63 protein-coding genes, 1 other RNA gene, 3 pseudogenes and 1 riboswitch (2 of these 68 only partly in view) are annotated in these 56,084 nt (G+C 45.4%); of the genes and pseudogenes, 18 read left to right on the top strand and 49 right to left on the bottom strand.

The window, feature by feature from the left end; all coding sequences use genetic code 11:
• The 5 genes from MJQ52_RS01055 to MJQ52_RS01035 form a co-directional block, all read right to left on the bottom strand.
• Positions 1–294: the 5' portion of a BrxA/BrxB family bacilliredoxin gene (locus MJQ52_RS01055; RefSeq protein ID WP_003153619.1), read on the bottom strand. Its footprint begins 141 nt before the window's first position; only the first 294 of its 435 coding nucleotides appear in the window; its start codon is at positions 292–294; the stop codon falls past the left edge of the window.
• Between the two features lie 81 nt (positions 295–375).
• Complete coding sequence (gene ilvD / locus MJQ52_RS01050) at positions 376–2,052, bottom strand: dihydroxy-acid dehydratase (RefSeq protein ID WP_007409524.1); 1,677 nt, start codon at positions 2,050–2,052, stop codon at positions 376–378.
• 258 nt (positions 2,053–2,310) lie between these two features.
• Positions 2,311–3,444 (bottom strand): conserved virulence factor C family protein, encoded by a 1,134-nt coding sequence (locus MJQ52_RS01045; RefSeq protein ID WP_077722487.1) that lies wholly within the window; start codon positions 3,442–3,444, stop codon positions 2,311–2,313.
• A 68-nt stretch (positions 3,445–3,512) separates the two neighbouring features.
• Positions 3,513–4,121 carry an HD domain-containing protein gene (locus tag MJQ52_RS01040; RefSeq protein ID WP_071391713.1) on the bottom strand — a complete coding sequence of 203 codons (609 nt, stop codon included), beginning with the start codon at positions 4,119–4,121 and terminating at the stop codon, positions 3,513–3,515.
• 11 nt (positions 4,122–4,132) lie between these two features.
• Positions 4,133–4,615 carry a glutathione peroxidase gene (locus tag MJQ52_RS01035; protein WP_094247852.1) on the bottom strand — a complete coding sequence of 161 codons (483 nt, stop codon included), beginning with the start codon at positions 4,613–4,615 and terminating at the stop codon, positions 4,133–4,135.
• 284 nt (positions 4,616–4,899) lie between these two features.
• On the opposite strand from MJQ52_RS01035, the gene metA reads away from it, so the two are divergent.
• The 4 genes and pseudogenes from metA (at position 4,900) to cspD (ending at position 7,594) form a co-directional block, all read left to right on the top strand.
• A complete protein-coding gene (metA, locus tag MJQ52_RS01030; protein WP_003153608.1) occupies positions 4,900–5,805 on the top strand; it encodes a homoserine O-acetyltransferase MetA in 906 nt (301 codons plus the stop codon).
• 224 nt (positions 5,806–6,029) lie between these two features.
• On the top strand, positions 6,030–7,172 hold the full coding sequence (locus MJQ52_RS01025; RefSeq protein WP_007409520.1) for a diglucosyl diacylglycerol synthase: 1,143 nt from the start codon (positions 6,030–6,032) through the stop codon (positions 7,170–7,172).
• 94 nt (positions 7,173–7,266) lie between these two features.
• Positions 7,267–7,378 (top strand): annotated as a pseudogene (locus MJQ52_RS01020) (hypothetical protein); the annotation flags it as partial.
• A gap of 15 nt (positions 7,379–7,393) precedes the next feature.
• On the top strand, positions 7,394–7,594 hold the full coding sequence (gene cspD / locus MJQ52_RS01015) for a cold-shock protein CspD (protein WP_003153604.1): 201 nt from the start codon (positions 7,394–7,396) through the stop codon (positions 7,592–7,594).
• Positions 7,595–7,645: 51 nt separating this feature from the next.
• On the opposite strand, the gene MJQ52_RS01010 is transcribed toward cspD, so the two are convergent.
• Positions 7,646–7,828 carry a hypothetical protein gene (locus MJQ52_RS01010; RefSeq protein WP_070082002.1) on the bottom strand — a complete coding sequence of 61 codons (183 nt, stop codon included), beginning with the start codon at positions 7,826–7,828 and terminating at the stop codon, positions 7,646–7,648.
• Positions 7,829–7,989: 161 nt separating this feature from the next.
• On the opposite strand from MJQ52_RS01010, the gene MJQ52_RS01005 reads away from it, so the two are divergent.
• Positions 7,990–8,247 carry a DUF2564 family protein gene (locus MJQ52_RS01005; RefSeq protein ID WP_094247851.1) on the top strand — a complete coding sequence of 86 codons (258 nt, stop codon included), beginning with the start codon at positions 7,990–7,992 and terminating at the stop codon, positions 8,245–8,247.
• Positions 8,248–8,273: 26 nt separating this feature from the next.
• Here the strand turns inward: MJQ52_RS01005 and MJQ52_RS01000 are convergent, their stop codons facing one another.
• Together MJQ52_RS01000 and MJQ52_RS00995 are read right to left on the bottom strand one after the other, a co-directional pair.
• On the bottom strand, positions 8,274–8,456 hold the full coding sequence (locus MJQ52_RS01000) for a zinc-finger domain-containing protein (protein WP_003153581.1): 183 nt from the start codon (positions 8,454–8,456) through the stop codon (positions 8,274–8,276).
• Positions 8,457–8,458: 2 nt separating this feature from the next.
• Positions 8,459–9,130, bottom strand: a complete 672-nt coding sequence (locus tag MJQ52_RS00995; RefSeq protein ID WP_024085518.1) for a ribonuclease H family protein — start codon at positions 9,128–9,130, stop codon at positions 8,459–8,461.
• 81 nt (positions 9,131–9,211) lie between these two features.
• On the opposite strand from MJQ52_RS00995, the gene MJQ52_RS00990 reads away from it, so the two are divergent.
• The 3 genes from MJQ52_RS00990 to sspL are packed head-to-tail and all read left to right on the top strand — an operon-like array spanning position 9,212 to position 10,471.
• Positions 9,212–9,892, top strand: coding sequence for a queuosine precursor transporter (locus tag MJQ52_RS00990; protein ID WP_077722490.1), 681 nt, complete (start codon positions 9,212–9,214; stop codon positions 9,890–9,892).
• Positions 9,893–9,898: 6 nt separating this feature from the next.
• Positions 9,899–10,291, top strand: coding sequence for a reverse transcriptase-like protein (locus MJQ52_RS00985; RefSeq protein WP_094247939.1), 393 nt, complete (start codon positions 9,899–9,901; stop codon positions 10,289–10,291).
• A gap of 51 nt (positions 10,292–10,342) precedes the next feature.
• Entirely contained in the window at positions 10,343–10,471 is a 129-nt protein-coding gene (gene sspL, locus MJQ52_RS00980; protein WP_003153575.1) for a small, acid-soluble spore protein L, read from the top strand.
• A gap of 5 nt (positions 10,472–10,476) precedes the next feature.
• Here the strand turns inward: sspL and MJQ52_RS00975 are convergent, their stop codons facing one another.
• From MJQ52_RS00975 to MJQ52_RS00945, 7 genes are all read right to left on the bottom strand, one after another.
• On the bottom strand, positions 10,477–11,364 hold the full coding sequence (locus MJQ52_RS00975; RefSeq protein ID WP_094247850.1) for a 5'-3' exonuclease: 888 nt from the start codon (positions 11,362–11,364) through the stop codon (positions 10,477–10,479).
• Positions 11,365–11,459: 95 nt separating this feature from the next.
• A complete protein-coding gene (locus MJQ52_RS00970; RefSeq protein WP_003153570.1) occupies positions 11,460–11,603 on the bottom strand; it encodes a hypothetical protein in 144 nt (47 codons plus the stop codon).
• Positions 11,604–11,679: 76 nt separating this feature from the next.
• Positions 11,680–11,937 (bottom strand): YpbS family protein, encoded by a 258-nt coding sequence (locus MJQ52_RS00965; protein WP_031378990.1) that lies wholly within the window; start codon positions 11,935–11,937, stop codon positions 11,680–11,682.
• A 67-nt stretch (positions 11,938–12,004) separates the two neighbouring features.
• Entirely contained in the window at positions 12,005–15,586 is a 3,582-nt protein-coding gene (locus MJQ52_RS00960; RefSeq protein ID WP_094247849.1) for a dynamin family protein, read from the bottom strand.
• A 182-nt stretch (positions 15,587–15,768) separates the two neighbouring features.
• On the bottom strand, positions 15,769–15,864 hold the full coding sequence (gene fbpC, locus MJQ52_RS00955; protein WP_025284905.1) for a Fur-regulated basic protein FbpC: 96 nt from the start codon (positions 15,862–15,864) through the stop codon (positions 15,769–15,771).
• 72 nt (positions 15,865–15,936) lie between these two features.
• A complete protein-coding gene (locus MJQ52_RS00950; protein ID WP_003153565.1) occupies positions 15,937–16,443 on the bottom strand; it encodes an isoprenylcysteine carboxyl methyltransferase family protein in 507 nt (168 codons plus the stop codon).
• Positions 16,443–17,543, bottom strand: coding sequence for a type III polyketide synthase (locus tag MJQ52_RS00945; protein WP_094247848.1), 1,101 nt, complete (start codon positions 17,541–17,543; stop codon positions 16,443–16,445). Before MJQ52_RS00945 ends, MJQ52_RS00950 begins: the two co-directional genes overlap by 1 nt.
• 165 nt (positions 17,544–17,708) lie before the next feature.
• Between MJQ52_RS00945 and MJQ52_RS00940 the strand changes: the two genes are divergently transcribed.
• On the top strand, positions 17,709–18,317 hold the full coding sequence (locus MJQ52_RS00940) for a GNAT family N-acetyltransferase (RefSeq protein ID WP_077722495.1): 609 nt from the start codon (positions 17,709–17,711) through the stop codon (positions 18,315–18,317).
• Between the two features lie 29 nt (positions 18,318–18,346).
• On the opposite strand, the gene MJQ52_RS00935 is transcribed toward MJQ52_RS00940, so the two are convergent.
• Positions 18,347–18,655 (bottom strand): MGMT family protein, encoded by a 309-nt coding sequence (locus MJQ52_RS00935; RefSeq protein ID WP_014305272.1) that lies wholly within the window; start codon positions 18,653–18,655, stop codon positions 18,347–18,349.
• 222 nt (positions 18,656–18,877) lie between these two features.
• On the opposite strand from MJQ52_RS00935, the gene MJQ52_RS00930 reads away from it, so the two are divergent.
• Entirely contained in the window at positions 18,878–19,141 is a 264-nt protein-coding gene (locus tag MJQ52_RS00930; protein WP_094247847.1) for a transcriptional regulator, read from the top strand.
• Between the two features lie 345 nt (positions 19,142–19,486).
• Positions 19,487–20,063, top strand: a pseudogene (locus MJQ52_RS00925) (DUF421 domain-containing protein).
• 201 nt (positions 20,064–20,264) lie between these two features.
• On the opposite strand, the gene MJQ52_RS00920 reads toward MJQ52_RS00925, so the two are convergent.
• A complete protein-coding gene (locus MJQ52_RS00920; protein ID WP_094247846.1) occupies positions 20,265–20,834 on the bottom strand; it encodes a cysteine hydrolase family protein in 570 nt (189 codons plus the stop codon).
• A gap of 334 nt (positions 20,835–21,168) precedes the next feature.
• Between MJQ52_RS00920 and MJQ52_RS00915 the strand changes: the two genes are divergently transcribed.
• On the top strand, positions 21,169–21,444 hold the full coding sequence (locus MJQ52_RS00915) for a hypothetical protein (protein WP_070082007.1): 276 nt from the start codon (positions 21,169–21,171) through the stop codon (positions 21,442–21,444).
• A gap of 394 nt (positions 21,445–21,838) precedes the next feature.
• On the opposite strand, the gene pbuX is transcribed toward MJQ52_RS00915, so the two are convergent.
• The 5 genes from pbuX to MJQ52_RS00890 all read right to left on the bottom strand — a co-directional run bounded on the left by pbuX (position 21,839) and on the right by MJQ52_RS00890 (position 27,886).
• On the bottom strand, positions 21,839–23,143 hold the full coding sequence (gene pbuX, locus MJQ52_RS00910; RefSeq protein ID WP_094247845.1) for a xanthine permease PbuX: 1,305 nt from the start codon (positions 23,141–23,143) through the stop codon (positions 21,839–21,841).
• Positions 23,140–23,724, bottom strand: a complete 585-nt coding sequence (gene xpt, locus MJQ52_RS00905) for a xanthine phosphoribosyltransferase (RefSeq protein ID WP_077722498.1) — start codon at positions 23,722–23,724, stop codon at positions 23,140–23,142. Before xpt ends, pbuX begins: the two co-directional genes overlap by 4 nt.
• A gap of 99 nt (positions 23,725–23,823) precedes the next feature.
• A riboswitch (purine riboswitch) is annotated at positions 23,824–23,923 on the bottom strand.
• A 133-nt stretch (positions 23,924–24,056) separates the two neighbouring features.
• The gene (locus tag MJQ52_RS00900) at positions 24,057–25,559 is read right to left on the bottom strand and encodes a carboxypeptidase M32 (RefSeq protein ID WP_094247844.1); all 1,503 of its coding nucleotides are present in this window, start codon (positions 25,557–25,559) and stop codon (positions 24,057–24,059) included.
• A gap of 111 nt (positions 25,560–25,670) precedes the next feature.
• On the bottom strand, positions 25,671–27,590 hold the full coding sequence (locus MJQ52_RS00895; protein WP_094247843.1) for an ATP-dependent DNA helicase: 1,920 nt from the start codon (positions 27,588–27,590) through the stop codon (positions 25,671–25,673).
• Between the two features lie 104 nt (positions 27,591–27,694).
• Positions 27,695–27,886: a hypothetical protein gene (locus MJQ52_RS00890; RefSeq protein WP_003153550.1), complete on the bottom strand. Its 192-nt coding sequence runs from the start codon at positions 27,884–27,886 to the stop codon at positions 27,695–27,697.
• A gap of 166 nt (positions 27,887–28,052) precedes the next feature.
• Between MJQ52_RS00890 and MJQ52_RS00885 the strand changes: the two genes are divergently transcribed.
• Positions 28,053–28,205, top strand: coding sequence for a YpzG family protein (locus MJQ52_RS00885; protein WP_003153548.1), 153 nt, complete (start codon positions 28,053–28,055; stop codon positions 28,203–28,205).
• A 58-nt stretch (positions 28,206–28,263) separates the two neighbouring features.
• On the opposite strand, the gene MJQ52_RS00880 is transcribed toward MJQ52_RS00885, so the two are convergent.
• The 9 genes and pseudogenes from MJQ52_RS00880 to MJQ52_RS00840 all read right to left on the bottom strand — a co-directional run bounded on the left by MJQ52_RS00880 (position 28,264) and on the right by MJQ52_RS00840 (position 35,620).
• Positions 28,264–29,412, bottom strand: a complete 1,149-nt coding sequence (locus MJQ52_RS00880) for a THUMP domain-containing class I SAM-dependent RNA methyltransferase (RefSeq protein WP_094247842.1) — start codon at positions 29,410–29,412, stop codon at positions 28,264–28,266.
• A gap of 96 nt (positions 29,413–29,508) precedes the next feature.
• Positions 29,509–29,890, bottom strand: an RNA gene (gene rnpB, locus MJQ52_RS00875) — RNase P RNA component class B.
• A gap of 55 nt (positions 29,891–29,945) precedes the next feature.
• A complete protein-coding gene (gene gpsB, locus MJQ52_RS00870) occupies positions 29,946–30,245 on the bottom strand; it encodes a cell division regulator GpsB (RefSeq protein ID WP_003153541.1) in 300 nt (99 codons plus the stop codon).
• Positions 30,246–30,324: 79 nt separating this feature from the next.
• The gene (locus tag MJQ52_RS00865; RefSeq protein ID WP_070082012.1) at positions 30,325–30,873 is read right to left on the bottom strand and encodes a DUF1273 domain-containing protein; all 549 of its coding nucleotides are present in this window, start codon (positions 30,871–30,873) and stop codon (positions 30,325–30,327) included.
• 88 nt (positions 30,874–30,961) lie between these two features.
• On the bottom strand, positions 30,962–31,198 hold the full coding sequence (gene cotD / locus MJQ52_RS00860; RefSeq protein WP_003153539.1) for a spore coat protein CotD: 237 nt from the start codon (positions 31,196–31,198) through the stop codon (positions 30,962–30,964).
• A gap of 83 nt (positions 31,199–31,281) precedes the next feature.
• Positions 31,282–31,389: pseudogene (locus MJQ52_RS00855) on the bottom strand (hypothetical protein); the annotation flags it as partial.
• Between the two features lie 121 nt (positions 31,390–31,510).
• Complete coding sequence (locus tag MJQ52_RS00850) at positions 31,511–32,749, bottom strand: ribonuclease H-like domain-containing protein (RefSeq protein WP_094247841.1); 1,239 nt, start codon at positions 32,747–32,749, stop codon at positions 31,511–31,513.
• A 19-nt stretch (positions 32,750–32,768) separates the two neighbouring features.
• Positions 32,769–35,015 (bottom strand): DEAD/DEAH box helicase, encoded by a 2,247-nt coding sequence (locus tag MJQ52_RS00845; RefSeq protein WP_094247840.1) that lies wholly within the window; start codon positions 35,013–35,015, stop codon positions 32,769–32,771.
• Positions 35,016–35,113: 98 nt separating this feature from the next.
• On the bottom strand, positions 35,114–35,620 hold the full coding sequence (locus MJQ52_RS00840; RefSeq protein WP_012117833.1) for a PTS sugar transporter subunit IIA: 507 nt from the start codon (positions 35,618–35,620) through the stop codon (positions 35,114–35,116).
• Positions 35,621–35,758: 138 nt separating this feature from the next.
• Here MJQ52_RS00840 and MJQ52_RS00835 point away from each other — a divergent pair, with 138 nt between their 5' ends.
• Positions 35,759–36,172 (top strand): hypothetical protein, encoded by a 414-nt coding sequence (locus MJQ52_RS00835; protein WP_076851379.1) that lies wholly within the window; start codon positions 35,759–35,761, stop codon positions 36,170–36,172.
• Between the two features lie 29 nt (positions 36,173–36,201).
• On the opposite strand, the gene MJQ52_RS00830 is transcribed toward MJQ52_RS00835, so the two are convergent.
• Positions 36,202–36,603: a YppG family protein gene (locus tag MJQ52_RS00830; RefSeq protein WP_094247839.1), complete on the bottom strand. Its 402-nt coding sequence runs from the start codon at positions 36,601–36,603 to the stop codon at positions 36,202–36,204.
• 186 nt (positions 36,604–36,789) lie between these two features.
• On the opposite strand from MJQ52_RS00830, the gene MJQ52_RS00825 reads away from it, so the two are divergent.
• Complete coding sequence (locus tag MJQ52_RS00825) at positions 36,790–36,972, top strand: YppF family protein (RefSeq protein ID WP_003153532.1); 183 nt, start codon at positions 36,790–36,792, stop codon at positions 36,970–36,972.
• A 38-nt stretch (positions 36,973–37,010) separates the two neighbouring features.
• Here MJQ52_RS00825 and MJQ52_RS00820 read toward each other — a convergent pair whose 3' ends face one another.
• Both MJQ52_RS00820 and MJQ52_RS00815 read right to left on the bottom strand, forming a co-directional pair.
• A complete protein-coding gene (locus MJQ52_RS00820) occupies positions 37,011–37,379 on the bottom strand; it encodes a YppE family protein (protein ID WP_003153529.1) in 369 nt (122 codons plus the stop codon).
• 45 nt (positions 37,380–37,424) lie between these two features.
• Positions 37,425–37,670 carry a DUF5446 family protein gene (locus tag MJQ52_RS00815; protein ID WP_094247838.1) on the bottom strand — a complete coding sequence of 82 codons (246 nt, stop codon included), beginning with the start codon at positions 37,668–37,670 and terminating at the stop codon, positions 37,425–37,427.
• Between the two features lie 205 nt (positions 37,671–37,875).
• Between MJQ52_RS00815 and sspM the strand changes: the two genes are divergently transcribed.
• A complete protein-coding gene (gene sspM, locus MJQ52_RS00810) occupies positions 37,876–37,980 on the top strand; it encodes an acid-soluble spore protein SspM (protein ID WP_003153525.1) in 105 nt (34 codons plus the stop codon).
• A 43-nt stretch (positions 37,981–38,023) separates the two neighbouring features.
• Here sspM and MJQ52_RS00805 read toward each other — a convergent pair whose 3' ends face one another.
• Positions 38,024–38,986 (bottom strand): DUF2515 domain-containing protein, encoded by a 963-nt coding sequence (locus MJQ52_RS00805; RefSeq protein ID WP_032861546.1) that lies wholly within the window; start codon positions 38,984–38,986, stop codon positions 38,024–38,026.
• 41 nt (positions 38,987–39,027) lie between these two features.
• On the opposite strand from MJQ52_RS00805, the gene recU reads away from it, so the two are divergent.
• Positions 39,028–39,636: a Holliday junction resolvase RecU gene (gene recU / locus MJQ52_RS00800; RefSeq protein ID WP_094247938.1), complete on the top strand. Its 609-nt coding sequence runs from the start codon at positions 39,028–39,030 to the stop codon at positions 39,634–39,636.
• Positions 39,637–39,674: 38 nt separating this feature from the next.
• Positions 39,675–42,458, top strand: coding sequence for a PBP1A family penicillin-binding protein (locus MJQ52_RS00795; protein WP_070082018.1), 2,784 nt, complete (start codon positions 39,675–39,677; stop codon positions 42,456–42,458).
• 78 nt (positions 42,459–42,536) lie between these two features.
• Here MJQ52_RS00795 and MJQ52_RS00790 read toward each other — a convergent pair whose 3' ends face one another.
• From MJQ52_RS00790 to bshA, 14 genes are all read right to left on the bottom strand, one after another.
• Positions 42,537–43,028, bottom strand: a complete 492-nt coding sequence (locus tag MJQ52_RS00790) for a YpoC family protein (RefSeq protein ID WP_046559838.1) — start codon at positions 43,026–43,028, stop codon at positions 42,537–42,539.
• Positions 43,025–43,684: an endonuclease III gene (gene nth / locus MJQ52_RS00785; RefSeq protein ID WP_094247837.1), complete on the bottom strand. Its 660-nt coding sequence runs from the start codon at positions 43,682–43,684 to the stop codon at positions 43,025–43,027. Before nth ends, MJQ52_RS00790 begins: the two co-directional genes overlap by 4 nt.
• 18 nt (positions 43,685–43,702) lie before the next feature.
• Positions 43,703–44,401 carry a DNA replication protein DnaD gene (dnaD, locus tag MJQ52_RS00780; protein ID WP_094247836.1) on the bottom strand — a complete coding sequence of 233 codons (699 nt, stop codon included), beginning with the start codon at positions 44,399–44,401 and terminating at the stop codon, positions 43,703–43,705.
• A 94-nt stretch (positions 44,402–44,495) separates the two neighbouring features.
• Positions 44,496–45,788 (bottom strand): asparagine--tRNA ligase, encoded by a 1,293-nt coding sequence (asnS, locus tag MJQ52_RS00775; protein ID WP_003153515.1) that lies wholly within the window; start codon positions 45,786–45,788, stop codon positions 44,496–44,498.
• Between the two features lie 134 nt (positions 45,789–45,922).
• Positions 45,923–47,104 carry a pyridoxal phosphate-dependent aminotransferase gene (locus MJQ52_RS00770; RefSeq protein ID WP_094247835.1) on the bottom strand — a complete coding sequence of 394 codons (1,182 nt, stop codon included), beginning with the start codon at positions 47,102–47,104 and terminating at the stop codon, positions 45,923–45,925.
• A 22-nt stretch (positions 47,105–47,126) separates the two neighbouring features.
• Positions 47,127–47,612, bottom strand: coding sequence for a cell wall elongation/penicillin-binding protein regulator TseB (gene tseB / locus MJQ52_RS00765; protein WP_094247834.1), 486 nt, complete (start codon positions 47,610–47,612; stop codon positions 47,127–47,129).
• A 9-nt stretch (positions 47,613–47,621) separates the two neighbouring features.
• Positions 47,622–47,792, bottom strand: coding sequence for a YpmA family protein (locus MJQ52_RS00760; RefSeq protein WP_003153512.1), 171 nt, complete (start codon positions 47,790–47,792; stop codon positions 47,622–47,624).
• Between the two features lie 147 nt (positions 47,793–47,939).
• Complete coding sequence (dinG, locus tag MJQ52_RS00755) at positions 47,940–50,726, bottom strand: ATP-dependent DNA helicase DinG (protein WP_094247833.1); 2,787 nt, start codon at positions 50,724–50,726, stop codon at positions 47,940–47,942.
• A gap of 121 nt (positions 50,727–50,847) precedes the next feature.
• Positions 50,848–51,231, bottom strand: coding sequence for an aspartate 1-decarboxylase (gene panD / locus MJQ52_RS00750; protein ID WP_003153510.1), 384 nt, complete (start codon positions 51,229–51,231; stop codon positions 50,848–50,850).
• 1 nt (position 51,232) lies between these two features.
• Positions 51,233–52,093: a pantoate--beta-alanine ligase gene (gene panC, locus MJQ52_RS00745; protein WP_058906142.1), complete on the bottom strand. Its 861-nt coding sequence runs from the start codon at positions 52,091–52,093 to the stop codon at positions 51,233–51,235.
• A 3-nt stretch (positions 52,094–52,096) separates the two neighbouring features.
• Complete coding sequence (panB, locus tag MJQ52_RS00740; RefSeq protein ID WP_070082024.1) at positions 52,097–52,930, bottom strand: 3-methyl-2-oxobutanoate hydroxymethyltransferase; 834 nt, start codon at positions 52,928–52,930, stop codon at positions 52,097–52,099.
• A gap of 243 nt (positions 52,931–53,173) precedes the next feature.
• Positions 53,174–54,151 carry a biotin--[acetyl-CoA-carboxylase] ligase gene (locus MJQ52_RS00735; protein ID WP_094247832.1) on the bottom strand — a complete coding sequence of 326 codons (978 nt, stop codon included), beginning with the start codon at positions 54,149–54,151 and terminating at the stop codon, positions 53,174–53,176.
• A complete protein-coding gene (locus MJQ52_RS00730; protein ID WP_094247831.1) occupies positions 54,136–55,326 on the bottom strand; it encodes a CCA tRNA nucleotidyltransferase in 1,191 nt (396 codons plus the stop codon). Before MJQ52_RS00730 ends, MJQ52_RS00735 begins: the two co-directional genes overlap by 16 nt.
• Before the next feature lie 4 nt (positions 55,327–55,330).
• Positions 55,331–56,084, bottom strand: partial view of an N-acetyl-alpha-D-glucosaminyl L-malate synthase BshA gene (bshA, locus tag MJQ52_RS00725; RefSeq protein ID WP_020955989.1) — the 3' portion only. The gene runs 380 nt beyond the window's last position; the window shows 754 of its 1,134 coding nt (coding positions 381–1,134); its start codon lies beyond the right edge, outside the window; its stop codon occupies positions 55,331–55,333.

Raw genomic sequence — 56,084 nt, 5'->3', positions numbered from 1 at the left:
CGTAAAATATTCACGCATTTTTGCAGTTGCGTCTTTATCTTGACCGGCAAATACGGTAACCGTATGATCAGGCGCTTTTTCATGCTGTAAAACAGCCTGAGTCGCAGCCGGACGGGCAAGACCTGCAGCACAGCCGCACACGGAGTTGACAACGACCAATGTCGTTCCCTCTGCCTGTTCCATAAAGCTTTCTACTTCTTCAGCAGTCGTTAATTCCTGAAAACCCGCACCCGTCAGCTCACGGCGCATCGGCACGACCAGCTGGCGCATATATTCTTCATAAGCCATTGACATAAAAAAGCCCCCTCTAAAATCCTTATATGAAGTCAAGGATACTATAGAGGGGGCCGGAATTCAATTGTTCAGGCCTCTGTTTTATATTTTCATGATTCCGCCTGTATTGGCGCTTGTTACGAGTTTGGAATACCGGGCTAGATATCCTGTTTTTACTTTCGGCTCGAAGCCTTTCCATTCGGCCTTGCGTTTTTCCCATTCTTCTTCAGGCACTTGTACGTCCAAAATCCGTTTTTCTATGTCAACGATGACATGGTCGCCGTTTTCTACGAATGCGAGCGGGCCGCCTTCAGCCGCTTCAGGTGATACGTGCCCGATTGAAAGACCCCGGGACGCTCCTGAAAAACGGCCGTCTGTAATAAGCGCCACTTTCGGGCCAAGCCCCATTCCGACAATCTGAGACGTCGGAGCAAGCATCTCCGGCATGCCCGGTCCGCCCTTTGGCCCTTCATAACGGATAATGACAACATCTCCTTCTTTTACTTTGCGGTTTATAATGCCTTCAAGCGCGGCATCCTGAGAATCAAAGACGACAGCGGGACCTTCATGTCTTGTAATCCCGTCCTGTACGCCGCCTGTTTTGATAATGGCGCCGTCCGGAGCCAGATTCCCAAACAGGACGGCCAAACCGCCTTTTTCGGTAAACGGATTGTCAAGCGGATGAATCACGTCATAATCCTTTACTTCATGACCCGCAATTGTTTCTCCGAGTGTGCGGCCTGTTACAGTCAGCGCGTCAAGATGAAGCGCCCCTTCTTTTTTCGCCAATTCATTAAGGGCCGCCGAGACTCCGCCCGCTTCGTGCAGATCTTCAATGAAGACGTCCGAGGCCGGCGCCAATTTCGATAAGTGAGGCACTCGTTCAGCCACTTCGTTAATGCGTTCTAAAGAGTACTCAACCCCAGCTTCATTGGCAAGCGCAAGCGTATGCAGCACCGTGTTGGTTGAGCCGCCGAGAGCCATGTCTAACGCAAACGCGTTGTCAATCGCTTTTTCGGTGACAATATCACGCGGCTTAATGTCTTTTTTGATGGTCTCCATCAATTGGGCCGCTGATTTTCTCACAAACTCTCTTCTCTCCGGTGAAGTTGCCAGAATTGTTCCGTTTCCCGGAAGCGCCAGACCGAGCGCTTCAGACAGACAGTTCATGGAGTTTGCCGTAAACATGCCTGAACAAGATCCGCACGTCGGACAGCCGAACTGTTCCAGCTCCTGCAGGTCGCTTTCACCGATTTTCCCGGCTTGATATGCGCCGACGCCTTCAAATACTGAAGAAAGCGAAATTTTGCGGCCATCGCTTGTACGGCCGGCTGCCATCGGCCCCCCGCTGACAAAAATGGTCGGAATATTAATCCGCATAGCCGCCATCAGCATTCCCGGCGTAATTTTGTCGCAGTTCGGAATGCAGACCATTCCGTCAAACCAGTGCGCCGAGACGACCGTTTCAACTGAATCGGCAATGATTTCACGGCTCGGCAGCGAATATCTCATGCCGATATGTCCCATCGCGATTCCGTCATCTACTCCGATCGTATTAAATTCAAAAGGCACACCGCCCGCTTCCCTGATTGCTTCTTTTACGATTTTTCCAAATTCCTGCAGGTGAACATGCCCGGGAACGATATCGATGTATGAATTACAGACCGCGATAAACGGCTTGCCGAAGTCTTCTTCTTTTACGCCGGCAGCGCGAAGAAGGCTGCGGTGCGGCGCTCTGTCAATTCCCTGTGTGATCATGTTGCTGCGTAATTCTGCCATGGTGATCCCCCTACTGTTTTTAGACTGTGCATTATTTTTAAAATTTTCAGTTTATTCTAGGGCGCGTTCTGCAAATTACCTGTTTACAGTGTCTTTGCCCTGTCTCGCTTTTCTATTCTTTCTGTATTTCGATAAAAACCCTCCAACAATTAATATTGTACTTACTATATAGAGTTTTGAATGATTTTTCAACAATATTCTAAATAATTTTTATAAAAAGTGAATTCAAATAAAAAAGGTGCATGGCGCACCTTTTTGTTATAACTGTTCTTTTTTTCTGCTTTCAGTCATCTGTTTCCAGACTGAACCTTTCGCCTCTTCTCCGTGCTCAATCCGTTCAATCGCCATTTTAACTTGCAGGCTGACTTCGAATTCCGGATCGTCTTCCGCCGCTTTTAATGCTTCCAGCGCTGTTTCATCGCCGACTTCATATAAAAACATGGCCGCGCGCCAGCGCACGAGCTTGCTTGAGTCACTGAGCGATTTTATCATTGCCGGGATGGCGCTCGCATCGCCGAGATCCGACAGACAGTCACCCGCCGTCCTTCTGACCGTCACCGTTTTGTCTTCAAGCGCTTTGTATAACAGCGGAAGCACAGACGGCTTTTCGATCATTCCCAAATAAACGACGGCTTGTCTTCTGATCGAAGTCTTCGGATCATGCAGCGCCTTTTCCAATACTGGTAAATCGTCTTCATCCGGATCCATTTGCTCAAGATGGGCATAGCGCTGTTTCCAGTCTTCATCATCGAGCATTTCCAAAGTCACTTTATAAGCTTTCCGCTGCACTGCCGGTTTGGCCTCACCCTTTTGCTGTACGGCTGCTTCTGTCAGGCGTTTGAGCCGCTCATCACTGTAGGCGGCCTGAAGCTCTTCTGTGACATCGTGTCCGATTTCGGTAAAATCCCCGAAGCGCACGCCTTGTTCTTTCCAAGCCCGCTCAAATACAACATTTGAAGCTTCGGAACGCAGCTTTAAGATGGCTTCTTGGAAACGTTCCGGAAGGCCGAAGCGCTCTTCACGTTCGCCGTCCGTCAATTTGACCTGCATCGGGATTCCGCTGAACATTTGTACGAAAACCTTCACTTCACCGAACGATTCCTGTTCAGAACGGCTCTCAGACTGCTCCGTATGTTCCATTCCGAAAGCGGAACGGACCTGAGGCAGAATGTCCTTCCAGTCAAAACGGGCGTTTCTCTCCACAGCCAGGAAATCGGCAACGTGATAAACGCCCTTTACTCCTTCAATGTTTAAAATATCACGTACGACGGCCGGAGCATCATCTGCCTGATCGGGCTTGTAATTGTTGCTTTTCCCCGCCGGAAGCTCTTCAGTCAAAATCACTTTCATCGTGTTCGGACTCGGCGTCGGTTCTATTGATTTAATCTTCATATTGGTCCTCCTATGCGCAATCTGACACTTATTCTAACATAGTCGGCACAAGCGTTCTATTGCGCCGCTTAGCTTTTGCCGATGCCGGCCTCTTTTTGGATACGGGCGGCGAACTGCAAAAGAAATTGATGCCGCTCCTCTGCTAAACCGGCTCCCGCTTTTGTATTCATTAAGCCTTTAAGCTTGATTAATTTATCCTCTATATGGGCCAGCACACTTGTTTGAGTTCCGTACATCGGGTGACCCTTCGCGCCGGCAAACATAAAAGCCCTGCCGATGCCCGCTGCGCCGATCGCATCAAGCATGTCTGCATCCTGAACAACTTTCCCCTCCAATGAAAGCGGCCGCTTTATCAGCAGTTCCCTGTGTCTGAATGACATTCTCGTGATGATATCCGCGATCTCCTCAATGGAGCCAGCCGCAATGTTGAAAGCAGCCAGCCGTTCTGTCACTTCGCCTGCCGTCAGCCTTTCGCTTTTTTCGAGCTTGGCGTCAATCAGATCATGAACCAGCGCGGCCGTCTCAGTGATAAATAAGTCGGCGCCTTCTTCTTTTGCCATATAAACAGAAAGTGCTGCGACCCGGGAAATATGAAGCCAGTCATGGCCTGTACGTTCATTGATAAGCTTTTCTCTGACCCAATTCCTGACGCTTTCCAGCTGCTCTTTTTCGTTCACCGTATCACCTCTTATTGGGCCAAAAGCCTCTGCACCGTATCTTCAAGCTCTTTTGGGTTGACGTTCGGTGAAAAACGCCCGGTGACTTCACCGTTTCGGTCCACGATAAACTTAGTGAAATTCCATTTGACCGCTTTTGTGCCGAGCATCCCCTTCGCCTGCTCCGTCAGATATGTGAAGAGAGGATGAGCGTCTGCTCCATTGACATCAACTTTCGCAAACATCGGGAATGTGACTCCGTAGTTTTTCACACAGAACTCTTGAATTTCCGCTTCGTTTCCAGGTTCTTGGTTCATGAATTGGTTGCAGGGAAATCCCAATATTTCAAGACCTTCCTCCCGATATGTATCATAGAGCTCCTGAAGCTGCTTGAGCTGGGATGTAAACCCGCATTTGCTTGCTGTATTCACAATGATGATCACCTTGCCTCTGTAAGCCGATAGCGTCATGTCTTCGCCTGTTATGGTCCGTACGTTTATATCGTAAATTGTCATCTGCGGCCCTCCTTTTTACATTCTTCATTTATTTTACCTGTTTTACACTGCAAAACAAACGGTAACCGCTTTTTCCTTCCACTTAACGGAAAACGTTTTTTTCGAGGAACCAAACGGCTCTTTACCCGTCATAATAAAAGAGCCGCTCCGAATTTATACCCATTTGCCGTTTTTATCCCTGTCATTATGCGTTAAATACGGTTTATTACGCCGGGATGGATTGAAAAATGGCTTAAAAATTTCTATAATGAAGAAAATTAACGGGGAATAACGGAGGTGGCATGTTGCCTATTAATATACCAAATCACCTGCCCGCTAAGCAGGTGCTTGAAAGTGAACACATCTTTGTAATGGATGAAAGCCGGGCTTTTCATCAGGATATCCGGCCGCAGAAGATCGTGATTTTAAATCTGATGCCGAAAAAAATCCAAACGGAAACCCAGCTCCTCAGGATGCTTGGGAATTCACCTTTACAAGTTCACTTTACGTTCTTAATTCCGAGCACACATACTCCAAAAAATACGGCAAGGCAGCATCTGGATGAATTTTATACGGATTTTTCCAGCATCCGCCACAAACGGTTTGACGGAATGATTATTACCGGGGCTCCGATTGAGCACCTGCCGTTTGAAGATGTTTCTTACTGGGAAGAATTGAAGGAAATCATGGAATGGAGCAAAACGAACGTCACTTCAACACTCCATATCTGCTGGGGCGCTCAAGCCGGTTTATACTATCATTACGGCATTGAGAAAGTGGAGCTGCCGAAAAAAATCTTCGGTGTGTTTGAGCATACCGTTCTTAAAAAACATGAGAGATTGGTAAGAGGATTTGACGAGCTATACTATGTGCCACACTCACGGCATACAGATATTAATACGGAGCAGCTGCAATCGGCTTCGGATCTGGATGTGCTCAGCGTTTCAGAGGAAGCGGGGGTCTGTTTAATCGTTTCAAAAGACGAAAAACAGATTTTCTTAACGGGTCATCCGGAATATGATACCGATACGCTGCTTCAGGAGTATGAGAGAGACATAGAGAGAAATCTTTCAAACGTAGAAGCTCCTAAGCACTATTTTGCGCCCGGCGGGAAAGAACCTGTTAACCGCTGGAAAGCTCATGCAACGTTATTGTTTATGAATTGGCTGAATTATTACGTATATCAGGAAACTCCGTATGAATGGGATTAATTTTTGTTTTAAGTGATACGGTGACAAAAATATGATAAAATACTCTTGATTCAGTATGCGTATAACAAAACTTTAAAATAATGGAACATATCAATTAAATTTAGTTTAAATATGTTGGCGCGCTTATTATAAAATGATGCACTTGTGTTATGTTTATCTATAGACAATAACTCCTTACGATGCATGAAGCTTGCTTGTTGTTGATTACATTGAGGTGAATTTACTTGAATACCAATAAAAAAGTATTAATTTTGACTGCAAATTACGGAAACGGGCATGTTCAAGTGGCCAAAACGCTCTACGAACAATGTCTGCGTCTCGGCTTAGATGTGACGGTTTCCAATTTGTATCAAGAGTCAAATCCGATTGTTTCAGAGGTTACTCAATACCTTTATTTAAAAAGCTTCTCAATCGGGAAACAGTTTTATCGTTTGTTTTATTACGGAGTTGACAAAATCTATAATAAACGCAAATTCAATATTTATTTTAAAATGGGAAATAAACGTTTAGGCCAGCTCGTCGAAGAGCATAAGCCGGACATTATTATCAATACATTTCCGATGATTGTCGTACCGGAATACAGACGGAGAACCGGAAAAGTGATCCCGACGTTCAACGTTATGACCGATTTCTGCCTTCACAAGATCTGGGTTCATGAAAATGTTGATAAATATTATGTCGCCACAGATTACGTGAAGGAAAAACTGATTGAAATCGGCACTCACCCGAACAACGTAAAGATCACAGGCATTCCCATCAGGCCTCAATTCGAGGAATCGATGCCGAAAGAACCGATTTATAAAAAATACAATCTCTCTCCCGACAAAAAAGTTCTTCTTATTATGGCGGGAGCGCATGGTGTGCTGAAAAACGTAAAAGAACTGTGCGAAAATCTCGTTCATGACGATCAGGTGCAGGTTGTGGTGGTATGCGGCAAAAACAGCTCGCTGAAAGAATCCCTCAGCAGCTTGGAAGGTGACAATGCCGACCGGCTGAAAGTGCTGGGCTATGTAGAAAGAATTGACGAGCTGTTCCGTATTACGGACTGCATGATCACAAAACCAGGCGGCATCACACTGACGGAAGCGACGGCGATCGGAGTACCCGTTATTTTGTACAAACCGGTTCCCGGACAGGAAAAAGAAAACGCCATTTTCTTTGAAGATCGCGGTGCGGCTGTCGTGGTCAACCGCCACGAAGAAATTTTAGAGTCTGTCACCTCCCTTCTTGCGGATGAGGAGAAGCTGAACCGGATGAAGGACAATATTAAAAGCCTTCACCTCCCCAACTCTTCTGAAGTCATTTTGCAGGACATTATAAAAGAATCTGAAATGATGGCCGGGAAGGCGGATATGGCATTATCGTAAAAGAAAAGCACACGAACGATTCGTGTGCTTTTTGTTTTTTTCCGGTTAAGCTTTGTTACTGGAAAAATAAAGATAAAAAATAGGGAGCGGCCGCTTGACGCCCGCTCCCATATGGTGTATAGTTGAACCATCATTTAACAACGTTTACATACGTACGGTTGGATGATGACAAAATTTTTTTTAGCACGAAGGTGCTACAGTACTAGGAGGAATTAAGCAATATGCAAAACGGTAAAGTAAAATGGTTCAATAACGAAAAAGGATTCGGCTTCATCGAAGTTGAAGGCGGAGACGACGTATTTGTTCACTTCACTGCTATCGAAGGAGAAGGATACAAATCATTAGAAGAAGGACAAGAAGTTTCTTTTGAAATTGTCGAAGGTAATCGTGGACCTCAAGCTTCTAATGTTGTAAAACTCTAAACTCAATACATGTTGATCAGATGACAAATAGAGGAGAGGCGTATGCCTCTCCTATTTGATTGCCGTCTGAATCTCAATTGCGACAAGATTCTGCTTACAGCGCTGCTCGATTTCTTCAATTTGCTTCTCCTTTGACGGTATTCCTTTTTTTGCCATTTCCGCTAAACTTCCCAAATCACCGTATATTTCTTTAAATGTCTGCTGAAGGATTGTTTTTAAATCATTATCATTCACGGCTGGTTTTTCCCTTCTCTCCCAAGATACCCTGAATAATAGTAAATAAGCCCTAATTAATCAGGTTCAATAGTTATATCGGCTTATTTTCTATATTTTTTTCTATTTTCCGTACATATTTCTAAAAAAAATCTCCAAACTATTTGCGGAGGTGTTTTTTAATGGACTCTGAATTTTTTCCAAACGGACTGACGGATAAACGCCAGCTTGAATTAGCAGTGGAAACTGCCCAGAAAACAACGGGAGCGGCTACCCGGGGCCAAAATTCAACTTTGGTGGAATCTGCTTACCAAGCGATTCAGGCTGCCAGAACGATGTCACAATCCAGTGAACTGCAAGCTCTCGACCAGGATTTTCTGCAAAAGCAGAGAATGCTTCTCGACGATTGCCAGCATCAGCTTGATGAATTCGAAAAATAAAACCGCAGAAGCTGCGGTTTTATTTTTTATTGATTTGTCAGCACCTTGCCGTAGGCTTTCAGCTTCTCCCCCACCGTGCATTGGTTGATACAGAAAGAATGAGCGTGCGTTTTTCCAAACTCTTTGCGGAAATGCTTTTTTACGAAACAGTCTTTACAATATTCATCCTGAAGCTCTGTCAATTCTTTATAAATGCTTTTTTTATCCAATATCAGTCATCTCCGTTACCTTCTAATGTTATGCGGCTTTCAATCTGCCGGTCCGAGAGAATTTTTCTGGCAAGGTCATCCGCTTCTTGATTTTCCTTTCGGTTTACGGCTTCATATGTCGGTGTCAGCTTTAAGGATTCGAGCAGCGCTTCAATTTTATCCAGCCATTCGTTTTGCGTTTCATCATAACACGGCCAGCTGCCGTCAAGCTGATGCAAAACGACGAGGGAATCCCCTCTTATCGTGATTGAATTTCTGCTTGCGCCAAGTTCCTGCACTTCCTTAAGTGCTTCGTACAAAGCGGCATATTCCGCCTCATTGTTCGTCTGAAGCGTTAAGCTTTTATTTTTCCGTATGCGATGCCGCTTGCCGCCGAGAGAATAATACACGACAATTCCGAGTCCTGCGCGTCCGCTTGTTTTGTCAAAGCCGCCGTCGAAATACACTGTAATGTCGTCAGGTTCGTACGCAAGTTCTTCAGTAAGCTTTTCTAATTCTTTAAGCGTCCAGCTCGCGCCTTTTTCATCCTCAAAATAAATGTCTTTTATATAAGGAAAGCGGCTGACTTCTCTTGCAAGCATGCGCGCTTTCGGAACGGTCAGCCAATCTTCGGAAAAAAACGCGACAGGGCCTGTTCCTTTTGCTTCTATTTCGATATACGGCTTAAGATTCATTGAAATCACCTTACCATTCATTAGTTGACGGGCGTGTGCTATAATCAAACCATTCTCAAATTGAAAGGAAGTCAGCAGGTTTTGTTTAACGATGTGTTATGGATCTTATTTGCGGTCATTCATTTTATCATTGTTCTTCTGTTTTATAAAGGATTTGGCAAAACGGGCCTATTCGTATGGATCGGTTTCGCCACGGTGTGCGCCAACTTGCAGGTTGTCAAAACAGTTGAGCTGTTCGGGCTCACGGCAACACTGGGAAATATCATGTACGGCACCGTTTTCTTCGCAACGGATGTGCTGAACGAAAAATACGGTCCCCGGGAAGCGCGCAAAGCCGTCTGGCTCGGGTTTTCCACTTTGCTCGCTTTGACATGCGCCATGCAGGGGGCTCTTTTATATAAACCGGCTGCGTCAGATATCGCACAGCCTGCCCTTGAGACGATTTTCGGTTTTCTGCCGCGTGTTGCGCTCGGAAGCCTTTTGGCTTTTATTTTCAGCCAAACGATAGATGTTTATGTATATTCAGCCATTCGGAGAATCTTTCCTTCAGACAGGCTTCTCTGGCTCAGAAACAGCGGAAGCACGGCCCTCAGCCAGCTGCTGGATACATTTATCTTCACTGCCGTGGCCTTTCTCGGCGTTTATTCCGCGGGCGTCTGGTTCAGCATCTTTATTTCGACTTATCTGATTAAATTTGCGGTATCACTCATTTCTGTCCCTTATGCGTATGCGGCAAAACGAATGACACCGAAGGGAGAGTGACGGATGATGCCCGCTGAAATTTACGTGGACGGCGCAAGCGCCGGAAACCCGGGCCCGTCCGGTATCGGTATTTTTATTAAACATGACGGGAAAACAGAATCTTTCTCAATTCCGATCGGCGACCATTCAAATCAGGAAGCTGAATTTCTCGCTTTAATTGAAGGAATGAAGCTGTGTGCCGCCCGCGGATTTGAGTCCGTGTCATTCCGGACGGATTCGGATATCGTGGAGCGGGCCGCGGATCTTGAAGCGGTTAAAAACAAGGCTTTCCAGCCGTTTGTTGACGAAATCATCCGCTTAAAGACCGGATTTCCATTGTTTTTCATTAAGTGGATTCCCGGCACACAAAACCAAACAGCCGATCAGCTCGCAAAAAAAGCGATTCGGCTGAATAAATAACCGGAATGAAATTGCGTCTCACTGTTCATCCTACAAATGAGGTGAACAGCTATGAGAAAAGAAAATAAAGGCCGGCTGACCGGGGGCGTGAATCCTCAGGGAAATATGGAAGGAAATGCGCATAAAGACCCGAAATCAGCCCTTGAAAACAACGCAAAAAAAAGCAATACAAAACGCTAGAGGGATCAGCTGATCTCTCTGGCGTTCAGCTTTTCGAGCATTCTTTCAATTCCTTTTATCTGATGGCGTCTGAGCATTAAGGATGCTTCTTCCATCTTCAATGAAAAAATCGCTTCTTCAAGCGTACAGACTAACGGCACCTCGCAATGTATTTCAGCAAGCTGCCTTGACAGCTCCAATTCTTTCAAGCTTTGCTGAATTTTCGTTTGCTGGCCCTTCGGCAAGAGAGCGAGGCTTTCTAATAACCGTTCTATGTTTTCGTATTCACGGATCAGCTTGTACGCCGTTTTTTCCCCGATCCCTTTAACGCCGGGATAGTTATCGCTCGTGTCTCCCATCAGCGCCTTAATGTCAATCAGCGCTTTTGGCGGAACTCCCGTTTCTTCTCTGAATATCTCATCTGTATATACCTTATAATTGCCGATACCCTTTTGCAGCAGCGCTACTTGAACTTGTTCATTCAGCAATTGAAGCAGATCTTTATCACCCGTTACAATCGTAATTTCCGCTTCCCCGGCAAACAGGGCAGAAAGCGTACCGATACAGTCATCCGCCTCATAGCCTTTTATGCCGATGTTTAAAAACCCGAGCTCTCGCGCTGCTTCTTTCGCTAAATCAAATTGCGGAATCAGCTCAAGCGGCGGTTCGCTTCTGTTGGCCTTATAATCTTGAAACAAATCATTGCGGTACGTTTTGCTTCCCATATCCCAGCAGCAGACGACATGTGTGGGCTGAAACGTATCAACCGCCGTGATGAGATGCTTTAAAAAACCGTTGACGCCGTTTGTCGGGATTCCGTTTTCATTTATCATAAAATTGCGATGAACGGCCGTCGCGAAAAACGAGCGGAATAAAAGCGCCATGCCGTCAACGAGCAGTAATTTGTTATTCATATATCGAAACTCCTTTTTTTATTCAATGTTCCTATTTTACCAAAGAAGGCGGTAAAAAAACAGCATCCCCCCATTTGGAAGATGCTGCCGTCACGTTACTCACCGTGTCTTTTATTGCTTGCCATCAGCTTTTCAGCTTCACGGCCGGCATAAGAATCAAATTTCTGTCCGAAGCCGTTTTTCTTTTTGGCATTGTTATTCTGCTGAGCATTTCTGTTTCCCAGTTTTGTTCTGCCCATGGTCATATCCCCCTTTAGAGAAGATACGGATAGTATGTACAGCAAGCGCTGATGACACACGCGGCAGGTTCATCCATTACTGTCTGCTGACGAATTCTTTCACCATCTCTTCACTTACGAATCGTCTTTGCGGCACGATGCCCTTTTTCGCCAGCTGGTTCATTTTTGCGGTGATGCCATTAATGGCATCTGTCGTGAACGGTTCATTCTGTCTGCATTTTACAATGGCTTCTTCAATGGCCTGTTCACGCTCATAGTCAAGCTGTACAAATGTTTTGACGTGCTGATGCTGTTTTGCGGAATGTGCTGAAATTGCTTTATGGACTTCTGACATAAAAGGTTTCATCTCGCTTTTTTCATTTTAGTCTACCACGACTGTTATCTGCCCGCCAACCGGATTTTTAAATTTTCAGCATTTCATCTTTCTTTTTCCATGCTTTTTCGGCTTCGTAAAGGTGTTCAATTTCCCTTGCACTCGTATTTTCCGCAAGACCTTGTAAATAAGTGTCCCGCTGCTCGTGGATCTGGGACAGGCTTTTATCCGCCATGTCTTCTTGCAGACGGCGCACCTGCTCAGTATATCGCTCTGAAAGGCTTTCTTTCTCCTGCTCAAGCCACTTTTCTGTCACTTTTTGCAGGCTGAGCCTGAGCCCTTCCACAAACGCTCTTTTTCCGTTCTGTTCAAAAAACTGCTTCGGCGATTTAACTTCTTTTATGTGATGTGTGAATGCCGAGACGTCAATGACCGGAGCGACCTCTTTCAGCTGAACGGCAAATTCGTTTTCGGCGCTCACATAAATAGAGAAATCTCCGTCTTCCATAAGCTTCTTCTGACAGTTTTCCATCCATTCCTCAGTCATATGGCGCTCAATAAAACCGGTCATCCGGATATCGAGCGTTTTCAGCTCTTGAATATATTCAAAACGGAATTCCTTGAGCGCTTCATTCAGCGCCGCTGATATATTTTGTTTCCAATCACCGTTTTGAAGACCCGGATGGAAGGCGGTTTTCAGCATATCATTCGCATAAAACGTCAGGCGATGTTTAATGTGATAGAGCTGCTCTTCCGTATCTTTCATCACTTTTCGAATGATGACCTCAGACGTACGGCGCTTTGAAATGTCAGCGAGAGCTTTTTCATAGGAAGACTCCAGACGCTGTTTCTTTTTCTCTTTTTCTTCTGCCGACTGGTGAAGAGATTCGTGAAGCTGTTCCACCATATCGCACAATTTGTCAGCCTCTGTTTTCAGCTGGGCGCAGCTTGCCCTCATTACATCTTCCTCAATAAAGTGCTCAAGCCCGGTTCTTACATCAGAGAACCTGTTATAAAAAGCTTCTTTTTTACCCGCAAGCTCTTCTTTACTTGAGACATGATATAATTTCGGCCGGTTAATTCCCTCTTTTGAGAGTTCTGAGCGGACATAGTCTTTGACTGTTTCCAGCTCGCTTTCGGTTTTGGCCAGATCTGCGGCGTTAATGACAAAAAACATTTTATCCATGCCGAATGATTCTTTGACGAGGCCGAGTTTCTTCAGAAAAGACCTGTCTCCTTTTGAAAAAGAATGCTGATAGTACGTCATATAAAAGAACGCATCAGCATCTTTTATATATTGAAAGGCAAGTTCCGTATGGCGCTTGTTTATACTGCTTGCTCCCGGCGTATCAACAATGGTGATGCCTTTTTGCGTGAGAGGCGAATCATAATACACGGTGACTTCTTTTACGCAGCAGGCCGTTTTTTCTTCCGCTGCATACGGTTTTAAATCTTCAACCGGCACCGTCAGTGTCTGCCTTTGACGGATCTGTTCTTCATACGTATCAAACGCCTGCAGCATCGTCTGAATCACCGGGATAAGTTCATCCGGAACTTTTCCCTTTTTAATGGCATAATTCCATCTCTCTTTCAGTGAACGCCCCTTTACATCAGCGTCTTTCAGCTCAGTCAGCTGAAGCATTTCAGCGTCCAGATCCTCCTCCGTCTTAAAAACGATCTCCGCAGATTTATGCGGTTTGCCGGCTTGCGGTTTCGTTATTTTGTTGATCGTAGCCGTTGTGGGCGTCGGTGATGACGGAAGCACGTATTCACCGACAAGCGCATTTGCAAATGATGATTTACCGGAACTGAATCCGCCGAATAACGCCAAGGTAAACTGGCGGTTTTCAAGCCGCTCAATCCTGCTTCGAAAGGCTTCTGCCTGTTTTTCTAATATGCTCGAGGATTCAAGAATCCCGGCAAGCTCATAGAACCGATCAGTCTGCTCTTTTATAGGAAGTTCCTTCATCGCATTTTTTTCGGGCTTGTTTACTTCATACTGTACAGTCTCTTTTGGTTTCTCTTTTTGGACGGGCGCTTTTGCAAGGCGTTTTTTTCGCGTATACCAGTCGCCGCTTCCCGTATCACAGGTCAATTCTTCTTCCCACAAAGCGCGGACTCGGGCTGCTTTTTCCAAGGCATTGCGTTCTTCTTTTGCCGATTGCGCGAGCTCATCCCTTATCTGCTTTTCTTTTTCGAGCCGGTTTTTCAAGTTCTCAATGAGCGGTCCGTTTTTTGCCTGAACATAAGCGGTCAGCTCCTCAATGAGTTCCGCTGTTTGTCTTTTGGCTTCCCTTCTGATCATCTCAGCGAGGTCTTTCGTATAAGTTAATACGTATTCAGATGAAAAGGCCGCTCCCTGCTTAATGGCCTGAGCGGTGATATCATCAGAAAGCGGTGTGCGGTACGCCTGGATTTTCTTGATCAGTTCGTCCGAATCCGCTTCATACCGCTTGGCCGCTTTCGTAAATGTGTCGATAATATGCCAATCCGCTTCCCCTTCTGTTCTTTTTTTAATATCGGCAAAAAATTCAGCATGCCTTCTCTCTTTCTCCTGAGCCGTTTTCGCTTTTGAAAAGAATAATCCGGTTTTAAATGAGGGCTGCTGTGATTCAATATAAGCAGATGCAAGCTCCCTCATCTCAAAGGGTGTCAGATTAGCGTTCTGCAATATGTTCTGCACGTCTTTTCTGATGTCTTTCTCTGCTGTTTCAGCCTGTTGAACGGCTTTTTTAAGCTCATCTTCAACAGAACGGACAAGTGCTTCTTGTTTGTCAAACTGCTCTCCGCTGCCGTTTTTATCTTCTTTTACGAGCATCTCTGTATGCTCTTTGACTAAGTGTGCGACTTTTCTCTCCGTTAAGGACCATAAATTTGATTTTGCCTGCTGTTTCAGCTTCTGCAGATGTTTTTTCAGCTGTTCCATGCCGTTTAAAGGATGGTCAGGCTCAGTGACAGACGTAAAGAAAAGCGATTCTTTCGGTATTCCCGCGCCTTCAAGCATATCTTCCACCTGCCTGCGGTACTCTTCAAACTTCGTTTCGGTTTCATCATGCCTGTCAATTTGGTTGACGATCAGAAACAAATTCGGAATACGGTCTTTGATGGAGCTGAGAAACAGCATATTTTCTTCTGAATGAACGTGATTATAATGAACGACGTAAAATAAAGCGTCAGCCTGATGGAGAACCGAAGCGGCAGATAAAAAATGCGCTTCGTCCGTCGAATCAATTCCCGGTGTGTCAATGTAGGCCGCATAAGGCTCTGACTCCTTAAAGCCGGCATAGACTTCCACCGTTTCAATTTGCTCACCGTCTTTACAGAATTGCTGCACTTGTTTTTTATCGTAACTTCCTTTAATTTCTGCATAAGCCCCGTCCGTCGTATGAAGCACGACTTTATCTTCACCGTGCCGGATGACAACGAGGTTGGCGCTTGTGGGAATCGGGCTTGTCGGCAGTATGTCTTCACCGAGCAATGTGTTTAATAAAGAGGACTTTCCGGCCGAATAATGCCCGGTAAACGCGATATAAACCTCTTCATCAGCCGCTTTTTTCATAATGGCCGCGAGCTGATCGGCCCGTTTTTCATCCTGGTGATCCAAAAATTGTACGTATAAGGCACCCGTTCTGCTGAAAATCTCCCTGTTATGGCGTTCTTCTTCTGTCATGTGTCTTTACCCCTTTGTGTCTGTCGCATCAAATGACGTTTTCATTTTTAGAAAGCTCTGAAAAAAACCTCTCCCCCATTTTACACAAGAATGGCCCACTTTTCTTCAGGAAACGTAAAAAAGCCGCCGATATCGGCAGCTGATAAAGAAAAAACACCCGCGGCATTAAAAACCGCAGATGTTTAAGAAGACATCGATTTATTCGAAACTTTTTTCAATACGAAACCAATCAAAACACTGTATGTACAAACGGCTGCAAATAAAAATAACATTGTCATTTTCGGCACCACCTTGAATGAGAATCATTTTCATATTTACATCTTATCATGAGTGAGAATGATTTTCAATCTCTATTTTGCGGTGTTTTCTTCTAGCGCTTTCTCTTCGGCGCGAATCCTCACAGTGAGCATGCAGGCATTGAGAATCGAAAAGAGAAACAGTGTCCAATACGCTCCGTATAACAGCGGCAGAAAAATAAATTCTAAGATGACGACCGCGTAGTTCGGGTGCTTCATCCACCTGTACGGCCCCTTTCTGACAAGCTCCGCATCCGGCACGACAAGAATTTTCGTATTCCAATACCGCCCTAATGATAATAGAGCCCAATACCTGATCCCCTGTACAAATAAAATAATACATATAATGGCGGCCCACCTTGGAGAAAGCGTTTTTTGAAACGCCGCCACCTCAGCTGTAAGAGAGACAAAAAAGAGCACGTGCATCAGGACGAGAAAGGGATAATGTCCTTCTCCGTATTCGACTGCGCCTTGCTTTTTCACCTTCTGCTCATTGCGCCGGGCCACGATCATCTCCGCAATCCGCTGGGCCGCAAGCAGCATGATAAACAGCCAAAACATTAAGAAGCCCCCTTTTCCCAGCTGAACAGCAAAAGCTCAGACGAAAATCCCGGCCCGAGAGCGCCGATCAGCCCTTTTTCGTTTTCTTTCTGCCGGCCGCGGAGCAACTGTTCTTTTATCACGTGAAAAATAGTTGCGGAAGACATGTTGCCGTGTTTTTGCAGCACCTTCCGAGATGCCGCAAGCTGACCGGTGTCCATTGAAAGACTCGTTAAATAGGCGTCAATGACCTTTTTCCCGCCTGGATGGGCAAGAAAGGTTTTAATGTCGTGAGGATCGACACCATATTCTAATAAAAATTCATCAACATTGTCCTTCAGCCACTGTGAAACCAGGGTGGGAATATCTCTTGAAAAAATGACTTGAAAACCGCTGTCGGTGAATTCCCAGCCCATCACATCTTCCGCATCCGGCATCATCACCGATTGAGTGGCAAATATCCGCGGAAGAAGCGGCTGTTTGACGTCGTTCCGGTTCGCCTTTTCCCCTCCGATTAGTACTGCGGCAATTCCGTCCGCAAACAGGGAAGTTCCGATTAAGTTGCTTTTTGACTTGTCGTTCGGCTGAAACGTTAAGCTGCAGAGTTCAGCCGCGATGACAAGCACGTATGCTTCAGGATATGCGCGGCAGTATTCGTACGCCCTGGACAGGCCGGCCGCTCCGCCCGCGCATCCTAAGCCCCAGATCGGTATCCGTTTTGTTTTCGCAGAAAACGGCAGCTGATTCATCACTTTCGCTTCAATGCTGGGTGTCGAAAGCCCGGTGCTGGAAATAAAAAAGATCGCATCCACTTTTTCATATGGGAAGGGATTTGTTAAACAATCCGGGTTTGTTAAACAATCAAGCGCCGCATCCGCACTATGCTTAACGGTTTCTTCCGTATACAGCCGGTTCTTTTCTGAAAAACCCCGCGCCGTTTTATACCATTCAATCGGCCGGACAAACTGCCTTGATTCAATTTCGCCGTTTTGAAAGGCTTTTAACAGCCGATCAATATCCTTAAATGAATCGGCAAACATCCCTCTCGCAAAATCTGCCGCCGTTTCTTGCGAGACATGATACTTCGGAATGCTCGTTCCGACCGACAACACATATGCCATGCCCATCACCTCTTCACATAAAGGTTTCCGCTTTTTTCCTGAATGTATGCATAAGTTTGAATCGAGGATTTCACTGACATGCCATTTTAATTTAAAATTGGCCCTTTTGAATGATAAACCGTTCGACTATACTTTACCCATTCATAAAAAAAGGTTGTGATAAGCATGCTGAAACCCGTCATTCTTAAAGGGTCACTCGTTCAGTTAGAGCCGATGACGATTGATCACACTCAGGCACTTTGTGAAGCTGCTTCAGGAAATAGGACGACTTACGCTTACACCCATGTTCCTGACGGAATCGAAGAAACAAAGCGTTATATTGAACGTGCGCTTTCCGATTATGAAAAAGGACTTGCATTGCCATTTGCAGTACGGAGTCTTGAAACAGAGCGAATCGTCGGAAGCACGCGGTTTATGGATGCGGAAGTGTTTACGCGGCCGGCGGACGCAGCCCCGGAAGTGTGTGAGATCGGCAGCACATGGTATGCCTCTGCCGTACAGCGGACCGGTGTCAATACGGAATGTAAACTTCTGTTGCTGACCCATGCGTTTGATGCGTGGCAAGCTGTCAGGGTGACGCTGAAAACCGATGTTCGCAACCAGCGCTCACGAACTGCGATTTTGCGGATCGGTGCCCAATTTGAAGGGATCCGCCGCGCGCATATTCCGGCTGTCGACGGCGGCCTCAGAGATACCGCCTACTACTCCATCCTTCGGGAGGAATGGCCTTATATCCGGCAAAACCTTTCTGGCCGGCTCGCAGCATATAACTGAAAAACCTGCCGATATATACGGCAGGTTTTTTACATATTCGGATCATGGACGTATAAATTGAGATCGATCCGTCCGTCTGACGTGACCGCTACCCCCTCAGCTTCAAGAGACAGCTTCTGTACAGAAAACATCTCTTCATCTCTTAATCCGATTTCACCCTTTGCATTGATGACCCTGTGCCAAGGAAGACGATGCTTTTTACTCATGGAGTGAAGAATCCGCACAACCTGCCTTGCTCCCCGCGGACTTCCCGCAAGACCGGCAATTTGACCGTACGTCATCACTTTTCCTTCAGGAATCTGTTTGATAATAGCTACCGCCCGTTCCGTAAATGTCATGTAACTCCTCATTTCGCAAGAAGCAGATGATTTTCGAGAAAATCAGCCACTTCCTGATCTTATTTTTTTAGATGATAATTGCTTCATCATCATACTTATTACATCTCTGCGTTTAAATAGATTATCTGTTTGTTCACAAAAAATTAACAAAGATAGGCATGTACATGTTTAACATAATATGTAATAATACAATTGTATTAAAAAAGAAAAGGAGTGTTTGCAATGAAAATGAAAAAAGCTTTAGCCGGCTCAGCCCTATCACTCGCTTTACTCTGTTCTGCCGCCCCTGCTTTTGCCGCAGGTCCTGCTGATACACCTTCTGCAGAAAGCAAAACGAAGGAAGTATCTGCTTTGGCGACGTTCATACTTAATGGTTATGGCCCTGATTATCCTACTTCAATTTACCAGAATGGAATCACCTATTATTTAGACAACATCACCTTCCATGGCGCTGATGGCACTTGGACAGCCGTCTACAAAAGCTGATTTTTCAAGACGGCGGAATGATTGTCTTAAGTAACAACTAGAAAGCTGCTAATATAAGGGGGCTTTGCCCCTTTTTTTAGTTTCACTCCATTTTATAATTGATCCAGCATATAGCACCTAGGTGCGTAATTTTATTACATCCGATGATCATTATCAGTTGTACTGTTTCTGCTTTTAGACGCAAAAACACATAATCTAAAATTTTCTCCCGCGTGTCTATCCAAAAGCCGAGTCTCAACTCTATCAATCCGGAACATTTTATCGACGCCTGAGTTCCCCAGCTAACGTTAAGAAACCTCTTACTTGCTCTTTTATTTTTGATAAAACACAATCCAGGGTGATAACATGAGATTTGCTTGGGAAGAATTAATTATAATTGCATTCGGAATGATTTTACTGAGAATTTCAGGGAGAAAATCCATTGCACAAATGACCATCGCACAGACAATGGTGATGATTTCAATCGATCGTTCATCCCATTTTAGAAACTAGTTTATTGAAAACATTAATCGCTGCGTCTATCCTTTTTAGTGCTTTGATTTTGATGGAATGGTTTCAAGTAAAAGTAAACTGGATTGAATTTTTTTTAACCGAAAAATCTAAATTCGTTATAGAAGACGGCCAACTCAATATAGAAAACTTAAAGAAGCTGAGACTGACAGCAGATCAACTCGAAATGCGTTTAAGGCTTCTTGGCATTTCAAAAATAAACACAATTAAATATGCCACTTTAGAAGCTAATGGACAATTAGGCTACGAATTAAAAGATGACTGTAAGCCTTTAACCATCAAAGATCTTAAAAATGTGATCGATCCAAAATTCCTTAACAATGAGTCTCCATCTCAAACAGAGGGTCAAGCCAATCTATTTGAGGAAATCAAAAGACATCAGACTCAGCACAAGCCAAAAAATCTTGAATAATTCGCTGATTAGTAAAACCTTTTGTTATTCAAAACCGAAGCCGGATCCAGACCGTTAACCGCCGATCATTTTTTACCGAAATCGGTTTATAAGAAACAAAAAAAGCATCTGAAGCAGATGCCTTTTTTCCGACGAGGTCCTTGTATGCGCCTGAATATGCTTTTCAGCCGCCTATACCCACCATCAGCCTTAGCCATAATGTTAATCAGTTTGTTTTATAAAATCATTGATTAATTGATCAGTCGTTAATATTGTGGCAAATTCATCATGCAACGTAGCCAGAGATATATTGTGAATAGTCTCGGCATCATAATATGTATCATTTTGGTCTCTCATCCCGAAGGCTGCCGTTGCATCTGAAATCAGGTAGGTATCAAATCCTAAATTACCGCTCATTCTTGTAGTTGTTGAAACACAATGGGGCGTAGTCAAACCAGTTATTACGACAGTTGTTATATCATTTGATTTTAAAATCTCTTCTAGATTAGTCCCGATAAAGCTGCTGTTTACTTTCTTGGTTATAATGACTTCTTTATCCATAGGTTTAACGATTTCCTTTATGGCAAACCCCTCATTCTTAGGATAAAACAAAGAACCAGGTTTATCAGAAATATGTTGTATGTATATGACTGTCCATCCTTTTTCTCTCCATAATTTCAGTATTTTACTAATGTTTTCTTCCGCTTTTACGTTATTTCGTTCTCCCCATTTTTTATCATCGAAAGCTTTTTGTACATCTACAATGATTAACGCTTTTTTCTTTTCTGCCACCAGATAACCTCCTATATTGAAAATTAGTATTTATAACATTTTAAATAAAGTTTTTACTTTTGTACAATTGTTTCAGTTTTAAATTTCATATCACACCTTTCCCGTTGGAAAAGCGCTGGAATAGCTAAAGCAAACACTCACTCAAAGGCTGCAGTTCACCAGAGGCCAGCAATAATCAACTCTTTTTCTCTATATACTTATCAGTATCCCTTTTGCCATCCACTCCCCTAACAAAATTCACGCTACGCTCACAAAATATTAACAAAAAACCCCTTGGTTATTTTTGTATTTCATGTAATAATACAAGTGTATTAAAAACAAAGGAGTGTTTAAAATGAAATTAAAAAAAGTTTTAACTGGTTCTGCCTTGTCTCTCACTTTACTCGTTTCCGCTGCCCCTGCTTTTGCATCCAGCCCTGGCAATACAAATAGCGACTCAACTCAAACAAAATTTTCGACACAAGCGACCAAAGATTCTTTTACAATGGATTACCTTCATAGATGGGATATCCCAAATACAACTGTTAAAAATGGCGTTACTTATTACCTTAAGAAAGTAGAGATAATCGAAGGGTTCTATCGCGCAACTTTTGAAGGATGGATTAATTAGAAGAAGGGGCTTTCCCTTCTTTTACTCTCTTTTGTAAGGATCGGTGCACAAGACACTCCCCCTCAGCGCCCATTCTGCAGTTGCACTTCGGCATCAGGCATTTCATTGCATGTCTCAACCAAGTTTCGAGTCATCACCGTCCGAACAATGATATTCGTTTACGATATAATCCCTCCATTCTCCTTTTTTCTCTTACATTTGGTCATATGTTCACGTACATATAGTTCGGGACGGTTTTCGATGAGATAAGACGGATGCCGCATCACTCAATTTGTTTTTTTTCAAACAATGAAACTAATAAAAAAAAGAGAATGCCTCGCAAAAAGTTCAGCAACTTTCGGAAGCATCCTCGATCTGGATAAAATAAGATGTTATTTTAAAGAAAAACGGGTGATTACCCCTCTTGAACCCTTGTCACATCAAGGGTTTTTTTCGTTTTAGGAATCATATTATAAACAATATTCAAAAGCACGGCGGTAAAGCTTCCGGCGACGATTCCGTTTGTGGTCAGCAAATTTAAGTAAGACGGCAGGTGCTTAAACATATCGGGAACGACAGTTACACCGAGTCCCAATCCGACCGAACACGCGACGATCAGAAGGTTTTCCTGCTTTTTAAGGTCAATTTGACTGAGCATTTTAATGCCGTAGGAAATGACCATGCCGAACATGGCCACCATCGCGCCGCCCAGTACTGAAGACGGGATGATGGTCGTGAAGGCTGCGATTTTCGGAAAAAGGCCGAAGAGCATTAAAAGTGCGCCCGTGACACCGATGACCGCGTTTTTCTTAATCCCCGTCAGCTGCACGAGGCCGACGTTTTGGGAATAGGCCGTATACGGAAAAGCATTGAAAATGCCGCTGATGAATACCGCCAGACCTTCCGCGCGGTAGCCTTTTGCTAAATCACGTTCAGACAGGCGCCGATTTGTCAGGTCACCGAGAGCGAAATAGACGCCGGTTGACTCAACAAGGCTGACAATGGCAACGATGGACATCGTAATAATCGGTACCGCATGAAATGTCGGCGTCCCGAAATAAAACGGTTTAATCATTTGAATTGCGTCAGCATTCGCCACATTGTCAAATTGCACTTTTCCCATGAAATAAGCGATGGCCGTCCCGATGACAATGCCGATTAAAATCGAAATGGATTTCAAAAATCCTTTTGTAAACCGATAAAGCAGCACGATGATGACAAGCACCGTAAATCCGAGGGCAAGGTTAGCCGGATCACCGAAATCCTTGCTGCCTTCCCCGCCGGCAATATGATTCATCGCGACCGGCATTAAGGTCATCCCGATAATCGTCACGACAGATCCGGTTACGACAGGCGGAAAAAAGGATACGAGCTTGCCGAAGAAAAATGACAGCAGAATGACAAGCAGACCCGATGCCAAAATGCTTCCGTAAATGGCTGAAATCCCGTACTCCTTACCGATGGAAATAATCGGCGCTACCGCGGTGAACGTACAGCCAAGCACAACAGGCAAGCCGATGCCGAAAAATTTATTCCTCCATACTTGAAGCAGCGTAGCCGCCCCGCACATAAAAATGTCAATTGATACGAGATATGTCAGCTGTTCTGCGTTCAGTCCCAATGCCGCTCCTACAATTAAAGGAACAACGACGGCGCCGGCATACATGGCAAGCACATGCTGGATACCGAGGGAAAGTGTTTTGGCATAGCCGTTTTTCATGAACGGACCTCCTGTACAAATGTCACTTTTCCGTCTTCAAGCGATTGAATTCTCGCCAGTGATTCGACCCGGCATCCTTTTTTCACCAGCTCGTCTCTTCCCGGCTGAAATGACTTTTCAATGACGATTCCGATCCCGCAAACTGCTGCGCCTGCTTGTTTTATGATGGACAAAAGCCCCTCTGCCGCCTGTCCGTTCGCTAAAAAGTCGTCAATGATTAACACGCGGTCTTCTTTCGAGAGATGATTTCCGGAGATTGCAATCTGACTTTCTGTTTTTTTCGTGAAAGAATAGACGGACGCCGTCAGCAGATCATCCGTTAACGTGAGAGACTTCCTTTTTCTCGCAAAGATGACGGGAACGCCGAGTTCAAGACCGGCCATTACCGCAGGGGCAATGCCCGAAGATTCAATTGTGACGATTTTGGTTATCTCGTCTTTTTCAAAACGGCTCGCAAATTCCCGGCCGATCTGCTGCATGAGAACCGGATCAATTTGATGGTTTAAAAAAGAATCCACTTTCAGCACTTGATCAGAAAGAACGATTCCGTCTTCTGCTATTTTTCGTTTTAATGCTTCCACAATGATTACCCCCGCTTATAAAAAATAAAAAAAGCATTGCCCGCTCTCCAAAAAAAGAGCAAGCAATGCCGAATGATCTACACGTAACGGCCGAATAAAGCCGTCCCATTGCTCACTCATAGTCGGACATTTACGGTGACCGGTAGAAACTTGCGTGCCATATCCACGCGATTATATGAGTGTTCGTATGATATTAATCAAATTATAACAAGATACACTTCTTTTGCATAGTGAAATTTGAATATTCCCGAACTTTTACAAAGAATTAGTTTTCGATTATTCGTCTTTTTAGAATTTTTAGAAAAACGCCCGGTGTATGCCGGGCGTTTCGTTTATAAATATAAATTTGAATATTTGCCGACGAGATACTCAATGAGATATTGAACGTTCAATTCTTCTCCCGTTGCATCTTTTATGATATCAAGCGGCATTTTGCGTCTTCCGTGCTGATGAACCTTTTCTGTCAGCCATTGTTTGATCGGCTCAAAGTCGCCCCGTTCTATTAATTGATCAAATTCAGGCAGATCCTCAAGCATGGTATGCTTCAGCTGTGCCGCATACATATATCCGAGCGCATAGGAAGAGAAATAGCCGAAATCGCCGCCCGCCCAATGTACGTCCTGCAAAATGCCTTTTGCGTCAGATGGCGGCGTAATGCCTAAATAATCATGATATTTTTGATTCCACAATGCCGGCAGTTCTTCCACTGTCACTTCATTGCTGAAAATCGCTTTTTCAATTTCATAACGGATAATAATATGAAGCGGATATGTCAGCTCATCGGCTTCAATTCGGATAAAGGACGGTTTCGCCTCGTTTACGGCGCGTACAAAATCCTCTCTTTTTACATTTTGAAATTGATCAGGTGAAGCCTCAACCATTTTTTCATAATAGGCGGTCCAGAATTGTTGATTTCTGCCGATAAAGTTTTCATAAAATAACGATTGGGATTCATGAATTCCCATGGATGCACCGTCAGATAAGTTCGTTCCGCTCAGGGCTTCGTCAATATTCTGCTCGTAGATCGCATGCCCGCATTCATGAATCGTTCCGAAAATCGCCGTGCGGAAATCGTTTTCGTCATATCTGGTCGTCACCCGCACATCGCCGCGGTTGATCATCGTCATAAACGGATGAACCGTTTCGTCCAGGCGGCCGCCGTCAAACTCATACCCAAGTTCTTTTAAGAAATACAAGGAGAGATCTCTTTGTTTTTCTTTCGGAAACGTTTTCGTTATAAAGGAAGTGTCCGGTTTATTTCCGGATGCCGTCACTTTTTTGACAAGCGGAATGATCGCTTCCTTCAATTCAGAAAACAGCTGATCCAGCACCTTTACCGTAACGCCCGGTTCGAAAATATCGAGCAATGCGTTGTATGGATGATCTTCATAGCCCCAATACGAAATAAACCGCTTATTAAAATCAATCAGCTTCTCAAGGTACGGAGCAAACATAGAGAAATCAGAGGCTGCCCTTGCCTCCTCCCAAGCCGTTTCCGCTTTCGATGTCAAAATGACATATTCTCTATACTCATCTTCAGGTATTTTTTTATTATGATCATAATCTTTTTTTGCAAGTTCCGCAGCTTTCACTGTATCTTCAGAGAGCTCTTCTGCATGCGCGAGAAGGATGTCAATCAGCTCTTTCATCCGGTCGGATGTCTGGATTTGAAAAACGTCAGCCGACAGCTGCCCGATGCTTTCCGCCCGGTCATCAGAACCTTTTTTCGGGGCTCCCGTTCTTGAGTCCCAATGCATGAGCGCAATGGCTTCTTCATAGTGGGATACTCTTTTTAACAGAACAAAAAACTCTTTTTCATATGTATGTAAATCCATATCCGTTCCCCTCCCTTTTCACTATCAATTACAGGCTAATGGAACGCCGTCATAAAGTCAACTTCCCGGATTTAAAAAAGCCGCAGGATAAGATTCCTGCAGCTTTTGTTTTTATATGATTTTCGGTGTAACAGGCAAGACCTTTTTGACTTCGGCCAGGACCCGTTCACTTTCTCCGCCCGCATAAATGGATATGGTTCCGCTGTCCTGATTAGAACGGATGAGGCGGCCGATTCCCTGCCGGACTCTCAAAAGCATGTACGGCAGATCAACTTCCTCAAACGGATCTTTTTTCGCTCCGTTTCGCTTTGCGGTAAACACAGGATCATGAGGCGGATACGGCAATGCCCAAATGGTCACATTCCGGAGCGAGTCACCGGGAATGTCAAGACCTTCCCATAAGTGGACGGAACAAAGCACGGATTCTTCATCCCGCTGGAATTTTTCGACCAGACTGCTGATCTCCTCGTCACCTTCGTAGTAAATCGGATACGGCAGCTCCCACGCGGCAGCCTGTTCTTTAAATTCCTTCATGTCTTCAAAGGAAGGGAAAAGAACGAGAGTGCGTCCTTCATTCTCCTTAATGGTTTCAATCGTTTCGGCTGTTTTCTGCTCAGACGTCATGTCACCGTGAAGCGAAACAGACATTTGCTCCTCGTAATCGTACGGAGATTCAACGGTAAATGATAAAGGATCACGGATTCCGAGACTGTCAGCGATATAATCAAATGAACCGCCCTCAGAAAGAGTGGCCGATGAGAAGATATAAGGAATCTTTTTAGAAAAGACCTTTTCTCCCAAAACTTCGGCTACAGTTCTCGGCATAACGACAAACGTTGAGTCTGTATCCCGCGTTTCAAGCCAGCTGATGGCATCCTTTTGATACAGCGACAGCGAATATGCCATTTGTTCGACGTATTCTTCTACGACTGACAGCTCGTACTTATCGATCGTATACATTTCCGATTCAAATACGAGCGCCTCGCCGATTTTATCGAGCAGACGGCACAGTTCGTCAGCCGCACGCTTAACACGCTGGTCGTTTTGGATGTCCAATCGGTGAGAGCCGGCGATTTCCTTCGATTCCTCTGACAGCACATAGAAAAACTCATCGTTTGCGGCAAGGGCATCTTCAATCAGTTCGGCAAATTCCTCTCTGATGTCATTTTGAAGCAGACGCTCTAAAAACAGCTCAAGCGTCGACTGCTTCACACGATACGTTAACGCTTTTTGCGCGGCGAATTCCAGCAGATGTCCTTCATCAAACACGACGGCGCTGTGATCCGGCAAAAGCGGCAGCTGCCCTTCCCTTTTGCGTGATTCTTCCGTCCATACATGCTCCATGTAGAAATCATGGGAGCAAACAATCAGATCCGTTGATTTTCTGTAATGATCTCTTGAAAGTGTTAAACCGCATCTATGTCTCATATCACATGTTAAACAATCTTGGAAGGAATCATAGCTGACGCCTGCCCACTCTTCATTTGTCAAATCAGCGTACTGTTTGCGGTCGCCGTACGGATAAAAGCGCTGCATCGCTTGTGATTCGTGTACGAATGAAGGCAGCGACTCATAAAGATCCAGCCACTTTTCATCATCAGAATGCTGCATCGTTTTCTCAAGCTTTTTCAGACACAGATACTGCTCATGGGATTTGGACAGCCGTGTATCAATCTGCAGATCCAAATGTTCTGTCAGCTTGGAAATGTCGCCTTCTTTTTTGACAAGCTGTTCAATTAACGTTTCATCGGCGCATGCGATAATGGCCGGTTTACCCGTATATCTGGCATAGCTGATGGCAAACAGCAGATACACCAGCGTTTTCCCCGTACCGACTCCTGCCTCAGCGAACATGACCTTTTTCTCTTTAAATGCCCGTTCAAGCTGAAACGCCATAAATACCTGCTCATCCCGAAGGTCAAAGCCTTTCTCGGGAAGGATATCGTAAAACACGTCACCAATCCAATTGTTCAATTCTTCGTAAAAATTCTTTTCTTTTGTTAAAGCAAAAGGCAAACGTGATGTTGTCACCCAACTCCAACCCCTAACTATTCGGCATTCAGACCATCTATAATATCATTTAACCCTTTTCAATACAACAAAAAAACTTGGCCACGCCAAGTTTTTGTCATTACTCATTTCCGGTTAATGATATGTGTACATAGGAACGGATGGTCTGTTGAATGTGTATGTTTTACCGCATTTTCAAGTTCTTCCTGTGCGTGTGTCATGGCGGAAGGACCGAACTCCGCTCCGGCTTCCTCCAGCCGGAAAGCAGTTGCGTCTAACGCCTTTTGTATTTTACTGAAGTGCTCGCTGTTCAGCATAAAATAAGATCACCTCTCAAATAGAAATAATCATCATTCTATGCCGATGCTTCACTTTCTATACATGCCATCCTGAATGATCCGCACCTGACCTGCACAAACTACAACAGATATTCGATCGAATATCCATCTTCACAAAATTATTCTATCCGGGAGTGATGGTTACATGAGTTATAAAGATCGATTAGATCAGCATTCTGAATTGTTTCATCACAATTGGACGCGGCCGAAACGCTCTAAATCGCAGGTGAACGGCCACACCGAAATGTCCCAGACCAACATTATTTTACGGAGCAACGCAAAAGCGCACCGCTGGTAATGGCAGAATAAAACGTAAAGATGCCGGAGAAGACGCTGTTTCAGGCGTCTTCTCTTTGTTACGGCTTTTTCCGCTGCGGCCGCACTTTAGCCCAGTACTGATAATAATCCGTTTTGATAAAACCGTTAAAGAGCTTCCGTTTTTTTGTTGCTTTTCTTCCGTAGACCTCTTCAAATTGTTCATTTGACGTTAACATGTAGACAGACCATGTATCAAGAGATTCAAATGCCCGGCCCATTTCTTTATACATCTGCTCGACTTCCTTTTTTTCGCCGAGCCGTTCGCCGTACGGAGGGTTTCCGACGATAACGCCGAATTCGAGTTTCGTCGTAAAATCCTGCACTCGCATCTGCTTGCATTCGATCAGGTCCCCAAGTCCCGCTTCTTCTGCGTTTTCTTTGGCGATGTTTACCATCCGGTGATCTACGTCACTGGCAAAGATCTGCAGCGGCTGATCATAGTTCGCCTTTTCTTCCACTTCAAGGCGCGCCTTGTCCCACAGTTCTTTTCCGATCCATTCCCAGTCTTCTGAAGCAAAATCACGGTTAAAACCCGGAGCAATGTTTTGCCCGATTAAAGCGGCTTCGATGGCGATCGTGCCGGAACCGCAGAACGGATCGACGAACGGACGGTCAGGCGTCCAGTTGGTTAACAGAATTAACGCGGCAGCGAGCGTTTCTTTAATCGGAGCTCCGCCCTGATCAACCCTGTATCCCCGTTTGTGAAGGCCTGTTCCTGATGAATCCAGCGTAAGCACCGCTTTATCTTTTAAAAGGGAAATCTCTACCTTATACTCGGGTCCCGTTTCTTCAATCCATTCATTTTGTTTTCCTGATTGAAGTTTCAGCTTTTCCGCTATCGCCTTTTTGACGATCCGCTGGCAGTCGGGCACACTGGCAAGCACTGATTTCACGGACTTTCCGATAACGGGGAACTTTGCGTTTTCGGGAATGTACGCGCGCCAGTCAATCGCTTTTGTTTTTTCAAACAGCTCATCAAACGTTTTTGCCTGAAACTCGGCGACCTGTACTTTAATGCGGTCAGCCGTCCGCAGCCATAAGTTAGCGCGGCAGATCGCAAGCGCATCTCCTTCAAAAATGACTTTTCCGTTGTCTACTTTGCATTCATAACCTAAATCACGCACTTCTTTGGCGACGATCGCTTCAATTCCCATCGGCGCCGTCGCTATTAGTGTGTACTTCTTCATCGTATCACCCTGTCTCTTTTAAGCTTTCATTTCATTCAAGATAAAAGCTCCCCTTTAAAGGAGAGCTCTAATTTGTCATATCAATAATGTTTAACGTTCTGTAAGCCATGTTTTGTTCCGTCGTACTGCAATCGGCTCATCACCTCGTACTCAGGCGGCAATCATCTATCTACAGAAAGTATTCTGTCCTTCTATCTGTTCAGTTCCTTCAAGAAGGTTCCCCTACCAAAATTTGGGTTTCTCGCTCGAGGGGTTTACCGCGTTCCACTCTCACCATTTCTGATGAGACTTCGTCACTGTGGCACTTTCAAGGATACTCAGCCATATCCGGAGACGTAGGCTTTTTTCCTGCCGTCAGCCTATGAAGGCTGCCCTAGCTTATTTCTTCGCTAGGCACGAACACTACGGGCATCTCAGCACCGTGCGAGCATGGACTTTCCTCTACAGATTCAAAGATCTGCAGCGATTACCCGAACGTTAAGAACACTTGTTCATTATAAAGCAACTTGTCTCATTTGACAAGTGCATCTGCCTTATTCGTCATAAAGTTTGCTGCCGAATACATGTTTCTCAAGGTTGGACAGCCTTTTCAGAATGTCAAAGTTGGTCGTATTGGACTGCACCGGCTGTTTTTTGCTTGCTTCTTCAAGCTGTTTTTTCAGCTGCAGATTTTCCTGCTGCAGTTCTTCAATTTCTTGATGAAAGGTTTCATAATCCTTAATAATCATATCTAAAAATTTGTCAACGTCTTCTTGTCTGTAACCTCTAACGCCTGTTTTAAATTCTTTTTCCAAAATGTCTTTCGCAGAAAGCTTTACTTTATCAGCAAGCATCTTTTTCACCTCATATCGTGAATCATCATGTTATATTTTATTCAGAAACACGTCCCGTTGTCAAATATTCTCTGACGTGTTATGTAAAGAAATCTTCTTCTTCAACGGCGGCACGGAGATCATCCATCGTAATCGAATAAATCGGATATCCGTCGGTTTCACGGCGTTTTTCTGCCTGCTGCAGCATATATTTCGGCGACCCTTCCACCTCCGGATCATATAAAAGCAAAAGCGCATCTGACTTTTCAATAAAGAACGCGTTTTTCTGCCGGAATTGGAGCGGACTTTCGTACGGCCGATGCGTCAGGCTCTCCTCATAATCTGCCTGAGCAAGCACCGCTTCATACATTTCTTTATTCGGCTCCTTCCACTTTTCCTCCTGGCCGTAGAAAGGCGTGATAACGGCAACCTTTAATTCCGGATACTCTTCTCTGAGATCGTACGCCGTTTCTGCCGCCCAAAGCTCAGTCCCCAGCTGTCCGGATATGAGAATCCATTCCAAGCCTTCGTCAATAAAGCTTCTGAGTCTGGTTTCTATCGCCTTTTTTATATAAACAAGCGCCCGGTCATCCCGTTTAAAAATCCCGAGTTCAAACGGCTTGTACCCCGTTACGGCTAATACTTTCAATTGATCACCTGCTTAAAAAATGGGGCTCCCCATCGGGCCCCATTTTGATTTGCTGATATCCTAACCGATCTTGCTTAAGCATTCAATACTAGTGATCGCAGCAAGGGCTTCCGCACTGAAAATGCTGGTGAGTTGTCGGGTCAACATTTGAAAAAGTGTGCGGATAGTAATGAACGTGCTCAAAGTTGTGGTGATTTACGTTAGTTGTATGTTGCGGATGAATATGCGGCACAACCGTGTTAGAAAAGCAATGGTGTTCACAGCAATGAGTCGGATGGACAATCGGCGGCATCACGTTTGGTCTGCAACAATGATGATGAAACATGCTAAATCCCCTCTCCATTAACTTTTATTACACTGTTAGGTTATGAAGAAAAGAGGGTGCATGTTCTAATTCAATCACCCAATTTAAAAGTGCGTCAGCAAGCTGTCTTTAAAATTCGAAAATACAAACGCAATCAAAAAAACCACGACAAAGAACAAGTAAAAAACACCTTTATACATACCAACTCTCCCCTATAAATAACTAACGCTATTTTACAAGATGCGGCACCATTCTACAACAAAATCGATGCGGATTCAGAAAAAAATATTTTTGGCGAAACAGCTCGGCTTTTGCGCTTTCCCGGGCAATATTTTAAGAGGAATATTTCCTCTTGAGCCGGGCAATTCTTACATGGAGCTTCTCGGCTTCTTTTTCCGATATTTCCCCGTCTTCTGCTGCCTGCTGTGCGGCCTGCAGAGCTTTTTTGTAATCTTTTGCATGATGCTCAAAATAGATCGCCAGCTCAACCGCTGATTGGTGTCTGCATGTGTGAAGATCAGAGCCCGTCAGTTTCTCCCAAAGGGGCACGGCGTCTTGCCTGCGGTTTTGTTTTTTATAAAGCATCGCTAAGTCAAAAAGGGCCCGATCCGAATCTTCAAAGTCTTTGCCTTGCAGCGCTTCCAGCTGCGAAACGGCGCGATCGGTTTCTTTATGAGCGATAAACCATTTCGCCATGGCGTATGCTTCCTGACGTTCTGACGTCTGATCAGAAGATGCAAAAATCTTTTTTGACATATGGATGTAAAGAGCGATGAGGGAAAGCACATCTTGTTCATTATGCGAGAGCACTCCCTTTAAAAGAGCCGGGTCCTCCGCCTTTAAAAATTGAAAATACAGCATCGGCGCCAAATAACCAGGGGTGTCTTCGTCCCTTTTAAAAGCAAGCTCTTCATTTTCAACCGCCGAAAGCGATACACGCTCTAACTTATGTTTCCAAAGCCGTCTCGCCCCGTGCAGAAGATCAAAGTGCCCGAAGTCAGGAAGTTTCGGAAGCCTGTCCCGCAGCAATGTATGCCTGGTTTTTACCTGCGGCCAGTCAAAGGCTTTTCCGTTATACGTAACAAGGGACGTAATGTCAACCTCACTTAAAAAGCTTTTGTAAAGAGCCGTCTCGTTTCCCGGTTTAGGGAGCAGATGCTGTTTAACCGCGACACGGTCTTCATATACTCTTGCATGGCCGAGCAAAAAGATCATATTGCCTGCCCCGCCGCCGAGGCCGGTCGTTTCAGTATCAAAGAAGAACAGCTGGCTTTTTTCGTATCCTTCTGCTGATAAAGTATGTGTCAAACCGCCTTTATTCCATAATGCCATGACGTCATCAAGTTCACTGAAGCTGTACCGTCCGTGGCGGTGCGAAAGCGGATAGACGGTTTCGCGGATAAGACAGTATTCATCCTCAAAAAAGAAAGGCTTCACTCCGAATGCCTCCCATTCTTCTCTAAACGGGACTTGAATATCCGGGATCGAAAGTTGTGAAGCTGCCGGCTTTTTTTCAGCTTCGGGCACATTCAGGTGGTTTTTCATCCGCTTTAATTTATTTTTCAAGGACATCTTTCGTCCCCCTTTTCTTTTACACGTAATTCAAGAGCTTGAGTATCGCTTTCTTTGCATCTATTCCTTCTATTTCGGAGCCGATACAGGAAGGACATCCGTCTTGACATGGACATTGTCTGATCAGGCGCTCAGCCCCTTCATTGATTTCATCAAATCGCTTATATACTTCATCGGCAAGTCCGATTCCGCCCGGATAATGATCATACAGAAAGATTGTCGGAAGTCCCGTATGTGCGGCTTTGATTTGCGGCACGACATGCACGTCATTTCGGTCGCACATGACGTATACAGGCACGATATGCTGCAGGACGTGGGCAATGCCTAAAAGCAGCTGTTCAAGCGTTTTTTCGCCGATCTCCGAATCCGTTTCTTTTAATTCAAGCCAGGCTGCACTGGTATGCAGTTCTTCTTCAGGAAGATGAATCGGTCCTGATCCTATATTTTCAAATGTCGTCATTTTAATTTTTTTAAATATTGTCGGAAGTGCGTTCACGGTGACGTCGCCGAAATGTAAGGCCGTTTTCTTTCTGCTGTCCGTTCTGTCAATGTCCAGCACTTTCAGCTGCACCGCTAAATTGGCATCTGTATAATATTCGACATCGACCTTTCGCACGTACGCTTTTTTATGATCCCAATCAAGCTTTTCAACCTGATACTGCACCCCTTCATGAAGATAAATCGCTTCATCATGAAGAAGCGTCATCGCGCTGAAGCGGTCCATTTCTCCGATGATTTTTACATCAGCCGTCTCTGACCGGTCAACGATGACCACGTTTTCCTGTGACGCCGAACGGAGACTGATGTTGGAGGCGGGAAAAGATTCGCTCGCCCAGTGATAGCGTTCGCGGTTTTCGTGAAGCACCCCTTCTTCCTCTAAATACTCGAGAATGTCTCTCGCATCATTTTCTCCGAATGTTTCATCGGCTCTGAAAGGCAGCTCATACGCGGCGCATTTCAGGTGATCGACTAATATAATGAGATTATCAGGATTAATCCTTGCAGATTCAGGCGAGCGTTTAAAGAAATAATCAGGATGGCGCACAATATATTGGTCAATCGGATCAGAGTTCGCCACCATCACGATAAGCGCCTCTCCCTGCCGCCGTCCGGCCCGGCCCGCCTGCTGCCATGCGCTCGCGACACTGCCCGGGTACCCCGTCATCACGCAGACCTGAAGCTGGCCGATATCAACGCCGAGCTCCAGCGCGTTTGTGCTGACAACGCCTAGAATGCTGCCGTCTCTTAACCCCCGCTCTATTTCTCTTCTTTCTTTCGGAAGATATCCGCCTCGATAGCCTCTGACAGACTTCGCGCCGATTTCTTTTTTTATGATCTCCTGAATGTGGCTTAAAATAATTTCAACCCGGACACGGCTTCTGGCAAAAACAATCGTCTGGATCTTATTTTTTAAAAAAGTTTTGGCAAGTTCGTTCACTTCCGCGGTGGCGCTTTTTCGAATATGCAGCGGTTTATTTACAATCGGAGGATTGTAAAAAGCAAAGTGCTTTCTTCCGGCCGGGGCACCGTTGTCGTCAATCAGGCGCACAGATTTCCCCGTCAGCTGCTCCGCCAACTCCCTCGGATTGGCGATTGTGGCGGATGTACAGATAAATGACGGCGTGCTTCCGTAAAAAGCGCAGATTCTCATTAAACGGCGGATGACGTTCGCCACATGGCTGCCGAATACGCCGCGGTACGTATGTAATTCATCAATGACGATATATTTCAGGTTTTCAAACAGACTCACCCATTTTGTATGGTGGGGAAGAATGGCTGAATGAAGCATATCGGGATTTGTGATCACAATATGCCCTGCCTTTCTGACTTTCTGCCTGATGGCCGGAGACGTATCTCCGTCATAGGTGAAGCTTTTAATGTCCATGCCCGTCTCGTCTATGATTTCATTCAGCTCGCTTTTTTGATCCTGCGCGAGCGCCTTTGTCGGAAATAAATAAAGCGCGCGGCTTGAGGCATCTTCCGCGATAGACTGAAGAACCGGAAGATTATAGCACAGTGTTTTTCCGGAGGCCGTCGGTGTGACGGCGACAATGCTTTCTCCATTTTGAACCGTCTGAAAAGCGGAGTATTGATGTGTAAAAAGCCGCTCGATCCCCCTCTTTTCGAGAGCAGCCCGAATTTTCGGATCTACTTGCTCCGGCATCGGCATGGTTTTCGCCTCCCGCGGTTCCTCTTCATGCCAATGCACAATATTTTCATGATTTTTTAATTCCTGAATCAGTTCGCTCAGTGATTTTTTCTTCATCGTTCACACCTCTTTATGAGGTACAGTTTACCGAATATTTGTTTGCCTGGCTAGATGAAAATCCTGCACAAGAAAAAAAGCAGGGAATCAGCCCCTGCCTACTTCATTTTTATCGTAAATAGCTCTGTTTGTCCTTTTTTCGCTTCATTTGCGCCTGCAAATTGCAAAGGTTCTGCGGCATCGCCATTCATAATCACCATAGGGATGACGGTGCTGCTTGCTTTTTCTTTTATTAAATCCAGCCGGCACGTTAAAAGCAGATCGCCTGTTTTCACTTTGTCTCCTTCTTTTACATGCGCTTCAAAGCCTTCGCCGTTCATATTGACGGTATCCAAACCGACATGTATCAAAAGTTCCGCTCCGGAAAGGGTGCGGATGCCGACAGCATGTTTTGTATGGAACAGCTGAATCACTTCTCCCTCAACCGGTGAAACAATGTCTCCGTTTGCAGGCTCGACGGCGATCCCGTCCCCCATCATTTTTTGTGAAAATACGGGATCCGGCACTGAAGCCAAATCCATCACCGCTCCGTCAGCCGGAGAAAAAATCACTTCCTCGGCCGGCTTTTTCCGGCTGTCTCCCAATCCGAATAATTTTTTCAGCAATGTGTTGTGCTCCCCTTCCTAAATGTGAATCCGTTACCAGTTTATTCTCCACTATTTAACCATACTTTCTTTTTTCCTTCAATTCTTAACCATACGGCATAACATCGCATAGTCTGTTTGTAAAAAGGCGGTGGTCATATGGATCAATCACAAAACGATAAACTTGATCCGCAAAGAAATGAGGACATCATCAGCCATGCGATGGACCAATTTTTTCACTCAGGTCCCTTCGCAGAATTGATGCAGGGTTTTCAGCACCTTGTCAATTCGGCTTTTACTGAAGCGCAAGTGACGATTGACGTCAGAGAAGAGCCGACGGGCCTCGCGGTTGATATCGGCGTTCCCGAGACGTTCCGTGACGGGGATATGCTGGTGGAAACGAAAGGGTGCTACCTTCACGTTACAATCCGCTACGATCATAAACAGGCTCATTCATCCCACATGTCTTCAAGCATGACAAGAACCGTTGTCCTCCCGTATAAGGTAAGTGAAGAAGATATGGAAACATCCTGGAATGAACAGACGCTTACCCTCTTTTTCCCTAAAAAATAAGCATGAATGATGGATATCATTCATGCTTTTTATTTGAAGATACTGGTGAAGCCTTTCACCAGCGATCCGACCTGATTTACGGCGCTTACCATCTGCCCCGTTGTATCCATCATTTTATTAAAGTCAAACTGTCCGTTCGTTTTTTTAAACTGGGAGAGTATGCCTGAGAATTGGGAAGACTGCTGCTGATTCGGTCTGGGAACGGGGTAAGGATTCACAAACTCCGGCTGGCCCCCGGGCATGCCTGCCTGAGGAAGAGCGGGAGCATACGGCGGCTGTATATGACCGTATTCCTGATTCGGATAAAATTGCTGCGGGTACTGCCCTTGCTGATGATATGGCGGCTGCTGTAATGGCTGTATCTGCTGCGGGTAGAAATATCCCGCCGGCTGCTGGTACATATTTTGATATGGCTGCGCTCTCCATTGCATATGACATTCCCCCTTGTCTCTCACTAAGTTTCTACTATATATGTATGAATTCCGCCTTGGTTATGTGCTTTCGGTGATTCTGATCTTTGTCAAATGCTGTCGAAAGTCTTAATTTTTTAAAAACAGAAAAAAGTCGAATCGTTATGTTAACATAATCTCAACATACATGAGAGGGGATGCACCATTATGAACGTATCATACTTAAGAAAGCGTTTTGCTGAAGTGAAAAAATATGAAACAGATTGTGCAGATAAACTGATGGACTTTGCAAAATTTCTCTATATTCAAGGCCATCTCACCGCAACCGAATTTCGAAACAGTATGAAGGTTCTCGAAGCAAGTGGAGCAGAAAACCCGGCGTATGAATAACATACCCGACCCCTTTATATAAAAGAAGGCAGCCGTTTTCAGCTGCCTTCTTTTTCAATTTCATCCCTTAATATACGAAGCGTATATAAAACAGATTCAGTTAAATCCCTGTATCTTTTTTTATGAATATGATGAACATATGATTGGAGCATCAGCTCCCCGAAATTTTCTGTAACGGCCTGAATTTGTGCGTGATGAACGTATTTCGGACGGTTTTCCTGAATAAACGCAAGCGCTGCTTCTGTCCAAAGCGCGCAAAGCCGGTCTCTTTTTTCAACATCGGGTTTAATCGTCTCAAAAAAATCATATGAACGGCCTGACTCTTTTCCATCCTGATACCTTTTTTCGGCTTCCAGAACCGCCTCTATCATTTGTTCTGTCAGCTCCAATAACGACTGTGTCTGCAAACGGACTCACCTCAGTACATATGGTACCAAAGTTTTTGCACAAAATCAGCTTATCCGGCAGGCTCTCGGCAAATCCTTTTTATGCCGATCAGTCAAAAACAGGTCATCAATACAAACATGAAGCTCCCGCGCCTCTTCCTCAAGACGGGAAAGTTTCTCCTGCCTGATTTCTTCTGCTTCCGCCTGACAGGATCTGACTGCTTGAGTAAGCGTCTTTTCAGCAGCAGAAATCCGGATTTCAATATCAGAAAGCAGACGGAGAATATCAGCCTTGCTCGTGTAAACAGACATTCATGTTCCTCCCTTTTATCACTTGCGTCTCTTTCAAATATAATTCTCGTTTTCATACCGCTCTCCTCTGCACATGACAAAACTAGAAGCAGTTCGGCAAACAAACAGAGATTATCCTAAAAGGCGTGCCTTTCGACAAAAAAGTGCCGCAAACTTTGTATGAACCGGCACGTTAATGCAAACGATACAGTTGAGGAGGTGCCGTATGAAAACGAGACCGAAAAATGCAGGTAAACAGCAAAAAACCGAAGCAAAAACAACTGATACGCTTGATAAAAAATTAGGCGGCCCAAACCGCCCTTCCACGTAACACACCAGCAGCCCGAAACCCCATCGAACGGTTTCGGGCTTTTTCATTTCTTCAGCCACTCTTTAACCGCGAAGAGCGCATGGAGCTCCCGTCTTTTCTGGAAGTACCAGTCCGTCAGTTCAAGCTGTTTCGGCATTTTCTCCTGTAAGAAAGCCCCTTTTCTTAACCTTTTTTGAAACCAATCCGCCCTTTCGCCGTCTAATGAGTGGGCAACAATGGGATAGGTTGTCCTCAGCATGGGTGATGTTCTTTTTTTGATGCCGATCATTTTCTCCATATCAAAGCGTGAACCGGTATGAGGAACGGTATCAAGAAAACGGTAAAAAGAAGCGTGAAGATCAGGGCTGAACAGAAGGCGGGCCAGCTGTTTTCCGAGCGTAATTCTCTCTTCGGTTTTTGAAAACCGTTTGACGGAAATTCCGTATAAATGTCCGTCAAATGAAGGGAATATCACCGTATTAAAGTGAAACCAATCACTTAAATAAAAAGGAATCGTGCCAAAAACATTCTTTTTAAACGAAGGATTTTGTATAATAGGTGCTTGGATAGTGTTTTGTTCATTTATAATAAGAGCATACATGAGCCGTTCCGTATCTCCGTCACGCCAAAAGCGGAACCATTCTTCCTGCATAAAAGCCGAGACGCGGAAATGAGGAAGATGACGGAAAAGAGGTTCGCCGATTTGTTTTGACCACTGGTAGACCAGAAGCTGAGGATAGGCATCAGAAAAAATCAGCCAATTCGCCCTTTCATACGAAAGGAAAAACCAGTTTTTCTGACTGCTGTCAAGGCCCTCCTGATAAAGGACGCCTCTTAAATCAGTCATCGACCAGCCCGCATTGCGGGACACAAAGGATGCCAAAAGCGGCCACTTGATCTCAGGATGGCGGTCATAATATGCTTTATAGGCATTCGTCCGGGAAATATTATCGGCATTTTTTATTTTCGTCTCTTTTTCGATCAGGCGAAGAATGGCGGTTACGGTCTGTCGTTTATGCACGTTCATTCACTTCCGTCACTATTAGTTTGATAAGGAGGATGGAAAAAGTGATTCGGTACCCGAATGGAAAAACTTTTCAGCCGAACAAAACGGTTTCATCCCAAAACAGCCAGAAACGGTCTCATTCATACAGTAATCGCGGCATGACCCTCGAAGACGACCTGAATGAAACGAATAAGTATTATCTGGCTAACCAAATTGCTGTCATTCACAAAAGGCCGACACCCGTCCAGATTGTAAACGTCCACTATCCGAAAAGAAGCGCCGCAGTCATTAAGGAAGCTTATTTTAAACAGTCTTCAACAACTGACTACAACGGCATTTATAAAGGACGCTACATTGATTTCGAGGCAAAAGAAACAAAAAACAAAACGGCATTTCCCCTGCAGAATTTTCATGATCATCAGATTGAGCATATGAAGCAGGTGGTCAGGCAAGACGGCATTTGTTTTGTTATTATATCCGCTTTCGGAAAGGTTTATTTCCTCGAAGCCGACAAGCTGTTTGTCTTTTGGGAGAGAAAGGAGAAGAACGGCAGAAAATCAATTCGCAAAGACGAATTAGAAGATGCTTCCTTTCCGATTTCCCTTGGATACTCACCGAGAATTGATTATATTAGTATTATTGAACAGCTTTATTTTTCGCAGGAACAGTAGACTGAGCGAAAGGTTGATAAACGAAAGGTTGAGATGTTATGTCAGATCAATTTACGAGCCGTGAAGAACGCCGTAAGGCAAGGCAGACGAAAAGCACTAAGCCCTCTTCACCGAAAAAAGGCAAGAAACAGCGTAAAGGCGGTTTATTCAAAAAGATTGTGCTGTCCTTGGTTATTCTGTTTGTCCTTGGCATAGTCGGCGGAGCCGCGGCATTTGCCGTTTTGGTTTCCGGCGCGCCGTCTTTGGATGAAGCCAAGCTGAAAACGCCTTACTCTTCAACGATTTACGATAAAAACGGAAAAGAAATCGCGGAAGTGGGCGGTGAAAAACGAACCTACGTCCCGATTAAGGATATACCCGATGTTGTGAAAGAAGCATTTATCGCAACTGAAGACGCCCGTTTTTATAAGCACCACGGTATAGACCCGATTCGGATCGGAGGCGCTTTGGTCGCCAACTTTACGGATGGGTTCGGTTCAGAGGGAGGAAGCACAATCACCCAGCAGGTTGTGAAAAACTCGCTTTTAACCCATCAGAAAACGATTAAACGGAAAGCACAGGAAGTGTGGCTTTCCCTGCAGCTGGAGCGCCATTATTCTAAAGATGAAATCTTAGAAATGTATTTAAACAGAATTTATTTCTCACCGCGCGCCTACGGCGTCGGAAAAGCGGCTGAAGAATTCTTCGGCGTAAAAGACTTAAGCAAACTTACGGTTGAACAGGCGGCGACGCTTGCCGGAATGCCGCAAAGCCCGACCGGATATAACCCGGTTAAAAACCCGAAGGCTTCCGAAAAACGCCGAAACATCGTTCTCAGCTTAATGGAAAAACAAGGATTCATTTCAAATTCTGAATACCAAAAAGCGAAGAAAGTGTCCATGAAAGATGAAGGCGTCGTCAGCCAAAAGGAATACGATAAAAAGGACACAAATAAATACAGCGCTTTTGTCGAAGAAGTTATGAAAGAAATTGAGACAAAAGAAAAGAAAGACGTCAATATTTCAACTGACGGACTGAAAATTTACACGACTCTTGATACGAAAGCACAAGATTATCTTGATCAATTGATGAACGGAGACACGGCCGGCTTTACCGAAGGCATGCAGGGCGGCGTTACCCTCCTTGATACGACAAACGGAGAAATCCGCGCCATCGGACCGGGACGGAATAGAACTGCAGGCGGGTTTAACTACGCGACAGATACTCAACGCCAGCCAGGTTCGACGATTAAACCGATTCTTGATTACGGGCCTGTCATTGAAAATAAAAAATGGTCGACGTATGAGCAGATTGACGATTCGGCTTACACGTACTCTGACGGCACTCCGATACATGATTGGGACAATAAATACAGAAATATGATATCAATGCGAGAAGCCCTCGCGGATTCACGTAATATTCCTGCTTTAAAAGCATACCAAGCAGCAGGGAAAGATAATGCCGTCGACTTCGCAAATGACTTAGGATTGGGATTAAACAAGGATAGTGTAACGGAATCTTATTCGATCGGCGGTTTTGGAGCTGATAATCCGGGGGTTTCCCCTATGACAATGGCGGGCGCCTACAGCGCTTTCGGAAATAACGGTACGTACAATGAACCGCACGCGGTCACATCGATTGAATTTAATGACGGCACTAAGCTTGATTTAACACCGAAACCGAAAAGTGCTATGAGCGACTACACAGCGTTTATGATTACAGATATGCTCAAATCAGCGGTTCAAACAGGAACAGGTAAGCTGGCTCAGGTGCCGAACGTAGAAGTTGCCGGTAAAACGGGTACGACAAACTTTACTAAAGGTGATATTCAAAAATATAACATTGCTCCAGGCGGAGTTCCGGATTCCTGGTTTGTCGGATACACCCCACAATATACTGCGGCGGTTTGGACTGGTGTAGAATCTGGCAACAAAGCAGGCAAGAAATCACTGTCTTCTGCAGACCAGCAAGTCGCAAAACGTATTTTCCAAAAGCTGATCTCATACGTTGATGACGGTAAAGGAAGCTTCAAGCAGCCTGACAGCGTCGTAAAAGAAACAGTTGAGAAAGGCTCGAATCCTGCCGCTTTAGCCGGACCGAACACGCCGGATGATAAAAAAGTGACGGAGTACTTCGTGAAAGGGACGCAGCCAACTGCCGTTTCTAAAACGTACACGAAAGAAAAAGCCGATAAACCGACAGGATTGCAAGTGAAATACGACAAAGATAAAAAATCATTAACCTTAAGCTGGAATTATGACGGTGATGCAACATTCAATGTCAAACAATCCGTTGACGGCGGAAGCTACAGTGACATTCAAAACAGTTCGGCAAAAGAAGCCGTCGTCTCAGATGTCACGCCAGGCTCCACATACAGCTTCCAGGTGACAGCGGAAAACGATGACGGAAAAAGCGATACGGCATCAGCATCTTTCAAAGTCCCGAAAGATGAAGAAGACGATGCGGATAAAGATAAAGCGACTGACGATGAACAGAAGACTGATGAAGATAAAGATAAGGACAAGACGCAAACCGATGATTCAAACAAAGATGACAATCAGACAGATACGTCTGACGGATCGGATCAAACACCAACTGATGACCCGGATAAAAATCAGGATCAATCCGATAAGGATCAAACAGATAACAACAATCAGAATCAGCCCGGCAACGGGACCGATAACAACGGACAGCAAGATAACGGCTCTGATAATGATTCCGATTCCGGTTCAGACGGCTCAAATAAACCTGACAGCGGTCAAACGGATAAAAACCAAGACTCATCTTCAAATATCAACGGGCAGTCCAATTCGTCAACCATCCAGTCAAATCCCGCTCATTAGCGGACGAAATCCTTCACCCCAAACAGGTGAAGGATTTTTTTCATACAAAAAAAACCTCCTTATAAGAAAAGGAGGTTTTTAACATTTGTTCATGGCTTCATATTTATGATATTGCTTCTTCATCTCCGTCATCAATTCATCCAGCTGAATAAACGAGTGAAATTGAGTCGGTTTTGTTAAAATAAACGCCATTCGCTCCGCCCAATTGATCGGTTCCGCGGGAAAATGCTTTGTTTCAAGCACAGTCCAGTCGAGTGATGTGACCCGCTCCCCTGCCGTCCAATGAAAAGCGGCAATCAGACAGGCAATTCCCTTCAGCATGTCATTTTGATCACATCTCGATTTTCTTGTTTGAAAAACGGGAAGCAGCGTTTCTTTCGTTTCATTCCAAATCTGAAACAGAAACGGGACATATTCGCCCCTTTCCCTCCATGGCTGCACTGTTGGCTGACCGCTGAAATCCATATACAGCGGATGGCGGCGCAGCGCCGCTTTGATCTCGAAGCTTTCCAAGTCCGTAAGGCTGCGCAGGTATGTTTCATAGCCTGCCAGAATGTCAATCGCCGTCACCGTTTCACCAGCCCTTTTTTGTCACGCTTCTGCCCTTCTCTGCATAGCGGAAGCAAAGGACATTCCGCACAGCGGGGAGATTGCGCTTTACAGTGATACCGGCCGAAAAATATTAACCTGTGATGCGTAACAGACCAATCCTCTTTCGGCACTTTTTTCATTAATGTTTTCTCTACTTCCAAAACAGAGTCCTTCCACCGGCAGATGCCGAGCCGTTTAGAGACCCGCTCCACATGAGTGTCTACTGCGATCGCAGGTACGCCGAAAGCAACAGACACGACCACATTTGCCGTTTTCCGTCCGACACCCGGCAGCTTCACAAGCTCATCCCGGTCTATCGGCACTTCTCCGCCGTACTCTTCGATGATCATTTTGCTCAGCTTTTGAATATTTTTGGCTTTATTACGGTACAGACCGATTGATTTAATATCCTGCTGGAGTTCTTCCAGCGATACGGCAAGATAATCTTCGGGCCGTTTATATTTTTGAAATAGCGTTTTTGTCACTCTGTTGACGAGAGCGTCCGTACATTGCGCGGATAATGCGACTGCCACAACCAATTCGAAAGGATTTGAATGGACAAGTTCACATTCTGCGTGCGGAAACATATCGCCGATTTTTTCAAGACAATATTCAATCTGCTTTAAATTTAACACGTTTCTCCCCTTCTCATGTTATTGTTCCAGCCAATTGTAAAAAGGCACCTGCCTCGTATACTCTTTTTGCGGATCATTTTGTTTCGTTTGAATACGCCGGAATTTTTGGCTGTGCGCCTTCGCCTGCTCAACCGTTTTGAAGCCGTTCTTTTTCCATTCAAATAAAATCCGGTCAATATAGCGAAAACTGAGTTTCCCCGATAAAACGGCTTCTTTTAAGGCGTGTTTAATCAGAATCGCATCATGCTGATCCTGATCCTGCCATATGGCCAGCGTCTCGCATTCAAGCGGCGACAGCGGTCTTCCGAACTCTTCTTCAAAGATGGTATACAGGCTTTTTTGTTCTCTTTCTGACGTTCTTTCCTGCGTTTCATTTTGAGAATGCTGCATGTAATCATACAGCTTCGCCCATAACGGCTGCAGAGAATATTTTTCAAACTTTATGCCGTTATGGTCTTCACATTCTTCAATAAACAGAAAACCTTTTTGAATAAACATTCTCAGGCAGCTTGTACATTCTTCAGCAGAGATGGACATACCTGATTGAAGTTCAAACGGCGTCGGAAAATAAGAGCCCTTTTCCAAATGCATTTTAATCTTCAAAAGCAGGATCAATTCGGTTTCATTCAGCCCGAGCTGCCGGTAATGTGTCAGCAGCAGGTTGGGAATGCTTGAAATGCCGAGTTCCTGCATATCTATAAATTGCTGTTTTTTCATCCTTACACCTCTTACTGTAAAAGGTTATCTCCGGGAGCTTTCCCCTTTACTTAGAAAAAGTCTCCCTTGCAGGAGACTTCGTTTTTCATAACTATTACGGATACAGACGGTTCAGAAGTCTCGGGAACGGAATCGTTTCACGCACGTGAGGCGCTCCACTGATCCAAGCCACTGTCCGCTCAAGTCCGAGGCCGAAGCCGGAGTGCGGAACAGAACCGTATTGTCTGAGTTCAGCATACCATTTGTAAGCATCTGAATCCAGACCGTGTTCTTTTAATCTTTCTTCCAATAAATCCATATCATGAACGCGTTCTGAACCGCCGATGATTTCCCCGTAGCCTTCCGGAGCGATTAAGTCGGCACATAACACGACATCGTCACGATCTTTGGCAGGCTGCATATAGAACGGTTTTAATGACGTCGGGTAATGAGTGATAAACACCGGTTTGTCATAGCTTTCTGCGATCGCTGTTTCATGCGGCGCACCGAAGTCATCTCCCCACTCAATATCGTCAAAGCCTTTTTCTTTCAGGAATTCGATCGCTTTATCGTACGTAATGCGCGGGAATGGCGCTTTGATTTGTTCAAGCTTCGATGTGTCTCTTCCCAATGTGTTCAGCTCGATCTTACAATGTTCCAGCACACTTTGTACGATGTATGCAACATAATTCTCCTGAACTTCAAGGTTTTCTTCAAATTCAACAAATGCCATTTCAGGCTCAATCATCCAGAATTCGATGAGATGGCGTTTCGTTTTCGATTTTTCCGCTCTGAACGTCGGTCCGAAAGAGAATACTTTTCCGAGCGCCATTGCAGCTGCTTCCATATACAGCTGGCCGCTTTGAGACAAGAAGGCGTCTTCATCAAAATATTTCGTCGCGAACAGCTCAGTCGTGCCTTCGGGAGCGCTTCCCGTCAAAATCGGCGGATCAACTTTCACGAAGCCTTCTTTGTTGAAAAATTCATAAGTCGCACGGATGATTTCGTTACGGATTTTCATAATTGCATGCTGGCGTTTCGAACGGAGCCATAAATGTCTGTGATCCATTAAGAATTCCGTACCGTGCTCTTTAGGCGTAATCGGATAATCAGTCGCTTCGTGAATGACTTCAATGGATGTAACAGCAAGCTCATAGCCAAGCGGTGAACGCTCGTCCTCTTTCACAATTCCTTTTACATAAAGTGACGTTTCCTGCGTCACTGATTTCGCAATTTGGAAGATGTCTTCTTCTACTTCAGCTTTGACGACAACTCCCTGAATGAAGCCGGTACCGTCTCTCAGCTGTAAAAATGCGATTTTACCGCTTGAGCGTTTATTAGCGACCCAAGCTCCAATCGTTACTTCCTCGCCTGTGTGTTTATACACTTGGTTGATTGTTGTTTTCAAACTCTTTCCCTCCAGAACAAGAAAGACATTCAGGAATCTGCCTGAATCTCTTTTTTCATCACTTTATTATACCCGTTCTACTCTAACGGGGTCAATGCAAGTGAAAAGCGGCTTTAAAAGCCGCTTTTTCAGAATCAGCTGTGTTTTTCCGTAAAGCGGCGGATTCTCTTGACCGCTTCTTCTAAAAGATCGAGTGACGTTGCGTAAGATAAGCGGACGTTGTCCGGTGAACCGAAACCCGAGCCCGGCACGATGGCGACTTTTTCTTCTTCCAGAAGCGCCTTGACGTATTCATCGACATCTTTGAATCCGCAGTTTTCTGCGGCCGCTTTGGCGTTAGGGAACAAGTAAAACGCTCCTTCAGGTTTGACACAGGTGAATCCGGGAATCTCACTGATCTGAGCGTAAATGGTATTCAGTCTGTGCTCAAATGCCTGTCTCATCTCTTCCAGCGGCTCAGCCGGCCCGTTATAGGCCGCAATGGCGCCGTATTGAGCGATGGACGTCGGATTTGATGTGCTGTGGCTTGCAAGGCTCGTCATCGCTTTAATAATCGTCCCCGAACCCGCTGCATAGCCGATCCTCCAGCCCGTCATGCTGTGAGATTTCGAAACACCGTTAATGATGATCGTCTGCTCTTTCAATTCACTTGAAAGCTGTGCGATTGAGACGTGTTTTTTTCCTCCGTATGTAAGCTTCTCATAAATCTCGTCAGAAACGATCAGAATGCCATGCTCCAGACACACTTTTCCGAGTTCCGCAAGCTCTTCTTTCGTATACATAACACCTGTCGGGTTGCTCGGTGAATTGATAATGAGCGCTTTTGTTTTCTCGGTGATAGCCTGCTTCAGCTGCTCCGGTGAAATTTTAAACTGATTGGATTCCAGCCCTTCTGCATAGACGGGACGCCCCCCTGCCAGTTTCACCTGCTCAGGATAGCTGACCCAGTAAGGAGTCGGTATAATCACTTCATCCCCTTCATCGAGAATGACCTGAAATAATGTATACAGAGCGTGTTTCGCTCCGGTGCAGACAATGATTTCTGACGGCTTATATTCAATCCCCTGATCGTTTTTGAATTTTTTTGCGATACTGTCTTTCAAGGCCGGCAGACCGCCTGAAGGCGTATATTTCGTATGGCCTTCATTCATGGAACGCACCGCGGCATCTATAATGTGCTGAGGCGTATTAAAATCCGGTTCTCCTGCTCCGAGGCCGATGACATCATGGCCTTCCGCTTTCAGCTCTTTCGCTTTTGCGGTAATTGCAAGTGTTGCAGACGGTGTTAATGTGGATACTCTTTTTGCCAATTTCAACTTGAACTCCCCCTAATACGTCTCACGGTGTAATGTTTTTGAGAATCTTGCCGCTTGTAAAGTCCACATAGCTAAAGCTATACTGTCCGCTTTTGTTGATATAGGTCACTTCCCATAACGGAACATTGTTTTCTCTCGCCGGGTGAACGCCATTCAGCTTGGAAACAAGCCCTTCGTCCCGAACGATCTTGGCAGCCTTGCCGCTTGAAATGCCGTCACTGGCTTTTTTCGAGAGAATTTTTGCTTTTTTGTCGGCCGGAACCCATACATACATATCTTTTCCATGTTTATCCATTCCGGTAACAACATAATATTTCTGTTTGCCGACAAAGGTCTCCACTTTCTCAGCATCTGTCAGATTCGTTTTTTCTTTAGCGGCTGCGGCAGCTGTTTCGTGGCCTTCTTCTTTTTGAGCCATTGCAGATTTAAAAATGCTGGCCGAAAATAAAAGAACTGCTAACAAAATAATACCAAATACGGCTGTAAATATTAATGCTTTTTTTCTCATCTCTTTCACCTATGTGCGATAAATGGTGAAGACCGCTTCATTTTGATTTTCTTCGTCGAGCGCAAGGCCGAACATCAGGTTGTCCCGTTTCAAAGTCCGGTTTAATGTATCGACGATTTTATATAAATCATCTGAATGCTCCACATTAATCGTTGACAGAATTTCAATTTTGCTTTCCATTTTTATACCCTCCATCGGTCGAACAAATTTTGTTAGTCATAACGGGATGCGCCCGCGGCATAATAAAATCACAAGGCGGCATGAACCCGCTTTTACTATAAAAACAATTCCTCATCCCACACCACGAAAGCCGCGTTTATGCGGCTTTTATTCCGTTTGGCTGACATAAGCCCCGAGTTCGGCATCCGTCAGCTCCAATAGGGATGAAGTCGGGAGCGCTTCAAGAAACAGCCGTCCGTATCCCGCCGTCTTTACACGCTGATCTAAAAGAACGATCGTTCCCTTGTCTCCCGCCGTACGGAGCAGGCGCCCGATCCCCTGTCTGAACGTTAACACGGCCTCAGGCAGGGAAATCATCTGAAAGGGATTTTTCCCCTGCTTCTTGGCAAATTCGCATTTTGCGGCGTGAAGCGGATTATCAGGCGCCCTGAAAGGAAGTCTTGCGATCATGACGGTTGACAATTCATCCCCCGGAAAATCAACGCCTTCCCAGAAATGATTCGTCCCGAGCAAAATCGCCCGGCTTGCCGTTTTAAAGGTTTTCATTAATTTACCGGGACTCCCGCCTGAAATACCTTGGGCGAGAAGCTGAATGCCTGAGATCTCCATACTGAGTTTCAGTTCCTGATACACTTTTTTCAGCATATCATGAGACGTAAACAGGACAAGGATCTTCGGCTGTTTTCCCTTTGACATGATTTCTGCATACTTGGCAATATGCTCAATGACTTCCCGCTCCCCGTCATATTTAACGGATTTCATCTCTTTCGGAATGATGACGTTCATTTGATCATCGTAAGAAAAAGGAGACGGGATGCTTTTGGTGCGCGGATAAAAATCCGCAAGTCCGAGCCTTTCAATCATAAATTGAAAAGACTGCTCCACCATTAAGGTCGCTGATGTGAGCACAACGCTTTTTTTGCGGGCGAAAAACTGGTCTGCCAGCATTTCACCGGGCTCCAAAGGCTGCGCATAGATGCTGACGGCATTTTTTGCGCCCTTCGCATCAATTTCAACCCAAACGGCTTCTTTCTCATCATTTTCAAACAGCAGCCTGCTGAACGTATCGCGATATTCTTTCAGCCCCCTGATACACTTTACATATTCGCCCGCTAAAAAAGCCGCTCCGCTTTTCATCTGATCAAGCTTTTGATGTAACAGTTTCTCCTGTACGGAAAACATGTCAAGCAGCTGATCCAGCATCGCACAAAGCCGCTCCGCTCCGTCCGTTATCATGTGAAACCCCTTATCCTGGCTTTTATGATTGAGACTATAGACGAGACGGTTCAGATCGTCTTTAGGTTTTCTTCGTTTGACAAAAGAATGCACTGAACTGAAAAATGCGTCGCTTTCCGATTGAATATGCTTCATCCACTCATCGGCGTCAAAAAAACTTTCCGCCGGCAGTTCATACGTATAAAACAGTTTTCTCATCCGCTTTAACAGTCCGTGTTCCTTTAAGGTTCCGATTCGGCTGAGCTTTGTGTGCAGTCCGATGTATGAAGCTCTCTTCCCCAGGTGCTCGCTGGCGGCGCGTTCGAAATGATGCGCTTCATCAATGATGACCGTTCCGCTTGCAGGCAGTTTTTTCGTTTCACTGCTTTGATCTGAAAACAGCAAAGCATGGTTTGTGATAATCAGATCTGCGGCCTGCGCTTTTTCTTTAGCCCGTTCATAAAACCCCGCAGCCGAGTCCTTCCCTTTTTTCATAAAAGAATTCTCATCGTAAGCCATGCGCTCCCACAGCAATCTGCCGCCTGATGGAAGATTCAGCTCAGCGGCGTCGCCCGTTTCAGTCTCCGTCAGCCAGACGAGAAGCTGCGCTTTCGTCAAAACCGCATCATAGTTGTCATCTTCCTCATGCAGAATATGTTCAAACTTCGGCAGGCACAGATAATGTGATTTCCCTTTTAAAATAGCGGCTTTGACCGGCCAAGGAAACATACGCTCCAAAAGCGGAAGATCTTTAGACATGATCTGCTGCTGCAAAAGAGTAGAGTACGTGCTGATAATGACGGGAGTTTGTTCCGCTTTGGCAAATAAAACAGCCGGAACGAGATAACCGATCGTTTTTCCGATGCCGGGCGCCGCTTCAATCAGCGCATGCTCCCGATTGCGGAAGGCGCCAAGCACTTCATCCATCATCGTAAGCTGTCCTTTCCGCTTTTCATAGCGGGGGATGATGCCGGACAAGATCTGTTCTTTTTCTTCGTTCCACTTTTCAAGGTCAATGGCCGCATTCACCGGACGGGAAACCGGAATTTGATCGGGCTCTTTAATTGAAAAAGAGGCGTATGGAATGCAGCTCTTTTCTTCCGCCGGCCTGCTTTCATGTATAAAGGAATCCAAAAGCAGCGTCAAATCGCTGATAAAATGCTGTGAAAGCCTTCTAAGCTGCTTTAACGTCGGTAAAGGCAAATGTTTCAGTTTATGTAAAATGTCTAAAAAGACCAGTCCCGTAACCTCCGCATCGCTGTCTGCGCGGTGAGGGCGGTCATGAACAATATTCAGCTCTGCGCACAACTCACCGAGCTTATATCCTTCAAACCCCGGGAAAACAATACGCGAAAGCTCAACCGTATCAAGCACTTCACAATCCGGCAGCTCATAGCCCGCTTCGCTCAGTTCATGTCGGACAAATCCGAGGTCGAAATGAATATTGTGGGCAACAAAATACGCGCCGTCAAGCAGATGAAAAATCTCCTCTGCGACCGCTTCAAACGGCAGTTCATTTTCAACCATTCCGGACGAAATTCCGGTCAGCTGTTCAATAAACGGCGGGATGGCCTGATTCGGATTGATATATTTTGAAAACCGCTCAGTTATTTGTCCATTTTCAATGACAACCGCTGCGATTTGAATGATTTTATCGCCCTTTTTCGGCGAATTTCCTGTTGTTTCGACATCTATGACAACGAACCGTTGTTTGTTCATTAAAATGGACACCTCAATTCTTGCATACGAGAAAAGTGTAACACGTTTTGTTGAGAAATGGAGCGGAAAAACAGCTTTTGCCCCTAAATCTTAAAAGAAAACCCCCATGAAGGGGGCTCTTTTACAAAATCGTGTGTGCCGGTTCCTGGCCCAGCATCTGCTCGATTTTATTCTGATCATCCAGAACGGCCACCTTCGGCTGATGGCTTTTTGCTTCCTGATCAGACATCATTTGATAAGAAATAATAATGACTTTATCTCCTTCTTGGACGAGACGGGCGGCAGCTCCGTTTAAACAGATGACGCCGCTCCCCCGCTTACCGGGAATAATATACGTTTCAAGTCTCGCTCCGTTGTTATTATTCACAATCTGAACTTTTTCATTAGCGAGCATTCCGACGGCATCTAAAAGATCTTCATCAATCGTGATGCTGCCGACATAGTTTAAATTGGCTTCCGTCACGGTAGCGCGGTGCAGTTTTCCGGCCATCATAGTGCGGTACATATTATGATCTCTCCCATTCATCAATATCAATAATGATATTATCAATCAGTCTGGCTTTAGAAAATTGGACGGCGCAGGCCAGAATGACCTTGCCGTTTAATGTTTTAAGCGGAGTCAGCTCCGGATAAGCGTACAGTTCGGCATAATCAATGACGCCGCTTGTGTTTTCGATGATACCGGTGACGGTTTTTATAACGGTTTCCGGATTTCTTTCACCGTCTCTGATCAGTTCGGCACCTTGCTGCAATGCTTTATAGATCATCGGCGCTTCTTTGCGTTCCTGCTCAGTCAGATAGACGTTGCGAGAGCTTTTGGCAAGTCCGTCTTCTTCTCTGACCGTGTCCACTGCAACCAATTCGATATCCATAAAGAAATCCTCAATCAATCCGTCCACAACCGCTGCCTGCTGGGCATCTTTCAGGCCGAAGTAGGCGCGGGTCGGTTTAACGAGATTGAAAAACTTCGTCAGCACAGTGGCCACTCCGTCAAAATGGCCGACGCGGGAGGCGCCGCACAACACGTCAGTTCTCCTTTTCACTTGCACGGCAACATTTTGCTCGCCTTTATACATGTCACTTGGAGACGGCGTAAACAAAACATCTGCTCCCGCCTGTTCTGCAAGCCGGGCATCGCGCTTTAAATCTCGCGGATATGCTTCGTAATCCTCGCCCGGTCCGAATTGAGTCGGATTGACAAAGATGCTCATCACGACAATATCGTTTTCTTTGTTTGCTTTTTCAACCAGCGTCAGGTGTCCTTCATGAAGAAAACCCATTGTCGGGACGAATCCGATCGTCCGGCCTTCTGAGCGGTATTGTGCAATTAATTCTTTCAGCTGTTGAGTTTCTGTCAGTTGTTTCATCGCTTACTTTCCTCCGTACAAGCCTTGCAGCACAGTTTGGTTTATCTGAAAGGAATGCTTTTCTTCCGGGAAAACCCGTTCTTTCACATCACGGACATAATCGCTGAGGGCCGACTCAATCGTGCCGTCGATTTTGGCGTATTGCTTCACGAACTTCGGTGTTCTGTCCACGCCGTGGCCGACGACGTCATGATAGACAAGGACTTGGCCGTCCGCTTTTGAACCGGCTCCGATTCCGATAACGGGAATGGATACTTCTTCTATTATTTTAGCAGTCAGTTCAGCAGGCACACATTCAAGCACGAGCATCATCGCTCCCGCCTGCTCGCATTTGATGCTGTCTTCAATGAGCTTTTTCGCGCTTTGCTCATCTTTTCCCTGCACTTTATATCCGCCTAATACGCCGACAGACTGCGGTGTGAGGCCTAAATGGCTGACGACGGGAATTCCGCCGAGAGTCAGCGCGCGGATGGATTCGAAAACGCCGTCTCCGCCTTCCAGCTTTAACGCGTCCGCGCCGCTTTCCTGAATAATGGCCGCGGCGTTTTTCAATGTATCCTCTTTTGAAAGGTGGTAAGACATAAACGGCATGTCAGTTACGATAAACGTATTTTTCGCACCGCGTTTTACCGCTTTTGTATGGTGAATCATGTCACTGACCGTTACGCCGACGGTTGAATCGAGTCCGAGCACGACCATTCCGAGCGAATCCCCGACTAAAATCATGTCGACTCCCGCCTGTTCCGCAAGCTTTGCCTGCGGATAATCGTAAGCGGTCAGCATCACGATCGGCTCTCCGTTTTCCTTCATTTTCATGAAATCCAGTTTTGTTTTCATTCTGTTTCTCCTCCTCTAAACGGTGAGGAGATGAGCCGCCAATTCTTCGCAAGCAAAAAAGCCTTCTGTAAAATAAGAAGGATTCCCACTTGTTTAACGTTCGGCGAATGTCATCCCTCTGTCCCAGTCCTTTTTGGATCAAGGCAGACTTTTCGTAATCTCTGTTCTGCTGATCAGGTGCAGTTCATTATGATACTGCCCATAGGAAGTATACCAAATTCACGAGGCTTGTACCAACTAAGATTAATTGAGCTCAATATCGGCAGAATAGATCTTCTTTATACCGTCTCTCGTTTCCAAAAGAAGAACTCCCTCATCATCAATGCCGAGCGATTTCCCGTAAAACGTTCCTTGCAGCGTTCTCGCTCTGAGCTCGTTCCCCAGTCCGACCGCATAGCTTTCCCATAGCAGCTTGATCGGTATAAAGCCGTGGTTCAAGTAATCCTGATAGCGTTTTTCAAAAGTCAGCAGAATCTCTTGTATCAGACCCGCTCTGTCAATTTTTTCGCCGGCTTCCATGCTCAGGCTCGTCGCAATGTCCTGAAGCTCGACGGGAAAATCGGTTTCCTGCTGGTTCACGTTGATGCCGATCCCGAGAATAACCGAACGGACACGGTCTTCTTCCGCCTGCAGCTCAGTTAAAATCCCGACAGCTTTTTTGCCGTGAATCATTAAATCATTCGGCCATTTAATGGCGGCCTGTACACCTGTAAAAGCCTCGATGGCCTGTACGACCGCAACGGCGGATAACAGGGTGAGCTGCGGCGTTTTTTGCAAAGGAACGTCGGGTCTCAGAATGAGGCTCATCCAAATCCCATTTCCCTCCTGTGAATGCCATACTCTGGCCATTCTTCCTCTGCCTGCCGTTTGTTTATCGGCCACTACGAGCGTCCCTTCCGGCGCGCCGTCATTGGCAAGTTCATGAGCGGTTTTTTGGGTGGACGGCAGGACGTCCCGGTAATGAAGCTGTTTGCCCAAAACCTCTGTTTTCAGCCCGAAACGGATTTCGGATTCACTGAGTTTCCCCGGTTTTTTAATGAGCCTGTACCCTTTTCGTCTGACCGCCTCAACCTCATAGCCCTCTTTGCGGAGCTCCTCTATATGTTTCCAAACGGCGGTTCTCGAGCAGCCGAGCGCGTCACTTATTTTCTGCCCGGAGATAAAGCCGTCACCCGCCTCAGAAAATAAATCAATTAATCGGGTTCTTAATGTAGATCCCATGATGCGAGCCACTCCTTTATGTCATGTTTTCGGTTAGGAAGCTTCCCTGCCAATACCGCTTCTTCAATCCGGCGAAGTTCTTCGGCCACCCATTTACCCGCGCGGCGGTTTCTGAGCTCCATCAGATCAGCGCCTGAAATGTCGAGGTCTCGAAGGCTTTTGATCGGCAGCTGCTCATACAGGCTCTGAACCTCTTTCAGCTTTTGTTCATCAATCGTCTTATGCTGTTTCAGCATCCCGATTTTAACGGCTGAAAACAGCGCCTCTCCTGCCCGGTACATCGCTTCTGCTTCCAGCTGCGCCGGATAAACGCTTATGATCTGCACCGCTTTTTTTATGACTTTTCCCGGCAGTTTCCATTGTTTTAAAAACGCCTCGGCGCTTTTCGGACAAAGACCGAGAAACAATAACAGCGCTGCCCAGCGTTCTTCGCGTGCATCTAAAGAAGAAAACGGAAAGCCGCTTGCTTCAAGCATTTGCTGCTCATAACCGGAAAGGCCGGGCAGCTCTTGTATCAGACCTGTCTGCACCATCGTTTGAATCGCTTCTTGTGAGAAAGCGCCCTGCATCAGCTTTTCAAACTCGACGGTCTTTCGTTCTACTGATACATGTGCCATAAGCTCCCTGTCTTTTATGACGGCCTCTCTTGTATCTTTTTCTAACAGAAAGCCGAGCTGACTCATAAAGCGGACGGCTCTCATCATCCGCAGAGCGTCTTCCCGAAAACGGTCTTCAGGGTTACCCACCGTACGGATCAGCTTTTGTCCGATATCATGTGCGCCTCCGAAATAATCAAGCAGCTCTCCTTCGGCAGACATCGCCATCGCATTAATCGTTAAGTCTCTCCGCTTTAAGTCTTCTGATAAAGAAGTAATGAACCGCACAGCTTCAGGGCGCCGGTAGTCCTTATATTCTGATTCGGCACGAAAAGTGGTGACTTCATAGGTTTCATCTTCCCACAGGACGATGACGGTGCCGTGCTCTTTTCCTACATCGACAGTCCGCTTAAAGAGACGCTCCACCTCATTCGGCAAAGCGCTGGTTGCGATGTCCACATCACCTATTTTTCGTTTCATATAGCTGTCTCTGACGGCTCCCCCGACAAAGTACGCCTGATGGCCCGCCTTCATCAGATGATGAAGGATGGGGAGGGCTTTGACAAATTCCTGTTCCATAAGATCACTCCGGTCCTGCCAATTCGTCATAAATCCGTTCATACTGACTGACGATTCTTTGCGAAGAAAAGGCGGTCTCCACCATTTTCAGCGCATGATCAGTCAATCGTTTGCTGAGCTGTTTATCTTCTAAAACGGCAAGCGCTTTTTCAGATGCCGCCTGAATATCGCCGACTTCCACCAGAAAACCGCTTACTTGATCTTTAATCACTTCCGGGATGCCGCCGATATTTGTTCCGATGCACGGCACGCCGCAGGCCATCGCCTCAAGGAGGACGAGTCCGAAACTTTCTTTTTCAGACAGAAGAAGCTTAAGATCGCTGATGGAATACAGCTCTTCCACCCTGTCCTGATTTCCGAGGAGCAACACTTGATCCTGCAGTCCGTATTTTTCGACAAGCTGCCAAGCGACGCACTTTTCCGGCCCGTCACCGACAAGCAGGAGCTTCGCCTTTGTGTTGGCTGCGATATTACGGAAAACGCGGATGACATCTTTAACACGTTTTACTTTTCTGAAGTTCGAAACATGGATGACGACCTTTTCATCCGGCAAAATACCATGTTTCTCTTTTATACTCTCTGTATTTTTCTTAAGATAAACACGTTCATCAATAAAGTTGTAGATGGTCTCAATTTTTTTATCCGGCTTAATTAAGTCATATGTTTCTCCGGCAAGCGCGGTTGATACCGCCGTCACTCTGTCGGACGCTTCGATGGCAAAACGGATTAAATCTTTTAATGACGGATCATATCCTAAA

It is taken from the genome of Bacillus sp. jun7 (genome assembly GCF_051034795.1).
Taxonomy (GTDB): domain Bacteria; phylum Bacillota; class Bacilli; order Bacillales; family Bacillaceae; genus Bacillus; species Bacillus velezensis.
The sequence above is the reverse complement of the archived record's forward strand: the minus strand, read 5'-3'. Positions and strand labels throughout refer to the sequence as shown.

Excerpts from the sequence above, each read along its gene's own strand:
- ilvD (WP_007409524.1), bottom strand. The coding sequence starts at position 2,052 with ATGGCAGAATTACGCAGCAACATGATCACACAGGGAATTGACAGAGCG.
- MJQ52_RS01045 (WP_077722487.1), bottom strand. The coding sequence starts at position 3,444 with ATGAAGATTAAATCAATAGAACCGACGCCGAGTCCGAACACGATGAAA.
- MJQ52_RS01035 (WP_094247852.1), bottom strand. The coding sequence starts at position 4,615 with ATGACAATTTACGATATAAACGTACGGACCATAACAGGCGAAGACATG.
- cspD (WP_003153604.1), top strand. The coding sequence starts at position 7,394 with ATGCAAAACGGTAAAGTAAAATGGTTCAATAACGAAAAAGGATTCGGC.
- MJQ52_RS01005 (WP_094247851.1), top strand. The coding sequence starts at position 7,990 with ATGGACTCTGAATTTTTTCCAAACGGACTGACGGATAAACGCCAGCTT.
- MJQ52_RS00995 (WP_024085518.1), bottom strand. The coding sequence starts at position 9,130 with ATGAATCTTAAGCCGTATATCGAAATAGAAGCAAAAGGAACAGGCCCT.
- MJQ52_RS00985 (WP_094247939.1), top strand. The coding sequence starts at position 9,899 with ATGCCCGCTGAAATTTACGTGGACGGCGCAAGCGCCGGAAACCCGGGC.
- sspL (WP_003153575.1), top strand. The coding sequence starts at position 10,343 with ATGAGAAAAGAAAATAAAGGCCGGCTGACCGGGGGCGTGAATCCTCAG.
- MJQ52_RS00975 (WP_094247850.1), bottom strand. The coding sequence starts at position 11,364 with ATGAATAACAAATTACTGCTCGTTGACGGCATGGCGCTTTTATTCCGC.
- MJQ52_RS00970 (WP_003153570.1), bottom strand. The coding sequence starts at position 11,603 with ATGGGCAGAACAAAACTGGGAAACAGAAATGCTCAGCAGAATAACAAT.
- MJQ52_RS00965 (WP_031378990.1), bottom strand. The coding sequence starts at position 11,937 with ATGTCAGAAGTCCATAAAGCAATTTCAGCACATTCCGCAAAACAGCAT.
- MJQ52_RS00960 (WP_094247849.1), bottom strand. The coding sequence starts at position 15,586 with ATGACAGAAGAAGAACGCCATAACAGGGAGATTTTCAGCAGAACGGGT.
- fbpC (WP_025284905.1), bottom strand. The coding sequence starts at position 15,864 with ATGACAATGTTATTTTTATTTGCAGCCGTTTGTACATACAGTGTTTTG.
- MJQ52_RS00950 (WP_003153565.1), bottom strand. The coding sequence starts at position 16,443 with ATGTTTTGGCTGTTTATCATGCTGCTTGCGGCCCAGCGGATTGCGGAG.
- MJQ52_RS00945 (WP_094247848.1), bottom strand. The coding sequence starts at position 17,543 with ATGGCATATGTGTTGTCGGTCGGAACGAGCATTCCGAAGTATCATGTC.
- MJQ52_RS00940 (WP_077722495.1), top strand. The coding sequence starts at position 17,709 with ATGCTGAAACCCGTCATTCTTAAAGGGTCACTCGTTCAGTTAGAGCCG.
- MJQ52_RS00935 (WP_014305272.1), bottom strand. The coding sequence starts at position 18,655 with ATGACATTTACGGAACGGGCGGTAGCTATTATCAAACAGATTCCTGAA.
- MJQ52_RS00930 (WP_094247847.1), top strand. The coding sequence starts at position 18,878 with ATGAAAATGAAAAAAGCTTTAGCCGGCTCAGCCCTATCACTCGCTTTA.
- MJQ52_RS00915 (WP_070082007.1), top strand. The coding sequence starts at position 21,169 with ATGAAATTAAAAAAAGTTTTAACTGGTTCTGCCTTGTCTCTCACTTTA.
- pbuX (WP_094247845.1), bottom strand. The coding sequence starts at position 23,143 with ATGAAAAACGGCTATGCCAAAACACTTTCCCTCGGTATCCAGCATGTG.
- MJQ52_RS00900 (WP_094247844.1), bottom strand. The coding sequence starts at position 25,559 with ATGGATTTACATACATATGAAAAAGAGTTTTTTGTTCTGTTAAAAAGA.
- MJQ52_RS00890 (WP_003153550.1), bottom strand. The coding sequence starts at position 27,886 with ATGCTGAACAGCGAGCACTTCAGTAAAATACAAAAGGCGTTAGACGCA.
- MJQ52_RS00885 (WP_003153548.1), top strand. The coding sequence starts at position 28,053 with ATGAGTTATAAAGATCGATTAGATCAGCATTCTGAATTGTTTCATCAC.
- MJQ52_RS00880 (WP_094247842.1), bottom strand. The coding sequence starts at position 29,412 with ATGAAGAAGTACACACTAATAGCGACGGCGCCGATGGGAATTGAAGCG.
- gpsB (WP_003153541.1), bottom strand. The coding sequence starts at position 30,245 with ATGCTTGCTGATAAAGTAAAGCTTTCTGCGAAAGACATTTTGGAAAAA.
- cotD (WP_003153539.1), bottom strand. The coding sequence starts at position 31,198 with ATGTTTCATCATCATTGTTGCAGACCAAACGTGATGCCGCCGATTGTC.
- MJQ52_RS00850 (WP_094247841.1), bottom strand. The coding sequence starts at position 32,749 with ATGTCCTTGAAAAATAAATTAAAGCGGATGAAAAACCACCTGAATGTG.
- MJQ52_RS00845 (WP_094247840.1), bottom strand. The coding sequence starts at position 35,015 with ATGAAGAAAAAATCACTGAGCGAACTGATTCAGGAATTAAAAAATCAT.
- MJQ52_RS00835 (WP_076851379.1), top strand. The coding sequence starts at position 35,759 with ATGGATCAATCACAAAACGATAAACTTGATCCGCAAAGAAATGAGGAC.
- MJQ52_RS00830 (WP_094247839.1), bottom strand. The coding sequence starts at position 36,603 with ATGCAATGGAGAGCGCAGCCATATCAAAATATGTACCAGCAGCCGGCG.
- MJQ52_RS00825 (WP_003153532.1), top strand. The coding sequence starts at position 36,790 with ATGAACGTATCATACTTAAGAAAGCGTTTTGCTGAAGTGAAAAAATAT.
- MJQ52_RS00815 (WP_094247838.1), bottom strand. The coding sequence starts at position 37,670 with ATGTCTGTTTACACGAGCAAGGCTGATATTCTCCGTCTGCTTTCTGAT.
- sspM (WP_003153525.1), top strand. The coding sequence starts at position 37,876 with ATGAAAACGAGACCGAAAAATGCAGGTAAACAGCAAAAAACCGAAGCA.
- MJQ52_RS00805 (WP_032861546.1), bottom strand. The coding sequence starts at position 38,986 with ATGAACGTGCATAAACGACAGACCGTAACCGCCATTCTTCGCCTGATC.
- MJQ52_RS00795 (WP_070082018.1), top strand. The coding sequence starts at position 39,675 with ATGTCAGATCAATTTACGAGCCGTGAAGAACGCCGTAAGGCAAGGCAG.
- dnaD (WP_094247836.1), bottom strand. The coding sequence starts at position 44,401 with ATGAAAAAACAGCAATTTATAGATATGCAGGAACTCGGCATTTCAAGC.
- tseB (WP_094247834.1), bottom strand. The coding sequence starts at position 47,612 with ATGAGAAAAAAAGCATTAATATTTACAGCCGTATTTGGTATTATTTTG.
- MJQ52_RS00760 (WP_003153512.1), bottom strand. The coding sequence starts at position 47,792 with ATGGAAAGCAAAATTGAAATTCTGTCAACGATTAATGTGGAGCATTCA.
- dinG (WP_094247833.1), bottom strand. The coding sequence starts at position 50,726 with ATGAACAAACAACGGTTCGTTGTCATAGATGTCGAAACAACAGGAAAT.
- panD (WP_003153510.1), bottom strand. The coding sequence starts at position 51,231 with ATGTACCGCACTATGATGGCCGGAAAACTGCACCGCGCTACCGTGACG.
- panC (WP_058906142.1), bottom strand. The coding sequence starts at position 52,093 with ATGAAACAACTGACAGAAACTCAACAGCTGAAAGAATTAATTGCACAA.
- panB (WP_070082024.1), bottom strand. The coding sequence starts at position 52,930 with ATGAAAACAAAACTGGATTTCATGAAAATGAAGGAAAACGGAGAGCCG.
- MJQ52_RS00735 (WP_094247832.1), bottom strand. The coding sequence starts at position 54,151 with ATGGGATCTACATTAAGAACCCGATTAATTGATTTATTTTCTGAGGCG.
- MJQ52_RS00730 (WP_094247831.1), bottom strand. The coding sequence starts at position 55,326 with ATGGAACAGGAATTTGTCAAAGCCCTCCCCATCCTTCATCATCTGATG.